This is a genomic window from Rhodococcus sp. KB6 (genome assembly GCF_001445685.1).
Taxonomy (GTDB): Bacteria; Actinomycetota; Actinomycetes; order Mycobacteriales; family Mycobacteriaceae; genus Rhodococcus_F; species Rhodococcus_F qingshengii.
Genome location: NZ_LNAK01000134.1, coordinates 602202 through 659872 on the forward strand (window position 1 = coordinate 602202; position 57671 = coordinate 659872).

Sequence of the window (57671 nt, forward strand, 5' to 3'; positions counted from 1 at the left end):
AGTCAGCGGTGCGTTGATCGCCGGCGGTGTCGGCGATCTCAGCGGCACTTCGGCGGTAGTTGTCGGCGCGGGCGGCACCGCGCGGCCGGCATTGGTCGCGTTGGCCGACATGGGAGTTCGGACAGTCACCGTGGTCGCGCGTGATCCGGGGCGCGCATCCGGTGCCATCGAATGCGGCGGTGCTGTCGGGTTGGACATTGATCTGGTCGCCTTCGACGACGCACGGCTAGGCGGGATCTGCGCCGAATCCTCGGTCTTGGTCAGTACCGTTCCCGCGGAAGCGGCAGCGCCCTTTGCCCAGCAATTGGGGAAGGCGCGATTTGTCCTCGACGCGATCTACAACCCCTGGCCGACGCCACTTGCTTCGGTTGTCGAGGCGGCCGATGGCACGGTGATCGGTGGCCTCGAGATGTTGCTCAATCAGGCCTTCGGGCAGGTAGAGCAGTTCACGGGCAAGCCCGCTCCGCGAGAGGCGATGGCAGCCGCTATCGCTTAGGTCTGTTCACAGTGTCGAGGTAGTCCACAAGACGATTCGTAGTCTGCCGCTGGCGAACGGCAGACGCCAAGCTCGAAACCATGTGGACGTTGATGGTCTTGGCAGGCTCGGGGGTAGTCGCTGGCTTCGGAGCTCGGGCGATCGTCGACAATTGGTTGCGGCGACACGGTTATCGACCAGTCGTGACTTTCTGTTGTGTGCCGCAGTGCGCCGTCGCAACAGGCTGGGTTGTCGTCGGTGCGCTGAATACCTCGGTGGTGCAGTTATTTTCCGGTCTCGCCGTGGTGTGGTGGTGCGTCGCGATCTCGACTGTCGACCTGGCTGTGCGTCGGCTGCCCAACAGTTTCACGCTGCCGGGCTACGCCGTCGTGATGGTCTACGCGACGGTGTCGGGAACGGTGTGGGTGGCGGTGGTGGGGTCGGCACTGCTCGCCGGAATCCACCTCCTGGCGCACGTGATGTCGCCTGGTTCCATGGGCGTCGGCGATGTGAAGCTCTCGCTTCCTCTGGGCGCCGTGACCGGATTGGTGGGAGCGGACGCCTGGCTGTGGTCGTTGGTGTCTGCCTCGGTGCTCACCGCAACGCTGGGCACCGCGCTGGAACTGCGAAGACGAGGGCCGGTAGCCCACAATTCGCCCATTGCGCACGGACCCTCGATGTGCCTGGCAGCCTGCGGTTCGATTGCGTTTGCCTGGCTGACGTGACGAGTGCAACATCCGCGAGAAGTCTGGCGTTATTGACCGTTCAACGACGGACGGTGAACTGCAGGAAAGACGTAACCGTCGGTTTCATAAATGCGGGTATTGCCAGCGCGCGGTCCCAGTATGCGGCGAGTCGGACTTGCCGAATGTCCACACCCTGACGTTCACTGAGGTTTCGGAAATGGGACAAAACGAATCTCGTTTCGCACTCGATTATCGGGGGAACCTATGCGCACAAGGCTTTTCGTCGCTGCGGCAGCCTGTTTGGCGGCTGTGGCTGCAGGAGCGGGCGTCGCCGGCGCCGCGCCTGCACCTTCATCGGTGGCACTGGGCGGGGGCTCAGGAATCCTGCTGCCGGACGTGGATCACTCCGATCCTGACCGAGTTGCAGCATGCACGTTGACCGCGGTCGGCTACGACAACGCCGGTTCTCTCGTGGCACTCACCGCCGGACACTGCGGAGTTGTCGGGGACCGGGTGTTCGCCGAGTACCTGCCCGAGGCCGGACCCATCGGTCGGTTCTCTTACTCGAGTCCGGTCTCGGACATCGCCGTGATCGATCTCGACGACGCCAAGGTAGCTCCGCTGCGTACCGTCGGCGGCACGACGATCAACGGAATCGGCGCCCCGCCGGCCCCGGGCACGATCGTGTGCAAGGAAGGCCGTTCGACCGGCACCACGTGCGGTATCACCTGGGGTTACGACTCCGTCTACGGTGAGATCGTCGAGCACACGTGCTCGATTCCCGGTGATTCCGGTGGACCGCTCGTCGTCGGTGACCGCCTGGTGGGCTTGATCAGCAACGGCTACCCGCCGTACTGCTTCGAGCCGCTTCCGCCGCCGTTCCACGCTCCCGACAACTCGGCGGACATCAACATCGGTTTGGCTGACATCAACGCAAACGGTGGAGGATTCCGCCTGTTCTAGACCCACAGGTACCTCTGAGATGGCCCACACGCCTCGTGCGTGTGGGCCATCTGTGTTCACCGGGAGGACCACTGTGACAACTGAGGTCTGCGACGTGGAAAGATGGTCGGCGTGCTGCGTTGGATAACTGCCGGAGAATCCCATGGTCCCGCCCTCGTCGCGATGCTCGAGGGCATGGTCGCGGGGGTCGAAGTGACCTCTGAGGCCATCTCGTCGGAACTTGCCCGTCGTCGACTCGGTTACGGCCGTGGCGCACGGATGAAGTTCGAGGCCGACAAGGTCACCATCATCGGCGGTGTCCGCCACGGATTTACGCTCGGTGGCCCCGTGGCCATCGAGATCGGCAACACCGAGTGGCCCAAGTGGGAAACCATCATGTCCGCCGACCCGGTCGACCCGGACCTGCTCGCCGATCAGGCTCGCAATGCCCCGTTGACGCGCCCGCGTCCCGGACACGCCGATTACAGCGGCATGCTCAAGTACGGCTTCAACGATGCGCGTCCCGTCCTCGAGCGCGCCAGCGCTCGCGAGACCGCAGCCCGCGTGGCCGCTGGAACCGTCGCACGGTCCTTCCTGCGTCAGGTATTCGGTGCCGAGGTCGTTTCACACGTTATTTCCATCGGTGCTTCCGAGCCGTACGTCGGACCCGTGCCGGAGGGCAAGGATCTCGACGCGATCGACGCGAGCCCGGTCCGCGCATTCGACAAGGCTGCAGAAGAGTCGATGATCGCCGAAATCGAATCGGCGAAGAAGGACGGCGACACCCTCGGTGGCGTCGTGGAGGTCGTCATCCACGGCCTGCCGGTCGGACTCGGCACTTTCGTCAGCGGCGCCGAGCGTCTCGATTCACGACTTGCTGCTGCTCTCATGGGAATTCAGGCCATCAAGGGTGTCGAGGTCGGCGACGGCTTCGAGACCGCGCGCCGTCGTGGCAGCGAAGCTCACGACGAAATCCGCCCGGGCCCGGACGGCATCGTGCGCTCCACGAACCGCGCAGGCGGTATCGAAGGTGGCATGACCAATGGTGAGGCTCTTCGAGTTCGCGCCGCGATGAAGCCGATCTCGACGGTTCCGCGCGCTCTGGCGACGGTCGACATGGAGAGCGGCGAGGAAGCGGTTGCCATCCACCAGCGCAGCGACGTGTGCGCGGTTCCGGCTGCCGGCGTCGTCGCCGAGTCGATGGTTGCGCTCGTCGTGGCTCAGGCCGCACTCGAAAAGTTCGGTGGTGATTCCATTGCTGAAACCACTGCCAACTACCGTCGTTACGCCGAGGGCATCGCAGCCCGACCGCCTCGATAGGACTCACGTATCGATGAAGCCGAAGGCTGTACTCATCGGTCCGCCCGGTGCCGGCAAATCGACCATCGGTCGACGTCTCGCGCAGGCACTCGAACTCGAATTGGTCGATACCGACGCCGAGATCGAACGGACCACGGGTAGGACGATCCCGGAGATCTTCACCCATGACGGAGAGCCTCGGTTTCGTGAGATCGAGGAATCGGTGGTTCGCGAAGCGTTGCAGGCCACCGACGGAATCGTCTCGCTCGGCGGTGGTGCGATCCTCTCCGATCGCACGCGCGAACTGCTCCAGGGGCACACGGTCATCTACCTCGAGATCAGTGTCGCCGAAGGGCTTCGCCGCACTGGGGCGAACAATCATCGCCCGCTGCTGGCCGGCGGAGATCCCAAGGTCAAGTACCAGGAGTTGATGAGGCGTCGTCGTCCGCTGTACCGGCGTTCGGCCACGATTCGGATTCGGACCGACGGCCGAAGTCCGGCGCGTGTCGTCGGGCAACTGGTGTCGAAACTTCAAGACAAATGAACAACCGGAGCGGAGTAGTGGAGCAGTGACCGAACCCGTACGTGTAGAGGTGAAGACCGCAAGTCCTTACCCGGTCGTGATCGGCCGCGGCCTGCTCGGTGATCTCGTTGCCGAGTTCGACGGCGCGCGCACTGTCGCGATCTTCCATCAGCCGCCGCTGGCAGAGACCGCGGAGGCCGTACGGGCTGCGTTGGCGGAGAAGGGAATCGACGCCCACCGTATCGAGATCCCCGATGCCGAGGACGGCAAGGATCTTGCTGTCGCGGGCTTCTGCTGGGACGTGCTCGGCCGGATCGGCCTGACTCGCAGCGACGCGATCATGAGTTTGGGCGGGGGAGCGGCGACCGACCTCACCGGCTTCGTCGCGGCTACGTGGATGCGCGGTGTCAAGGTAGTTCACGTCCCCACCACCTTGCTCGCGATGGTCGACGCAGCAGTGGGCGGCAAGACCGGTATCAACACCGAAGCGGGCAAGAACCTCGTCGGTTCGTTCCACGAACCGGGAGCGGTGTTCATCGATCTCGCGACGCTCGAGACTGTGCCGCACAACGAGATCGTTGCCGGCATGGCCGAGGTCATCAAGACCGGATTCATCGCCGACCCGGTGATCCTGGATCTCATCGAAGCCGATCCCAAGGCAGCTCTCGATCCGTCGGGAACTGTTCTGCCCGAGTTGATTCGGCGCTCCGTAGAGGTCAAGGCCAAGGTCGTGGCCGCGGATCTGCGCGAGTCGGATCTGCGCGAAATCCTCAACTACGGCCACACCCTCGGCCACGCGATCGAACGTCGTGAGCGCTACAAGTGGCGCCACGGTGCCGCTGTCTCCGTCGGCCTGGTCTTCGCTGCCGAACTCGGACGGCTCGCGGGCCGACTCGACGACGCCACCGCGGATCGTCACAAGTCGATCCTCGATCTCGTCGGGCTGCCGACGTCGTACGACGGTGATGCGTTCGGCGATCTGATGAAGGGAATGCAGACCGACAAGAAGAACCGTGCCGGGCTGCTGCGTTTCGTGGTCCTCGACGGACTGGCCAAGCCGGGTCGCCTCGAGGGGCCGGATCCGAGTCTGCTGGTTGCGGCGTACTCCGCGATTGCCCGCGATGCGCGGCCGGCCGGCGGAACGGTCCTGTTGTGAGGATCAACGTCGTCAACGGACCCAATCTGGGGCGTCTGGGTAAGCGTCAGCCCGAGGTCTACGGCGCGACCACACACGACGATCTGATCGAATTGTGCGTCGCGGCAGGCAAGGAGCTCGGCGTCGAGGTGATCGTCCGTCAGAGCGATCACGAAGGCGATCTGCTCGGTTGGATCCACGACGCGGCGGACGCGGGGGAACCGGTGATCCTCAATGCCGGTGGCTTGACGCACACGTCGGTGGTCCTGCGAGATGCATGCGCCGAACTGACCGCAGGTCTCGTCGAGGTACACATCTCGAACGTTCATGCGCGAGAAGAGTTTCGGCACCACTCCTACCTGAGTCCGATTGCGACCGGAGTGATCGTCGGACTCGGCGTCGCCGCGTATCCGCTGGCGATCAGGTTCCTCGCCGAGCGAGGCTGAACGAGGGAAGTCGAAAAAACAGCCACACGAATGCGGCCCCGAGGAAAATATCCTCGGGGCCGCATTCGGTTGTGTGGACGGTGGGCGTTACTGCTCGCGCTTGCCCAGATCGATCGCCGGGAAGACCGCGGTATCGGCGTCGGATTCCTCGACGGACATCGCGGCTCCGCTGTATGCGTGCTGCTCGGTGGGGGAGTCGTAGCCCTCGCTGACGGGCACCGGTTCGTGGTGACGCTCGTGGGACGGGGTCTGCGGAGCTGTTCCGTTCTTGCGCTGTTCACGGCTGACGAAGAAGCGTCCGACGGTGATGGCGATCATGGCGGGGACGAAGATGAGAAGGATCGTGAACGCCGCACCGGAGGTCACCTCGAAGAACAAGCCCTGCTGGGTGAGTTCGAGGGAGGGGACGAGGCTGAGTGCCCAGCTGGCAGCGCCGGCGACGAACCCGCCGACCAATGCGGCCTTGAGCCACAGCATGGTCAGATCGGCGCCGTCCTCGGGTTCGGGGAAGTTCTGGCGGTCACGAATGCCGTCGATACCACCCCAGATCGCGGCGAAGACGATGACGATCAACAGGGACAGCCAGCGCAGGGTGGACCCCTGAAGTGGCCACTGTGCGATCGCTGCACCGAGCAACGCACGAAACACAACATGTATCAGGGCCATGCCGAGGCCACGTACCAACCACGCATTCATGGGTACAGCCTAACTAGAACCCATTACACCTTGTGGCCTAACCCACACTTATTGCTGTAACCGCGAGTTTCGAGTTGATCGGCAGGTCTGCGCGGGCGGTAGGTTCGAGGGATGCCGGTCGACTTCAGAACACGCCGTGAATCCCTCAGACGCCTCCTCTCGGAGCGCGAACTCGACGCGATTCTCGTCACAGATCTCCTCAACATCAGATACCTCACCGGTTTCACCGGTTCCAATGCGGCGCTCGTCGTCAGTGCATCCGATTCAGCGTCCGACGAGCGTGAGACGGTGATCTGCACCGACGGCCGCTACGTGACGCAGGTGTCAGAGCAGGTGCCGGACCTTCGGGCCGAAATCGCCCGTTCGAGTGCTGCGCACTTGATCGAGAAGTCCACGGCGCCCGTTCTCGCGTTCGAGTCACATGTGGCGACGTTCGCCGAACATCGGGCTTGGACCGAAGCAGCGCCGAAGATCCGGTTCGAACCGGTGAGTGGACTCGTCGAACAATTGCGCATGGTCAAGGACGAGTACGAGGTGGAGTTGTTGCGAGCCGCGTGCACCGCAGCCGATGTCGCGTTGGCGCAGTTGATCGCTCGCGGCGGTCTGCGACCTGGCCGAACGGAACGAGAGGTCGGCCGCGAGCTGGAAAATCTGATGCTCGACAACGGGGCGGACGGTATTTCCTTCGAGACGATCGTGGCGGCCGGCGCCAACTCGGCGATTCCGCATCACCGACCGACCGACGCGATCCTGGCGTCGGGTGACTTCGTGAAACTCGACTTCGGCGCCCAGGTCGGTGGGTACCACTCGGACATGACACGGACCTACGTGCTCGAGTCCGTTTCCGATTGGCAACGGGAGATTTACGAGCTCGTCGCGCGTTCGCAAGCTGCCGGTTGCGACGCGCTCGCGCCGGGTGTCGAATGTGCGGCAGTCGACGCCGTCGCCCGTGCGGTGATCGACGATGCAGGCTACGGCGAGTTGTTCCTGCACGGCCTCGGCCACGGTGTGGGGCTCGAAATCCACGAAGCACCGGGGATCGGCAAGCTCGGCACCGGTACACTTCTTTCCGGCGCGGCGGTGACCGTCGAGCCGGGCGTGTACTTCTCCGGGCGCGGAGGTGTACGGATCGAGGACACGCTCGTTGTTCGTGAGCAGGGGCCAGAGCTGCTCACACTGACCGCAAAAGACCTTACCGTCGTCTGAGACGGTTTCCCGACCCCTAGGAGACGCGAAGCAAGTGGCTTCCACCAGTGATTTCAAGAATGGTCTGGTTCTGCAGATCGAAGGCCAGCTGTGGACGATCATCGAGTTCCAGCACGTCAAGCCCGGCAAGGGCCCTGCCTTCGTGCGCACCAAGCTCAAGAACGTGCTCTCGGGCAAGGTAGTGGACAAGACGTTCAACGCCGGTGTGAAGGTCGAGACCGCCACGGTCGACCGTCGTGACATGACGTACCTGTACCACGACGGCAGCGACTACATCTTCATGGACGGCGACACCTACGACCAGGTGTCGATCAGCGAATCCACCGTCGGCGACCAGTCGCGTTTCCTGCTCGAGAACATGGCAGTCCAGGTCGCGACCCACGAAGACGTTCCCCTCTTCGTCGAGCTTCCGGTCACCGTCGAGCTCGTCGTCAAGCACACCGATCCGGGCCTGCAGGGCGACCGCTCCACCGGCGGCACCAAGCCTGCGACCCTCGAGACCGGTGCCGAGATCAACGTCCCGCTCTTCATCAACACCGGTGACAAGCTCAAGGTCGATTCTCGTGACGGCAACTACCTCGGGCGTGTGAATTCCTGAGTGTCCGGCACACATAAGAAACTCGGTGCACGCCACAAGGCGCGCAAGCGTGCCGTCGACTTCCTCTTCGAAGCCGAGGCACGTGACCTCGATCCGGTCGCACTGGCGTCGGAGCGTTCCGATCTGTCCGTCAAGGACGACGCGGTAGCACCCGTCGCGGCCTACACCGTCACGTTGGTGTCCGGCGTTGCGGAGAATCTGGACCGGATCGATCAGGTCATCTCCTCGCATCTGCAGGACTGGACGCTCGAGCGTCTGCCCGCCGTCGACCGTGCGATTCTGCGTATCGCCGTGTGGGAGCTCTTCCACGCGACGGACGTTCCGCCGGTTGTCGCCGTGGACGAGGCCGTCGAACTCGCGAAGCAGCTCTCGACGGACGACTCTCCGGGATTCGTCAACGGAATCCTCGGCCAGGTCGTTCTCGTTGCGCCGCAGGTTCGATCGGCTGCGGCCGCGACCTCCCAGCGCGCGCAGGAATCGGATTCGGGTACCGAGTAGCAAGTTTTGTTCCACCACCGCCGTGCGAGTGTCACCGAGCGCGTTGTGTGTCTGCACACAACCGGTCGGAGTCGCTGCTCGCACGGCGGGATCAGGTCTGTCGGCTGATAGGGTGGGGACCGTCAGACATCCTTTAACGATCCGTCCAGTGAGGCGGAGAAGGAGGTCGCTGCATGAGCGTGCCCGAAGGGTCTCGCCCATCCGATCTTGCAGGTCCAGGTAACTCGAAGGCGCCGGTCGGTGCCGAGGCAGGTAGCGAAACCCGCGAATTGTTGTCCGCCCAGGATGTGGGCCGGACCATCGCGCGGATCGCTCACGAGATCATCGAGAAGACCGCACTCGACGGACCCGAGGGAACTGCCCCTCGTGTGGTCCTGATCGGTATCCCGACGCGTGGAACCACCCTCGCCACGCGACTGCGCGCCAAGATCGAAGAATTCTCCGGTGTGCGTCTTCCCATCGGATCTCTCGACATCACCCTCTACCGCGACGATCTCCGGAACAAGCCGCACCGCCCGCTCGAGCGCACGTCCGTCCCCGAGGGTGGCGTCGACAATGCGCTGGTCGTTCTCGTGGACGACGTCCTCTTCTCCGGTCGCACCGTGCGCTCGGCACTCGACGCGTTGCGCGATCTGGGCCGCCCCCGCGCGGTCCAACTCGCAGTGCTCGTGGATCGTGGTCACCGCGAACTCCCGCTGCGCGCCGACTACGTCGGCAAGAACGTCCCGACCGCGAGGTCCGAGGACGTCAAGGTTCTCCTCCAGGAGCACGACGGCAGGGAAGCGGTAGTCATCTCCGGGGGTAAGAGCGCGTGAAGCACCTACTTTCCATCGCGGACCTCGATCGTGAGTCCGCGGTAGAACTTCTCGACGAGGCAGAACGGTTCGAGCAGGCACTTCTGGGACGAGAGGTACGCAAGCTCCCGACGCTGCGCGGACGCACGGTCATGACGGTGTTCTTCGAGAACTCGACGCGCACCCGGGTGTCTTTCGAGGTGGCAGGCAAATGGATGAGTGCCGACGTCATCAATGTCAGCGCATCCAGTTCCTCGGTGTCCAAAGGTGAATCCCTGCGCGATACCGCGATGACCCTGCGCGCGGCCGGTGCCGACGCACTCATCGTGCGCCACCCGGCTTCGGGCGCCGCCCACCAGATCGCAAAGTGGACCGGAGCGGCCGACGACGGTGGCCCGGCAGTCATCAACGCAGGTGACGGCACGCACGAGCACCCCACTCAGGCGCTTCTCGACGCTTTGACCCTTCGCCAGCGTCTCGGCGACATCGAGGGCAAGCGGATCGCCATCGTCGGCGACATCCTGCACAGCCGTGTCGCCCGCTCCAACGCACTGCTGCTCTCGATGCTCGGTGCCGAGGTTGTTCTTGTTGCGCCGCCGACACTGCTGCCGGTCGGTGCGCACACGTGGCCGGTCACGGTTTCGCATTCGCTCGACGCGGAACTGCCCGGACTCGACGCGGTGCTGATGCTGCGGGTTCAGGCCGAACGCATGAACGGTGGCTTCTTCCCGTCGCAGCGCGAGTACTCGATCAACTACGGCCTGTCCGAGAAGCGGCTGGCGATGCTGGCCGATCACGCGGTGGTCCTGCACCCCGGCCCGATGCTGCGCGGCATGGAGATTGCATCCGCCGTTGCCGATTCCTCCAAAACTGCTGTACTGCAACAGGTTACCAACGGCGTACACATGCGCATGGCTGTCTTGTTCCGACTGCTGGTCGGGTCGGAGGACGGTGCGCTGTGACCAGAAACGAGAACGGAGAATCACCCGTGAGTGTCCTGCTCCGCGGAGTCCTGATCTACGGAGAAGGTGAGCCCACCGACGTACTCGTCGGCGACGGCACGATCCTCGAGATCGGCGTGGACCTCGATCCGGCCACGGCATCCGAGGTGATCGATGCCGGCGGGCAGATCCTGCTTCCCGGCTTCGTGGACCTGCACACACATCTGCGTGAGCCCGGCCGCGAAGACACCGAGACCATCGAAACCGGAAGCTCGGCAGCGGCTCTGGGTGGATACACCGCGGTCTTCGCGATGGCCAACACGAGTCCCGTCGCCGATTCGGTGGTCATCACCGATCACGTCTGGCGACGCGGGCAGGAAGTCGGCCTCGTCGACGTCCACCCCGTCGGCGCAGTCACAGCGGGCCTGGAAGGCAAGCAACTCGCCGAGATGGCGACCATGGCCGCAGGCGTCGGCAAGGTCAAGATGTTCTCCGACGACGGCCACTGCGTCTACGACCCACTGATCATGCGTCGCGCGCTCGAATACTCCAGCTCACTGGGCGTCCTGATCGCCCAGCACGCGGAAGAGCCGCGTTTGACCGTCGGTGCGGTCGCCCACGAGGGCCCCACGGCCGCGCGTCTCGGCCTGGCCGGGTGGCCGCGAGCAGCCGAAGAATCGATCGTGGCCCGCGACGCACTGCTCGCGCGTGACGCCGGCGCCCGCGTTCACATCTGCCACGCCTCCACCGCCGGAACCGTCGAACTCGTGAAGTGGGCTCGCAGCCAAGGGATTTCGATCACCGCCGAGGTCACCCCGCATCACCTGCTCCTCGACGATTCACGGCTCGAGACGTACGACGCGATCAACAAGGTCAACCCGCCCTTGCGTGAGGCCAGTGACGTTGCCGCGCTGCGCAAGGGTCTGGCCGAGGGAATCATCGACTGCGTCGCGACCGACCATGCTCCGCACGCCGAGCAGGACAAGTGCTGCGAGTTCGCAGCCGCTCGCCCTGGAATGCTCGGCCTCGAGACCGCACTCTCGATCATCGTGCAGACGATGGTCCAGCCCGGCCTGTTGGACTGGCGCGGTGTTGCCCGGGTCATGAGCGAGCGCCCCGCGGCAATCGTCGGCCTCGACGATCAGGGCCGTCCCATCGAGGTGGGGGAGCCCGCGAACCTGACATTGGTCGATCCGTCGGCCGAGTGGACGGTCCACGGTCCCGACCTGGCGAGTGTCGCGCATAACACTCCGTACGAGTCGATGACATTGCCCGCTCGGGTCACGACCACACTGTTACGTGGCCGCATCACCGCACACGACGGGAATGTGCGGCTGCGGAGTAGCGAGGAGTAGCGCGTCATGGACAGAGCACTGTGGATCATCGGTCTGGCGATCTTCTGGGTCGCGATGATCGGCCTGATGTACGTCGGCTGGCGTGGACGCGCTCGACGCCAGAAAGACAAGATCGGCGAACTGCCGACGGTACCGGCAACCCTGGGTGAACTGCTCGTCCTGCCGACCACCGGCCTGTACGTCGGCAGCACCATCGCACCCAGTTGGCAGGACCGTATCGCCGTCGGCGACCTCGGTTTCCGCGCCACCTGCGAGATCAGCCGCTACAGCGGCGGAATTCTGGTCGAGCGTGACGGCGCGTCGGCGATCTGGATTCCGGAGAAGTCGATCCGCGCGATCCGCACGGAGAACGGTCTTGCCGGCAAGGTCATGAGCAAGGACGGCGTCCTGGTGATTCGCTGGGAATTGCCGAGCGGAACCGAGATCGACACGGGCGTGCGCGGTGACGACAAGACGGTTTATCCGGACTGGGTCAAGCCGGTGACTGCTTCGAACAAGACCGCTTCGAACAAGACGAATGACAACGAAGACGCAAGCTCTGGCGACATCGAGCAGAACGGAAAGAACGCATGAGCGGCTTTGACAACAGCCCCGCAGTACTGGTCCTCGAAGACGGACGGGTGTTCCGCGGAACCACCTTCGGTGCGGTTGGACAGACCCTGGGCGAAGCGGTGTTCAGCACCGGAATGACCGGCTACCAGGAAACGCTCACCGATCCCAGCTACCACCGCCAGATCGTCGTCTCCACCGCACCGCAGATCGGCAACACCGGCTGGAACGACGAAGACGACGAGTCGGTCGGACCGACCGGCGAGCGTGCCGGCGCCAAGATCTGGGTTGCCGGGTACGTCGTTCGTGACCCCTCGCGCGTCACCTCGAGCTGGCGTGCAACTGGTTCGCTGCAGGCCAAGCTCGAAGAACAGGGCATCGTCGGAATCGCCGGGATCGACACCCGCGCCCTGGTTCGCCACCTGCGTACTCGCGGTTCGATGAAGGCCGGAATTTTTTCCGGTGAAGCCATCGCCGCCGATGACGAACTGGTCCGACGGGTTCAGGATCAGCCGACCATGCTCGGCGCCGATCTTGCCGGTGAGGTCAGCACCACCAGCGGCTACGTCGTCGAGCCGAAGGGCGGGGAGGCGCTGTACACGGTTGCCGCCATCGACCTCGGTATCAAGACCAACACCCCGCGCATGTTCGCCGAGCGCGGTATTCGCGTCCACGTGTTGCCGTCCAACGCGAGTCTCGAACAGATCCTCGACCTGAAGGCCGACGGAGTGTTCCTCTCCAACGGTCCCGGTGACCCGGCCACCGCCGACGGCGCAGTCCACCTCACGAAAGAGGTCATCGGACAGGGCTTGCCGCTGTTCGGTATCTGCTTCGGCAACCAGATCCTGGGCCGCGCCCTGGGCCTGAGCACCTACAAGATGAAGTTCGGCCACCGCGGAATCAACATCCCGGTGATCGAGCATCAGACCGGTCGCATCGCGATCACCGCTCAGAACCACGGCTTCGCGCTCGAAGGCGAAGCCGGTCAGGAATTCGACACCCCGTTCGGCCGCGCGGTGGTCAGCCACACCTGCGCCAACGACGGAGCCGTCGAAGGTGTTCGCCTGCTGGACGATTCGGCCTTCTCGGTGCAGTACCACCCCGAGGCGGCAGCCGGCCCGCACGACGCCGCGTACCTCTTCGACCGCTTCACCAGCCTGCTCTCCGCACGGAAAGAAACCGGAGTCAAGAACTAATGCCACGCCGTACAGATCTCAAGCACATCCTGGTAATCGGCTCCGGTCCGATCGTCATCGGTCAGGCCTGCGAGTTCGACTACTCGGGCACCCAGGCCTGCCGCGTCCTCCAGGAGGAGGGCCTGCGCGTCAGCCTGGTCAACTCCAACCCGGCCACCATCATGACGGACCCCGAGTTCGCCGACGCCACGTACGTCGAGCCGATCACGGCCGAGTTCCTCGAGAAGGTCATCGCCAAGGAAGCCTTGCAGGGCAACAAGATCGACGCCGTCCTCGCGACGCTCGGCGGTCAGACTGCGCTCAACGCCGCAGTGGCGCTGCATGAGCAGGGCATCCTCGAGAAGTACGACGTCGAACTGATCGGCGCCGACTTCGACGCCATCCAGCGCGGCGAGGATCGCCAGAAGTTCAAGGACATCGTCGCCAAGGTCGGTGGCGAATCCGCGAAGTCCGCAGTTTGCTACACGATGGACGAAGTACACGCCACGGTCGCCGAACTCGGTTACCCGGTTGTCGTGCGTCCGTCCTTCACCATGGGCGGCCTCGGTTCCGGCATGGCGTACGACGTCGACGATCTCAACCGCATCGCCGGTGGCGGTCTGGCCGCGTCGCCGACGGCGAACGTCCTGATCGAGGAATCCATCCTCGGTTGGAAGGAATACGAACTCGAGCTCATGCGTGACAGTCGCGACAACGTCGTGATCGTCTGCTCCATCGAGAACGTCGACCCGGTCGGTGTCCACACCGGAGACTCGGTCACCGTCGCCCCGGCGATGACGCTGACCGACCGCGAGTACCAGGCGATGCGCGACCTTTCCATCGACATTCTGCGTGAGGTGGGCGTCGACACCGGCGGCTGCAACATCCAGTTCGCGATGGACCCGAAGGACGGCCGCCTGGTCGTCATCGAGATGAACCCGCGTGTCTCCCGCTCGTCGGCTCTGGCGTCGAAGGCGACCGGTTACCCGATCGCGAAGATGGCGGCCAAGCTTGCCATCGGCTACACGCTCGACGAGATCGTCAACGACATCACCAAGGAAACCCCGGCTTGCTTCGAGCCGACGCTCGACTACGTCGTCGTCAAGGCTCCGCGGTTCGCTTTCGAGAAGTTCCCCGGTGCCGACGGAACTCTGACCACCACGATGAAGTCGGTGGGCGAGGCCATGAGCATCGGCCGCAACTTCACCGAGGCTTTCGGCAAGGTCATGCGTTCGCTCGAGACCAAGCGTGCGGGTTACTGGACCGGCGCCGACATCGAGACGGAGAGCCTGGATGCACTGCTCGCCGATCTGAGCGTTCCGCAGGACGGCCGCATGTACGGCATCGAGAAGGCATTCGCGCTCGGCGCAACTGTCGAGCAGCTCTTCGACGCCACCAAGATCGATCCGTGGTTCCTCGACCAGTTCCAGCAGATTCACGAGCTCGGTGAAAAGCTGCGCGCTGCAGAGTCTTTCGACGAGGCTTCCCTGCGTCAGGCCAAGTACCACGGCATCTCGGACCGCCAGATCGCGGCTCTGCGCCCCGAACTCGGTGGTGACACGCACGCAGGTGAGGACGCCGTTCGCGCTCTGCGTGATCAGCTGGGCGTGCGCCCTGTCTACAAGACCGTCGACACCTGCGCCGCAGAGTTCGAGGCCAAGACGCCGTACCACTACTCGACCTACGAGCTCGATCCCGAGGCCGAGTCCGAAGTTGCTCCGCAGACCGAGCGACCCAAGGTTCTGATCCTCGGATCCGGCCCCAACCGCATCGGTCAGGGCATCGAGTTCGACTACTCGTGTGTCCACGCGGCGCAGACGCTGTCCGAGGCCGGGTACGAGACCGTCATGGTCAACTGCAACCCCGAGACCGTCTCCACGGACTACGACACCGCTGATCGCCTGTACTTCGAGCCGCTGACGTTCGAGGACGTCTTCGAGGTCTACCGCGCGGAGGCGCAGTCGGGCACCGTTGCCGGCGTCATCGTCCAGCTCGGCGGCCAGACCCCGCTCGGACTGGCGAAGCGTCTCGAAGCTGCCGGCGTCCCCATCGTGGGAACCAGCCCCGCAGCCATCGACCTGGCGGAGGACCGCGGCGAATTCGGTCGCGTGCTCACCGAAGCCGGTCTGCCTGCACCGAAGTTCGGTACCGCCACCACGTTCGACGGCGCCCGCGAGATCGCGGCAGGCATCGGCTACCCGGTGCTGGTGCGTCCGTCGTACGTGCTCGGTGGTCGCGGCATGGAGATCGTCTACGACGAGGCTTCCCTCGCCGACTACATCTCGCGCGCCACGGAGATCTCCGACGATCGTCCGGTCCTGGTCGACCGCTTCCTCGAAGACGCGGTCGAGATCGACGTCGACGCTCTGTGTGACGGCACCGAGGTGTACCTCGGCGGCGTCATGGAGCACATCGAGGAAGCCGGCATTCACTCCGGTGACTCGGCGTGTGCGCTCCCGCCCATCACTCTGGGCCGGGCGGATCTCGAGAACGTCCGCCGCTCCACCGAGGCTCTCGCGAAGGGCATCGGCGTCAAGGGCCTGCTCAACGTCCAGTACGCCCTCAAGGACGACATCCTTTACGTGCTGGAAGCAAATCCCCGCGCCAGCCGCACGGTTCCGTTCGTGTCCAAGGCGACGGCCGTCCAGCTGGCCAAGGCATGCGCCCGCGTCATGCTCGGCGAATCCATCGCGGAACTGCGTGCGAGCGGCATTCTGCCGGCGAAGGGCGACGGCGGAAACACCCCGGCCGGTGCACCGATCGCGGTCAAGGAAGCTGTGTTGCCGTTCAACCGCTTCCGCCGCGCCGACGGTACCGGCGTGGATACCTTGCTCAGCCCGGAAATGAAGTCCACCGGTGAAGTCATGGGAATCGACTTCGACTTCGGTACGGCTTTTGCCAAGTCGCAGACTGCCGCCTACGGTTCGTTGCCCACCACGGGCGCGGTGTTCGTCTCGGTCGCCAACAAGGACAAGCGTTCGCTGATCTTCCCGGTCAAGCGCCTGGCAGACCTCGGATTCACCATTCTTGCCACCGAAGGAACCGCAGATGTTTTGCGGCGCAACGGTATCGAGTGCAAGCAGGTGTACAAGCAGTCGGGTGAAGATGTTCCGGCCGGTGCCGAGACCATCGTCGACCAGATCCGCAGCGGCGAGGTCGCCATGGTCATCAACACGCCGTACGGCAACAACGGCCCGCGTGTCGACGGCTACGAGATCCGAAGCGCAGCGGTTGCGTCGAACATCCCGTGCATCACGACGGTGCAGGGCGCCTCGGCTGCCGTGCAGGGCATCGAAGCAGCCATTCGCGGCGACATCGGAGTTCACTCCCTGCAGGAATTGCACGCAGGTCTTCGTCAGCCGGCACAGCAGTCGTGAGTCACAGTTGGGGGCAGCGTCTCCGGTCCGCGATCGCGGACCGGGGGCGGCTGTGCGTCGGTATCGACCCGCATCCCGCGCTTCTCGACGCGTGGGGACTGCCGCGTACGGCCGAAGGTCTCGAGACTTTCGCCGAGATCTGCGTCGAGGCCTTCACCGGTGAGGTCGGACTGGTCAAACCTCAGGTCGCGTTCTTCGAGGCTTACGGCAGCGCCGGCTTCGCCGTGTTGGAGCGGACCATCTCGGTTCTTCGTGATGCGGGAACTCTGGTCGTCGCGGATGCCAAGCGCGGTGACATCGGTTCGACGATGGACGCGTACGCGCAAGCCTGGTTGGGTGATTCGCCGTTGGCCTCCGACTCGGTCACCGTTTCGCCGTACCTGGGATTCGGGGCGCTGACTCCGACACTCGAACTGGCACGGCAGAACGCCCGCGGGATCTTCGTCCTGGCACGAACCTCCAATCCGGAAGGCGGCGTACTTCAACAGTCGTCGACTGACGGTGTGAGCGTGGCTCAGTCGATCGTCGACGCTGCGGTCGATGCGAACGGCGACGGCCGTGACACCGTCGGACTGGTGGTCGGTGCAACTCGGGACCACGGTCTGGACCTGTCGCAGTTCAACGGCCCGATTCTCGCTCCGGGACTCGGCGCTCAGGGTGCGACGGCAGCGGATCTCGCAGACATCTTCGCGGGATCGACCGAGCTCCTGCTGCCGAACACTTCCCGTGGGGTGCTCAAGCATGGTCCTTCGGTATCGGCACTTCGGGAGGCAGCAATGCGTGACCGAGACGAGATCGAAGCCGCATTGGCGAACTGATCCGTGAGTGACCTCGAGGCTCGTTCGAGCGGTGGAACCCGGTGGTACCGTCCGTCGGTGAATCGTTGGTGGCAGATCGGACTTCTCGTCGCGGCGTGCGCGCTGCTGGCCACCGGGTTCCAATCCGTCACCGGCGTACACGGCGACGATCTCGCCGTGTACCGGACGGCAGGTCAGGCCGTCCTCGACGGCTCGAACCTGTACGACGAGTCGTTCAACGCGAGACTGCCGTTCACGTATCCGCCCTTCGCTGCGCTCGTCGCCGTTCCAGTCGCCCTGGGTTCCTGGGGTGCGGTCCAGTGGGGATGGAGTTTCGTCAGCCTCCTGATGCTGGCCGCGATCATCGTGCTCAGCTATCGCGAAGTCCCGTTCACACGTAAGCGGCCAGTCGTCGTCTACGTGGGTTTCCTGGTCCTGTGGACGGCGGCATCGCCGATCTCCGATCACCTCGGGTACGGCCAGGTCGGGTTGTTTCTGACTCTCCTGTGCTTGATCGACGTGCTGGCTCGACCACGGTGGATTCCCGAGGGTGTGCTGGTGGGGATCGCCGGCGCGGTCAAACTGGTGCCACTCGTCTACATCGGTTACTACGTGATCACCGGGCGCTGGAAAGCAGTTGCGGGCGGCCTCGCCGGCTTCCTCGGCGCCACGGCTCTGGGCTTTGCGGTTCTCCCGCGCCAGACGATCGACTACTTCGGCGACATCGCCTCACTCTCGGGGCGCGTCGCCGTCGGTGACCCGTCCGTGTTCGGTAACCAGTCCGTGCGTGGAATGGCCTTGCGGCTACTTCCCGAGGGCCTGGTGGGTCCGGCATGGCTCGTCGCCTGTGCGGTGTTGGGTGTCCTCGGAATTGTCGCGACGCGGCGCGCTCAGCGCCTGCGGGGCCATCTCGCCGGTTTCACGGTGGTGGCTCTGCTGGCGGCAATCGTGACTCCCATTGCCTGGACGCATCACTTCGTGTGGTTGGTGCCGGCGGTCGGTGTACTCCTCGTTCCGATCAAGTCTGGCGTGGGGGAGGGCACTCGATCGGTCCCTGTGTGGTCCTGGATCGCGATCGGTCTCACCGCTGTCGTAGTGCTGTTTCGGCTTCCTCGAGTCGGCGCGGACATGGATATCCCGGTAGTCGGCTTCGTGCTGGAGAATTCAATGCTCTGGGCGAGCCTCGCGGTAGTGCTCGCTCTGGCCGCCCCCGGCGTGAGTCGCATCGAACCCGAGACGGTCGACGCCGGCGATCCGAAATCGTCGCTGCAGACCTGAAAACGGGCCGCGACACGCGCATAGGCGTCGAAAATGCTCGAAAATTTTGGATGTGTCGGCGACCACGTTCATTCCCGCAGGTAACGATTTCGCACACTCGCACGGGGGTGTCGCACGCTATGGGTCGAAATACATTGTGTTACAGTCTATTTCGGTACTGTACGCACGTTCGTGTGGCGTCGAATTCGTCTCGATCCAGCCGAAAACGGTGACGATCCGTGACATCGATTCGACGCGCATAACCCACCGCGATCTGCATCGGACCGCGGGGGGTGGGTTAGCAATTCGCGCCAGGCGTGAGTACGGTCGCTATCGCTGCTGGTTATCAGCGGAATAGACAAAATTTGCACACGACGAGACGGAGGAACCGTGGCCCTTCCCCAGTTGACTGATGAGCAGCGCGCTGCTGCTTTGGAGAAGGCAGCTGCTGCCCGCAAGGCCAGGGCTGAGCTCAAGGAGCGCCTGAAGCGTGGCGGCACCGACCTCAAGCAGGTCCTCAAGGACGCCGAAGACAACGAAATCTTGGGCAAGATGAAGGTTTCGGCACTGCTCGAGGCGCTGCCCAAGGTGGGCAAGGTCAAGGCTCAGGAGATCATGACCGAGCTGGAGATTGCACCGACCCGTCGCCTTCGTGGCCTCGGTGATCGGCAGCGCAAGGCTCTGCTCACCAAGTTCGACTTCGAGGCCTGAGCCGACAAGTGATGATTGCTGACGCGGCAGTGTCTGATGATTGCTGACGCAACAGTGTCAGAGAGCAAGACCGCAGTGCGGAGGGGTCGGCTGGTTGTACTGGCCGGCCCTTCGGCTGTCGGTAAGTCCAGCGTCGTTCGCGAGCTGAGAACTCGGTTGCCTGAACTCGTTTTCAGTGTTTCGGCGACCACTCGCGATCCCCGTCCAGGTGAAGTGGACGGCAAGGACTACCGATTCACCTCCCGTGAAGAATTTCAACGGATGATCGACTCCGGTGAACTTCTCGAATGGGCGGAAATCCACGGCGGCCTGCAGCGCTCCGGCACCCCCGCAGCTCCGGTCGAAGAAGCGCTCGAAGCTGGAAAGCCCGTTCTCGTCGAGGTCGATCTCGCCGGAGCACGAGCTGTCCGCAAGGCGATGCCCGAGGCTCTGTTGGTGTTCATGGCTCCACCGAGCTGGGACGTTCTGGTGCAACGGCTGACCGGACGTGGAACCGAAACGGAAGACGTCGTGGCGCGCCGACTCGAGACGGCCCGAGTGGAATTGGCCGCACAGGACGAGTTCGACACGGTCATCGTGAACGAGGATGTAAGCCGTGCTTGCGATGAGTTGGTATCCTTGTTGGTTGGGAACTGATTCCGCACCATTCGGGAACCGATTTCCACCCCGTTTCTCAGATATCCGGATCGATAAAACTAGTTCTTCAATGAAGATCTAATTCAGGAGACACAAGAGTGAGCAGCACTTCAGCCGCGTCCGCAGCAGGTCAGGGCGCTCTGCCTGCCTACGACACCCCGCTCGGCATCACCAACCCGCCGATCGACGAGTTGCTCGAACGCACCTCTTCCAAGTACGCCCTGGTCATCTACTCGGCCAAGCGCGCGCGCCAGATCAACGACTACTACAACCAGCTCGGTGACGGCATCCTCGAATACGTCGGACCTCTGGTCGAGCCCGGTCTGCAGGAAAAGCCGCTGTCCATCGCGTTGCGTGAAATCCACGCTGATCTCCTCGAGCACACCGAAGGCGAGTGAGCACCACATCTGCCGCACCCGAACCTCGTTCGGGTGTCGGGGGAGTGTCCGACGCGCCCACATCGATACGTAAGCGCATTGTCGTCGGTGTCGGTGGGGGTATCGCCGCGTACAAGGCGTGCTCGATCATCCGCAGCTTCACCGAGAGCGGTCATCACGTCCGCGTGATTCCGACTGAATCCGCTCTGGAGTTCGTCGGGCGCGCGACGTTCGAAGCACTCTCCGGCAACCCGGTTCACACCGGCGTCTTCAACGACGTCCCGCAGGTTCCGCATGTCCGTCTCGGACAGGAAGCCGATCTGGTCGTCATCGCGCCGGCAACCGCTGATCTGATGGCGCGAGCGGTCATGGGTCGCGCAGACGACCTGTTGACGGCCACTTTGTTGACCGCGCGCTGTCCGGTCGTCTTCGCCCCAGCAATGCACACCGAGATGTGGGAGCACCCCGCAACGGTCTCGAACGTGGCGACACTGCGTTCGCGCGGCGTCCACGTGATCGAACCTGCCTCCGGGCGTTTGACAGGGAAAGACACCGGAGCCGGTCGACTTCCCGAACCCGACGAGATCGTCGGGTTGGCATCGTTGCTCCTCGAGCGCTCGGACGCGTTGCCGCGCGACCTGGAGGGTCGCCGCATTCTGGTCACCGCCGGCGGTACTCGCGAGCCGCTCGATCCCGTGCGCTTTCTCGGTAATCGCAGCTCGGGCAAGCAGGGCTACGCGCTCGCCCGTCTTGCCGCGCAACGCGGCGCGCACGTGACACTGATCGCCGGGTACACGGCTGATCTCGCCGACCCCGCCGCTGTCGACGTCGTGCACATCAAGACGGCCGAAGATCTCCGGTTGGCAGTGGAAAAGCACGCACCGGAACACGACGGAGTCGTCATGGCTGCGGCTGTCGCGGACTTCCGCCCCACCACCGTCGAAGGCAGCAAGATCAAGAAGGGCGCAAACGAACCCGACTCGATCAGCCTCACCAGAAATGCCGACATCCTCGCCGGTCTCGTCGAAGCGCGTCGTGACGGCGACTTGGATGCTCGAACGGTGATCGTCGGATTTGCCGCTGAGACCGGTGACGCCCATGGTGACGTTCTCACCTATGCCCGCTCCAAGCTTGCCCGCAAAGGTTGCGATCTCCTCGTGGTCAATGCGGTCGGCGAGGGCAAGGCGTTCGAGGTCGATCACAACGACGGTTGGCTGCTCGGTTCCGACGGCTCGGAGTCCGCTCTCGAACACGGATCCAAGGCTTTGATGGCCAGTCGAGTACTCGACGCCCTGGTCAAGCTCTTCCCCGAGTAGCGACACGCGCCCGGTGGTGAGAGTTACCCCACGATAATCGGGTGAGTACAAGGGTGTTGCGCAGGCGGTCCAACCGTTATCGTCGGCTCAGCCCCCAGCTAACAAAGCATGACAAAACGGTCACCGAACGGTGATTCGGATACTTCAATAAGCTGTAGTCAAGAACTCAGTCGTCGAGAGGGAGATCTGTGAGCAAGTCCGGCAGTCGGCTATTCACCAGCGAGTCCGTCACCGAGGGGCACCCGGACAAGATCTGTGACGCGATCAGCGACTCGATCCTCGACGCGCTGCTCACCCAGGACCCGCGCGCCCGCGTGGCCGTCGAGACACTGGTCACCACCGGCCAGGTTCACGTAGCCGGTGAGGTCACAACCACTGCGTACGCGGACATTCCGAAGATCGTGCGCGACACGGTCCTCGAAATCGGCTACGACAGCTCCGCAAAGGGCTTCGACGGAAATTCGTGCGGCGTCAACGTCGCGATCGGCGCCCAGTCGCCCGAGATCGCGCAGGGTGTCGATCACTCGCACGAGGCTCGCGTCGACGGAATCAGCGACGACGAGATCGACCGTCAGGGTGCGGGCGACCAGGGCCTGATGTTCGGCTACGCCACCACCGACACGCCGGAACTGATGCCGCTACCCATCGCGCTGGCTCATCGTCTCTCTCGCCGGTTGACCGAGGTCCGTAAGTCCGGCGTGCTGCCGTACCTGCGCCCGGACGGCAAGACCCAGGTCACCATCGAGTACGACGGTGACAAGGCTGTCCGTCTCGACACCGTGGTCATCTCCACCCAGCATGCCGCTGACATCGACCTCGACAACCTGTTGACGCCCGATCTTCGCGAGAAGGTGCTTCACTCGGTGCTGACCGACGTCAACCTCACCGATCTCGACACCTCCGATGTTCGTCTGTTGGTGAACCCGACGGGCAAGTTCGTCCTCGGTGGCCCGATGGGTGACGCCGGTTTGACCGGCCGCAAGATCATCGTCGACACCTACGGCGGAATGGCTCGCCACGGTGGCGGCGCGTTCTCCGGCAAGGACCCGTCAAAGGTCGACCGCAGCGCTGCCTACGCCATGCGCTGGGTGGCCAAGAACGCTGTTGCCGCAGGTCTGGCCGACCGCATCGAGGTTCAGGTCGCCTACGCCATCGGCAAGGCAGCTCCGGTCGGACTCTTCGTCGAAACCTTCGGCACCGAGAAGACCGATCCGGCACGGATCCAGAAGGCGATCACCGAGATCTTCGACCTGCGTCCGGGAGCGATCATCCGCGACCTCGACCTGCTGCGCCCGATCTACGCGCAGACGGCGGCATACGGTCACTTCGGTCGCACCGATATCGACCTCCCGTGGGAGAGCACCGATCGCGCCGACAAGCTGCGTAGCGCAGCTGGTCTCTGATCACTGACGTACAGACGGGGCGCGGGTGGGCGCGGAAAGAGTAGCGGCAGAAGTCGATCCGGTCGCCCGGGTGCTGCCGATGCTCCCGCTCGCTCACCTCGACCGTGAATTCGACTACCTCGTTCCTCGTGAACTCGAAGCGGATGCGCAGCCCGGAGTCCGGGTGCGCATCCGCTTCGCTGGTCGTCTGGTGGACGGTTTCATCGTCTCGCGCGAGGCGACCAGTGACCATCAGGGGAAGTTCGGCTGGCTCGAACGCGTCATCTCGTCCGAGCGGGTCCTGACGGCCGAAATCGCGCAAGTCGTCGATCGTGTGGCGGAGCGTTATGCCGGAACCCGTGCCGATGTTCTCCGTTTGGCGGTACCGCCGCGGCACGCGAAGGTCGAGGCGGAACCGTGGGGGCCCGCCGAGCCGCCGTCCGCTCCTGAACCGATCGAAAATGGTTGGCATCTCTACAGATTCGGTGACGCCTTCCTGTCCGCGATTCGCGAGTCGAAAAGCCCACGTGCGGTCTGGCAGGCGTTGCCTGGTGAAAACTGGCCACTGCGCCTGGCCGAACTGGCCGGGGCCGTAGCGGCAAGTGGTAAATCCGCGATCCTGGTTGTGCCCGATCAACGCGACCTGGACCGCGTCGTCGCCGCTTGTACCGAACTCTCCGGAGCGGATGCGGTGGTAGGTCTGTCCGCGGGCCTGGGGCCGGCCATGCGATATCGGAGGTGGCTCGCTGCACTGCGCGGGACCGCCCGGATCGTCGTCGGCACGCGGAGTGCTGTTTTTGCGCCGACGCCCGAGACCGGTCTTGTCGTCGTCTGGGACGACGGCGACGACAACTTGTCCGAGCCGCGGTCGCCGTATCCACATGCCCGCGAAGTTGCCGTCCTGCGTGGCTACGTCGCCGGGTGCGCCGTCGTGATCGGTGGGTTCTCCCGTACGGCAGAAGCGCAGGTACTCGTCGACTCGGGATGGGCGCACGATCTGGTCGCTACGCGGGACGTCGTTCGTGCCCACGCACCCAAGATCACCGCGCTTGCCGACAGCGATCAAGCCTTGGCCCGCGATCCGGGAGCCAGAGCGGCTCGTTTGCCCGCTATTGCATTCGCGGCCGCCCGGCGCGCTCTGGGTGAGGGCAACGGAGTCCTGGTACAGGTGCCTCGGCGGGGGTACGTACCGACCCTGGCCTGCGGAAAGTGCCGTGCCCCGGCACGGTGCCGTCGGTGCAACGGCCCACTGGCTCTTCCCGCTGCGGCAGGTCCCGACGGCGCCGGGACACCGGCGTGCCGCTGGTGCGGGGTTGCCGATGCCGCCTACCGATGTCACGCGTGCGGGGCGAAAGCGTTGCGCGCGGTGGTGGTCGGTGCCGGCCGGACCGCCGAAGAACTCGGGCGGGCGTTTCCCGGTGTGAAAGTTGTTCTGTCCGGGGGCAGTGATGTGGTCAAGGAACTGCCACACGGGCCCGCGTTGGTGGTCTCGACAGTGGGTGCGGAGCCGGTGATGACCGGCGGCTACGGCGCCGCGCTCTTGCTCGACGGTTGGGCACTGCTCGGCCGGCCCGATCTTCGCGCCGCCGAGGAAACACTCAGACGCTGGATGTCGGCTGCTGCCATGGTGATTCCGCTGTCCGAAGGCGGTGAAGTTGTGGTTGTCGCAGACTCGGGTATCCCGACGGTGCAGGCGTTGGTCCGATGGGATCCAGTGGGGCACGCACAGTCTCAATTCGAGGAACGGGACGAGGTCGGCTTTCCTCCGGCCGTTCACATGGCTGCGATCGACGGTGGATCCGCGGCAATTGCGGAGTTGGTGGATTCAGCTGATCTGCCGACAAGTGCTGTACTGCTCGGACCAGTGGAATTGCCTGCGGGGGAGAGGCTTCCGTATTCCGGTGAGGACGAGAGCGGTGTCGCGCCGGAGCGAATGCTGGTCCGCGTTCCACGCAAGGACGGTCGCGGCCTTGCGGACGCTCTGGCACATGCGAGGGCCGCGCGCAGTGCGCGGAAGTCTTCGGGTCCGGTCCGCATTCAGATCGACCCACGCCGCATCGGCTGAGTTTCGAGTTGTCGGAGGAATCCTTGCGCTACCCGATATGACGATATATCGTCGAACTATCAACGATAGTGATGGAGGTTCGACGATGGATGCAAGTTTCCCGAACGAGGGGATGTTCGGCCGGCGCGGTTTCTTCGGCGGTTTCGGCCGTGAGCAACGGCCACCATTTGTGATGTGGGTGCCGACGGACGACGGCGAGTCGGGCGATGGTCCCGGCGATCGAGACGGTGGACGACGCGGTCGACCGCACGAGCGGCCGGGCTTCGGTGACATGCCACGCAGAGGCCATCGGCGGGGGCGTTTCGGTCCAGACGGCGGACCCGGCCCCGGCTTCGGTCCGGGCGCTCAGTTCGGTCGCGGGCGAGGACGTGGCGGACGAGGTCGTCGAGGAGATGTGCGCGCTGCGATTCTGCTGTTGATCGCCGAAGAGCCGATGCACGGCTACGAATTGATTCAGCAGATCGTCGAGCGTAGTGGTGGAGTCTGGAAGCCGAGTCCGGGCTCCATTTATCCCGCGCTGTCCCAACTCGAGGACGAAGGACTGGTGATCATCGAAAAGGTTGCCGGCCGCAAAACCGCCAAGCTGACAGGAGAAGGCGTCGCGTACGTCGAGGAACATCGCGCCGATCTCGGGGCGCCGTGGGATGACGTTCGTCTCAGCGTAGGGGAGCCGGAGCAGGACCTTCGAGAACTGATCGGCCAGCTGATGGGCGCGGCCGGTCAAGTGGCTGCTGTAGGCACACCAGCGCAGGTCAAGGCCGCAGCCGACGTGCTTGTCGAGGCGCGCAAATCGCTCTACCGAGTGCTTGCCGGTGATGACTCCGATGAAGGCGGCAATTGAGACGTCGGATACCTACTGTTCGGTAGGGTATGCGCCTCGAAGTTTCTGGTGTTACGGTCAGCTCCCTCGTAGGATCAGAGCAGGAGCAGGAACAATGTCTGGCGTCAAACGGTCTGTGGGACTGACATTTTCGGTAGCAGTGGCGCTGCTGATCGGAGCACCGCCGGCGATATCGGCTGCAGCACCGACGCTCCCGTCTGCGAGTGCCGACGCGATGGATGTTCCCCTCGTCATCGGCCCAGGCCAGGTGTCGCGTTCGGTAGCCACCGCATTCGCTCATGCTCATCCAGGATCCGCACCTGCCGGATCGAACGATTTCGGCTGTGAGCCTTCCGGCACGCATCCCCGACCGGTTGTACTCGCGCACGGAACCGACACCGAGGCGTACGCGGATTGGGCGGCCCTGTCGCCGGCACTGGCAGCTGACGGCTACTGCGTCTTCGCCCTCAATTACGGCGGTGCGATCAAAGAAGAAGACGGGGACGTCGCACACGAGACCTACGGCGTCGGCGACATAGTCGGTAGTGCCACCGCGTTCGGTTCTTTCGTCGATCAGGTGCTGACCGCGACCGGCGCGGACAAGGTCGACGTCATCGGCTATTCGCAAGGCGCGACGGTGACGCGGTACTACGTCAACAAGATGGGCGGCGACGCCTACGTCGATCATTGGGTCGGTTTGGCTTCGCCGACCTACGGCGGGGTGATGTTCGGGTTGGTTCCGATCGTCCGCGCGATCCCCGGCGGAGAGGACTTTGTCGAAGACGTCTTTTCGCGAGCTGTCCGTGAGCAGATGCAGGGGTCGGATATGTTGAACGCCCTCAACGACGGCGGCGACACCGTACCCGGAGTGCGCTACACGACCATCGGGTCCACTGTCGACGAGATGATCCAGCCGTCCTCGAACATCGCGCTCCGCGATGCCGGTGCAGAAAACATCGTCCTCCAGGATCTGTGCCCGTCGAACCTGACCGGCCACTTCCGCATGCCGTACGACCCCTACGTGATCGACGTCATCCGGACGGTCCTCGACCCCGATGCCGAGCGGCACGCTTCGTGCAGCGCGGTGCCGCTCGGCACGGATATTCCGCAAGTGGTCATCGACGCAAATTCGTGAGCTGCAAATTCGTGCGCTGCTAACTCGTGAGCACCGAGATCACGTGGGTCGGGATGTTTACTCGGCGAGCTTGGCAGTGGCCTGCGCCCACAGGAAGAACTTGTTCGTTCCGAGGTCGCGGACGGTCTTGATGTTGAACGCTGCCTTCAAATGTTCTGCGTCCGAATCGCTTACGCCGTTGAGTGCCGCGACCGGGGCGTCCGCCAATTCTTCGACGGACTTTCCTGCGTAGGCCTTGTCGAACTTACTGTCGATGCCTGCCATCTAAGTTCCTCCGTGTGATCGGTGTATCCCGTATCAGCCTCCGCCGAGTGGCGACGACAGAAACAGTCAATACCGAGGACCGGTGAATGTGCAGGGTTCTGATCAAAGAAATTGCTGAGAAAGTGGTTCGGTGTGGCGCGAGGTAGGTCGTAGCTCTCGCAGTCCTTAGACTGACAGTTCCACCCACCGACACATCCGGGAGCATTTTCGTGAGTTGCAGTCCACCGCGTTCGACAGGCCGATCGGCTGATCAGAGTCCGAAGAGCCCAACGAAACGGGAGAGCTGACATGCGCGTCGTGTTCGCCGGAACACCCGAACCCGCGGTTCCTTCACTGCGTCGGCTCATCGAATCCGCCAACCACGAAGTGGTAGCCGTCGTCACGCGTCCGGACGCTGTGGCGGGCCGCGGTCGAAAAGTCGCCCGATCGCCGATCGGTCTGCTTGCCGACGAGCACGGCATCCCGGTGCTGACGCCGGCCAAGGCGTCCGATCCCGACTTCGCGGCCGAACTCGCCCGCCTCGAACCGGACTGTGCACCCGTCGTCGCCTACGGAAACCTGTTGCCGCAGAACGTCCTCGACATTCCGAAATACGGTTGGGTCAATCTGCATTTCTCGTTGCTTCCCGCGTGGCGCGGCGCCGCGCCGGTGCAGGCCGCGATCAGTGCCGGCGACGAGGTGACGGGCGCCAGCGCGTTCCGTTTGGAAGCCGGCATGGATACCGGCCCCGTGTACGGAGTGATGACCGAGCGGATTCGCGACACCGATACGGCGGGCGACCTGCTCGGACGTCTCGCGGAAAACGGCGCTGCCCTGCTCGAATCGGTACTCGACGGACTCGAGGCCGGCGAGATCAACGCGGTTCCGCAGTCTGCCGACGGCGTCTCGTATGCCCCCAAGGTGACGGTGGACGCGGCCCGCGTGCGGTGGGAACTGCCCGCTCCCACAGTGGACCGGCATATCCGGGCCGTCACACCCGCGCCCGGGGCATGGACGATGATCGGTGATCTTCGAGTCAAGGTCGGCCCGGTCACCGTCACGGACGAGACCCTGGCAGTCGGTGAGATCTCGGTACGCAAGGATGGTCTGTACATCGGTACCGCGACCACCGCGGTGCGACTCGGGCAGATTCAGCCCCCGGGCAAGAAATTGATGTCGGCAGGGGACTGGGCACGCGGTGCCCGACTCGACGCGGAGGTACGAGCACAGTGACCGAATCACGACGACCGGCACGGCGGACACAGGGTCCCGGAGCCAAGACCGGCGGCGGCGGCAAGAACACCAAGCCGAAGCAGGCCAAGCGGCCTGATCCGGCAACCGCCGGGCTCGATCAACCGCGTCTGGCGGCGCGTGACGTCCTGCGCGCGGTCCGTGAGCGTGACGCGTACGCGAACCTGGTTCTGCCAGGGCTCCTGCGTGACCGCAAACTCGACGCACGCGACGCTGCGCTGGCAACCGAACTGGCGTACGGCGCGGCACGTGCTCAGGGACTGCTGGATGCGGTGATCGCCCATGCAGCGGGTCGGCCGATCGAAGAGATCGACGGAACGCTGCTCGATGTACTCCGACTCGGCTCGTACCAATTGCTGCGCACTCGTGTCGCACCGCACGCTGCCGTCGCAACCTCGGTTGATCTGGTCCGCGCCGAAAACGGCCAGGGCCGAGCAGGATTCGTCAATGCGGTCCTGCGCCGTGTTTCCGAACGCACCCAGGAGGAGTGGGTCGAGCTGCTGGCCCCGAAGGACCCGGTCGGCCGGCTCGCCTTCGAGCACGCTCACCCCCTGTGGATCGCGCAGGTATTTGCCGACTCGCTCGGCGCTGCTGCCGGTGAACTCGAAGACGTCCTGATCGCCGACGACGCCCGCCCTGCAGTACACCTCGTCGCCCGCCCCGGCGAGATCTCCGCCGAGGAGCTAGCACTGGTGACCGGCGGCGAGATCGGGCCGTACTCGCCGTACGCCGTGCATCTCGACGGCGGTGACCCCGGACAGCTCGAGGCGGTCCGCCAAGGCTTGGCGGGCGTGCAGGACGAGGGCAGTCAGCTGGTGGCCCGCGCCCTCAGCATTGCTCCTCTCGAAGGTGAAGACTCCGGACGCTGGCTCGATCTCTGCGCAGGTCCGGGCGGTAAGGCAGCGCTTCTCGGCGCTCTCGCCGGTATCGAAGGCGGGCGACTCGACGCCGTCGAGCCCGTCGAACACCGTGCCGAGTTGATTCGCAAGACCACTCGCGAGCTTCCCGTGGACGTACACGTGGCGGACGGCCGCGAATCCGGGCTCGAACCCGGATACGACCGCATCCTCGTCGACGCTCCCTGCACCGGGTTGGGTGCGCTGCGTCGGCGCCCGGAGGCACGTTGGCGTCGCCAGCCGTCCGATGTGGCTCCGCTCGTGAAGTTGCAGCGTGAATTGCTTGCTGCCGCAATCGAACTGGTTCGCCCCGGCGGAGTGGTGCTGTACTCCACGTGCTCGCCGCACTTGTCGGAAACGCTGGCAGTGGTCGCCGATGCGGTGCGGCGTCATGGCGTCTTGGAACTCGACACCAAGGAATTGGTGCCAGGTGTCCCGGACGTCGGAGACGGATCGTCGGTTCAGTTGTGGCCGCATCGACACGGCACGGACGCTATGTTCATGGCCGCTTTGCGCAAGCCGCTGGCCTGATCCCATGACTTCTGGGCATCGGTAGTCGTATGGTGCCTACATGGTTACGTGGGAACAGGTTGTAGTACTGGGTTCGGCTCTTCCCTCCGTGGAAGAGTCGACCTCGTACAACACCCCGGCACTCAAGGTGGCAGGTAAAACTTTTGCACGGCTCCGCACCGAAGCGGAGGGCGCTTTGGTCGTGATGTGCGGTCTGGACGAGAAGGAGGCGCTACTCGCCAGTGGCGAGGCGGCTTTCTTCACCACCGATCACTATCACGGGCACGGCTCGATCCTCGTGCACCTCGAACTGATCGACGAGGTGCAGTTGGGTGAGATGCTTGAAGACGCGTGGCGGATCAAGGCACCGGCCAAGGTGCGAAAGCTCCACACCGTCGTCAAGAACTGATCTGATTGCACCGGCTCCGATGTGCATGCACGGTCGGCAATGAGACACAGCTAAACTCGGCGTCGTGGCTTCCCCGATGATTGCACCGTCCATTCTGTCCGCAGATTTTGCTCGACTCGCTGATGAAGCGACTGCCGTGTCCGGCTCCGACTGGCTTCACGTCGACGTGATGGACGCGCATTTCGTTCCCAATCTCACGCTGGGTCTGCCGGTGGTCGAGAGTCTGCTGAAGGCGACGGATATTCCGCTCGACTGCCATCTCATGATCGAGAATCCGGAGCGCTGGGCGCCGCCGTACGCCGAGGCCGGTGCGTACAACGTTACGTTTCACGCCGAGGCCACCGACGATCCGCGTTCGGTTGCCCGCGATATTCGTGCAGCTGGTGCCAAGGCGGGGCTGAGCATCAAGCCTGGAACCCCGATCGACGACTACCTGGAAATCCTCAAGGACTTCGACACCCTCTTGATCATGAGCGTCGAACCCGGATTCGGTGGTCAGTCCTTCATGCCTCAGGTGCTCGACAAGGCACGCGCAGTTCGAAAGCTCGTCGACTCGGGTGAGCTGACGCTCCTTGTCGAAATCGACGGCGGCATCAACGCTTCCACGATCGAGCAGGCCGCTGAAGCAGGGATCGACTGCTTCGTCGCCGGTTCGGCGGTGTACGGAGCGAGTGATCCCGGTGAGGCGGTGCGCAAGCTGCGCGCGCAGGCCGCCTCGGCGTCACCGCACCTGACGCTGTCGGTCTGAGCCGCTCGATGGCAAAGGGTGGACAGGCGTCGACGGCTGATCTCGACGCCGCGATGCAGATCGCGCTGGCCGCAGCTGATTCCGCGCGCGGATTCACCAGCCCCAACCCACCGGTCGGCGCGGTCATCCTCGCTGCCGACGGAACCATCGCGGGCGTCGGTATGACGCAACCGCCCGGTGGACCGCACGCCGAGGTTGTAGCTCTCGACGAGGCCGGCGATGCGGCACGTGGCGGTACGGCAGTGGTGACACTGGAACCGTGCAATCACCAGGGACGAACCGGCCCTTGCTCGCAGGCATTGATCGACGCCGGAGTCTCGGCGGTTGTCTACGCCGTCGGTGATCCCAATCCCGAGGCTTCCGGCGGCGCAGCGACGCTCATGCGCGCTGGAATCAGCGTCACGGCCGGACTGAGAGCACCCGAGGTGGAAGCTGGTCCACTGCGGGCCTGGCTGCACAAACAGCGCACCGGTCGCCCGCACATCACGTGGAAGTACGCGGCCAGTCTGGACGGACGCAGCGCCGCCGAGGACGGAACGAGTCAGTGGATCACCGGTCCGCAGGCGAGGGCGCGCGTGCATGCGCAGCGAGCGCAGATCGATGCGATCGTGGTCGGTACCGGCACCGTGTTTGCCGACGATCCGTGGCTGACCGCACGTCAGCCCACCGGTGAGCTCGCGGCGCACCAGCCCGTTCGCGTCGTCGTCGGAAAGCGCGAAATACCCTCGACGGCAAGCATTCTCGACGACACCGCACCGACTCTGGTGCTCAACACCGACAACATCGACGAAGTAGTCGAGGCGTTGGGGGAGTACACGGACGTACTTCTCGAGGGTGGGCCCCGTCTGGCCGGAGCATTCCTTGCCGCCGGATATGTCGACGTCATAGAGGCATACATCGCTCCGATCCTGCTCGGCGCGGGCGCCTCCGCACTCGTCGATGCCGGAGTGCACACCATCACCGACGCCCACCGATTCCGTTTGGAGTCTGCGGTAACGATCGGCCCCGATATTTTGTTGAGTCTGGTTCCGGAGAGTTCTGCTCCGGGGAACGAGGAGTAGGGCGCGTGTTCACAGGAATTGTGGAAGAACTCGGCGAAATTGTCGCCAAGGAAGAACTGGTCGATGCTGCACGTTTCACGGTGCGCGGGCCACTGGTCACCTCCGACGCCGGCCACGGTGATTCAATCGCGGTCAACGGAGTGTGCCTGACGGTGGTCGACGTGCTTGCCGACGGTTCGTTCACCGCAGATGTCATGCAGGAAACCCTGAACCGCTCGAGCCTGGCGAAATTGGATGTCGGCTCTCGCGTCAACCTCGAGCGTGCCGCGGCGCTGAACAGCCGACTCGGCGGCCACCTGGTTCAAGGGCATGTCGATGGAACAGGCCACGTCATTTCCCGCTCGCCGTCCGAGAACTGGGAGGTAGTGCGGATCGCACTGCCCGACTCCATTTCCCGTTACGTCGTGGAGAAGGGTTCGATCACCGTCGACGGAGTCTCGCTGACGGTCTCCGCGCTGGGCGGAGACCGCGGGTTCGAGTACTTCGAGATCTCGCTGATCCCGACAACGCTCGAGTTGACGACGCTCGGAACCGCTGTGGTCGGTACGCCGGTCAACCTCGAGGTGGACGTGATCGCGAAGTACGTCGAGCGGCTTCACTCTGCCGGTCGGTAGGACCAGGCTGATCGGACCCGTCCGATTGGTCGTAGGGTTGTCAGTGCATCCGTCGGATGCACTTGTTGTATTCGATGATGTGAAAAGTCAAGACTTTGGAGTGCGAGCACGTGACCAGGTTCGACAGTATCGAGCGCGCAGTAGCAGATATCGCTGCAGGTAAAGCTGTTGTCGTCGTGGACGACGAGGATCGCGAGAACGAGGGCGACCTCATCTTCGCCGCCGAGAAAGCCACCCCGGAACTGGTGGCGTTCATGGTCCGGTACACCTCCGGCTACCTGTGCGTGCCGCTCGACGGTGACGATTGCGATCGGCTGGGCCTGCCCCCGATGTACGCCACCAACCAGGACAAGCACGGCACGGCGTACACCGTCACCGTCGACGCCCGTGAGGGAATCGGTACCGGCATCTCGGCGTCGGACCGCGCTGCGACGATGCGTCTGCTCGCCAACCCCGAATCCGGTGCCAACGATTTCACTCGCCCCGGTCACGTCGTTCCGCTCCGCGCGAAGGAAGGCGGAGTACTGCGTCGTCCTGGCCACACGGAAGCTGCAGTCGACCTCGCCCGCATGGCGGACCTGCGTCCTGCCGGCGTCATCTGCGAAATCGTCAGCCAGAAGGACGAAGGCGCGATGGCTCAGACCGACGAGTTGCGAGTCTTCGCCGACGAACACAACCTTGCTCTGATCTCGATCGCCGACCTCATCGCGTGGCGTCGCAAGCACGAGAAGCACGTGCTGCGCATCGCCGAGGCCCGCATCCCCACCCGCCACGGTGAGTTCACCGCTGTCGGCTACACGAGCATCTACGACGAGGTCGAGCACGTTGCGCTGGTGCGCGGCGACATCGCAGGCCCCGACGGCGACGGTAGCGACGTACTCGTCCGCGTTCACTCCGAGTGCCTCACCGGCGACGTCTTCGGTTCGCTGCGGTGCGATTGCGGCCCGCAGCTCGACGCCGCACTGGACATGGTCGCCCAGGAGGGCCGCGGCGTTGTTCTGTACATGCGCGGGCACGAGGGTCGTGGCATCGGTCTCATGCACAAGCTGCAGGCCTACCAGCTCCAGGACGCCGGTTCCGACACCGTCGACGCCAATCTCGAACTCGGCCTACCGGCGGACGCCCGCGACTACGGCATCGGTGCGCAGATCCTCGTCGATCTGGGGATCTCGTCGATGCGTCTGCTGACCAACAACCCGGCCAAGCGTGTGGGTCTGGACGGCTACGGCCTGCAGATCACCGATCGTGTTCCGATGCCGCTGCGCGCGAATGCGGAGAACCTCACCTACCTGCGCACCAAGCGCGATCGGATGGGTCACGATCTGATCGGACTGGACGAGTACGAGGCGAACCAGAACACCGCACAGCCGGGAACCGCACTGTGAGCGGCGAAGGTCAGCCGCAGCTCGCGATCGCCGAGGCCAAGGATCTGAAGCTGGCGATCGTTGCCGGGCAGTGGCACGCGACGATCTCCGAGGCTCTGATCGCCGGCGCGCAGCGCGTCGCGCAGGAGGCGCAGATCAAGGACGTGACACTGGTCCGTGTCGCCGGCGCGATCGAACTGCCGGTCGTTGCGCAGGCATTGGCGCGCACGCACGACGCCGTCGTCGCACTCGGTGTTGTCATCCGCGGCGGCACGCCGCACTTCGAGTACGTGTGCGACGCGGTCACCGCGGGCCTCACACGCGTCTCGCTCGACGAAAGCACCCCCGTGGGGAACGGTGTCCTGACCACCGACACCGAGCAGCAGGCTCTTGACCGTTCGGGTCTGCCGGGTAGCGTCGAGGACAAGGGCGCACAGGCCTGCGCCGCCGCACTGGACACCGCAGTGACCCTGCGCCATCTCCGAGCACCTTGGACCGAGGATTCGTTTCGATGAGTACACCCGGCGACAACGAGAACTGGGAACTGATCGCGTCACCGCGTAAGTCGACGCGATACGCGATCGGAGTTGCCGTCCTCCTGGTGATCGTTCACGTCACACTGGCACTCCTGCTTCGCCAGGGGTCCACCGGCGTGTACTTCCGTGCCGCGGACCAGATCGCGATGGCAGGCATCGGCACCATTCTGGCTCTCGGTGTGCTGATGTTGACGCGGCCCCGGGTCAAGGTGGGCAAGCAGGGTATTGCCGTACGAAACATCCTGGGCGAGAAGATCGTCGACTGGGATCTGTTCGAGGGACTCTCGTTCCCCGACGGTGCCGCCTGGGCACGCATCGAATTGCCCGACGACGAGTACATGGCAGTGATGGCGATCCAGTCCAACGACCGCGAGTACGCCGTCGACACGGTCGGTAAGTTCCGCGAACTGGCCGACCGCTACGCACCGGTCGCGCACAAGAGCAACTGACGTCTTCCGACCGGTTCGGTGCCCGCATCCTGCGCGTTTCCGAGTCGGTCGGTGGCGGCGACTAACCTGAAACCGTGCCGGATCCCTCGACTTACCGCCCCGCTACCGGAACCATTCCGGCTGCGCCGGGCGTCTACAAATTTCGCGATCCGCATGGTCGGGTCATTTACGTCGGAAAGGCGAAAAGCCTCCGTTCACGTTTGAACTCGTACTTCGCGGACGTCACGACACTTCATCCCCGTACTCGGCAGATGGTGACCACCGCCGGCAGCGTCGAGTGGACCGTCGTCAGTACCGAAGTCGAAGCGCTTCAGCTCGAGTACAACTGGATCAAGGAATTCGATCCGCGGTTCAACGTCCGGTACCGCGACGACAAGACGTATCCGGTTCTCGCGGTGACGCTCAACGAAGAGTTCCCGCGCTTGTTCGTCTACCGCGGTCCGCGGCGCAAGGGTGTCCGGTACTTCGGTCCCTACTCCCATGCCTGGGCCATCCGCGAAACACTCGATCTGCTGCTACGAGTGTTTCCCGCACGAACGTGCTCGTCCGGAGTCTTCAAACGACACAACCAGATCGGCCGGCCGTGTCTGCTCGGCTACATCGACAAGTGCTCGGCGCCCTGCGTCGGGCGAGTCAGTGCCGAGGAGCATCGTCAGATCGTCGAAGATTTCTGCGACTTCCTCGCCGGCCGCACGGACAAGCTGGTCAAAGATCTCGAAAAGCGCATGCAGCAGGCTTCCGAGGACCTCGACTTCGAGACCGCAGCCCGTCTGCGTGACGATATCGGCGCTTTGCGCAAGGCGCTCGAGAAGCAGGCCGTCGTACTCGGTGACGGCACCGACGCCGATCTCGTCGCCTTTGCCACCGATGATCTCGAAGCCGCCGTTCAGGTGTTCCACGTGCGGGGCGGACGCGTGCGGGGTCAGCGTGGATGGGTCGTGGAGAAGGCAGGCGACGCCATCGACTGGGCCGCACTCGACGCCGAGTCCGACCTGCCGATCCTGGTCGAGCAGTTCCTCACCCAGTTCTACGGGGAGCAGGCGGCCCTCGACCCGGGAGCGGGTTCCGAGGCCGGGATCAGCGCAGTTCCCAAGGAAGTTCTGGTGCCGGTTCTGCCGGCAAACGCGACCGAGATCCAGGCGTGGCTGAGCAAGCTTCGGGGATCGCAAGTGCAACTGCGGGTTCCGCAACGCGGCGACAAGAAAGACCTCGCCGAAACAGTCCAGCGAAACGCGAAAGAGGCTCTGGCGCAGCACAAGCTCAAGCGCGCCGGCGATTTCACTTCGCGTTCCGCGGCGCTGCAGGGCATCCAGGAAGCACTGGACCTGGACTCGGCTCCGCTACGAATCGAATGCATCGACATCAGTCACGTCCAGGGAACCGACGTCGTGGCGTCACTGGTCGTGTTCGAGGACGGGCTCCCGCGTAAGTCGGACTACCGCCATTACGCGATCAAGGAAGCTGCCGGCGACGGTCATTCCGACGACGTCGCGAGTATCGCCGAGATCACGCGTCGGCGGTTCCTGCGCCACAACCGCGACCTGGGCGTCCTCGCGGCGTCGGCGTCGACCATGGACTCGGACGGTGGGGACCTGGCTCCCGAAGCGGCGATCGACCCGGCGACGGGCCGGCCTCGGCGGTTCGCCTATCCGCCCAATCTGTTCGTCGTGGACGGCGGCGCCCCTCAGGTCACGGCGGCAGCGGCGGTCCTCGACGAACTGGGGGTGACCGACGTCGCGGTAGTCGGATTGGCCAAAAGACTCGAAGAGGTATGGGTACCGGGGGAAGAAGATCCGGTCATCCTCCCTCGGACGAGCGAGTCGTTGTACCTACTGCAGCGCATCCGAGACGAAGCCCACCGCTTCGCGATCACGTTCCATCGCAGCAAACGCTCGAGGCGGATGACGGCTTCGGCTCTGGATTCGGTCAAGGGGCTCGGTGAAACTCGTCGAACCGCTCTGGTGGCTCACTTCGGTTCCGTGGCGAAGCTGAAAACGGCAACGGTCGAGGAGATCATGCAGGTCCCCGGTATCGGTGAGACCACCGCCACAGCAGTTCTGGCCGCACTCGGCACGGATTCGGCTGCAGCCGACGCGGGTGCTGAAGCTCGAGCGCTGCCAGCCGCGGTAGGGGATGATGAGCTGGACACGGAATCCGAATCGTCTGTTACGTCTGCTGACGCGCCCAGCGCCGAATCCGGTAGCGGTGACGAAGGCTCCGAGTCGCGAGAATTGTCCATGCCGACGACGGGGCCGAGTGCACAGTGACTACCGACAGCGCCAAAGACAGTCGAACGATGGATTTCCTGCTGGTGACGGGATTGTCCGGAGCAGGTTTGAGTACCGCTGCCAAGGTGCTCGAAGACCTCGGCTGGTATGTCGCGGACAATTTGCCACCTGAGCTCATTTCCCGAATGGTCGGTCTGAGCCTGACCTCCGACCCGCCGGTCGATCGTCTCGCCGTCGTGATCGACGTGCGGAGTCGACTCTTCACCGGCGATCTCGGGTGGGTGCTCACCGAACTCGAGGCGGAACCGATCCATACTCGGGTGCTGTATCTCGAAGCGTCGGACGACGTGTTGATCCGACGGTTCGAACAGGTGCGCCGCAGTCATCCGTTGCAGAACGACGGCATCGACGGCACGTTGTCCGAAGGGATCGCAGCCGAGCGTCGGCAGTTGGCCGTGGTGAAGGCGGCCGCCGATCTGGTCATCGACACGTCGGCACTGAAGGCGCATCAGCTGCGTCAGAAGATCGAAACGGCGTTCGGAAACGATGCCAACCGCACGATGAAGGTGACGGTCCAGTCGTTCGGATTCAAGTACGGCCTGCCGATGGACGCCGATCTCGTCTGTGACGTTCGTTTCCTGCCCAATCCCCACTGGATCCCTGAACTTCGCCCGCACACCGGTCAGGATGCCGACGTCCGCGACTACGTGTTGTCGCGCGAGGGCGCGGAAGACTATCTCGACACCTACCGACATCTGGTGGATTTGACGATCGCCGGATATCGACGAGAAGGAAAGCGCTACATGACAATTGCGGTCGGATGCACCGGCGGTAAGCACCGAAGCGTGGCAATGTCCGAAGCTCTCGCGAGGCGTTTGGGTTCCGAGGACGACATCTCGGTCAGCATCGTGCACCGGGATCTGGGGCGCGAATGAGTGAACCGACACATCGCTCGCGGGAGACACCCGAGGGGCCGGCCATCGTCGCGCTCGGCGGCGGGCACGGATTGTTCGCCACGCTCCAGGCCGTCAGACGCTTGACGGTCGACGTCACCGCCGTGGTCACGGTCGCCGACGACGGTGGTTCGTCGGGCCGGCTGCGCGCCGAACTCGGCGTCATCCCGCCTGGAGACCTCCGGATGGCGCTGGCAGCTCTCGCGTCGGACGAACCCGAGATAGTCGACTGGACTCGGACCATTCAGCATCGCTTCGGCGGTGTCGGCGCACTTGCCGGGCATTCGGTGGGCAATCTCATCCTGGCCGGACTGACCGAGGTGCTCGGCGATCCGGTCGCCGCGCTCGACGAGATGGCGCGACTGCTGCGAATCCGTGGTCGTGTGCTGCCGATGTCGCCGATCGCGCTCGAGATCGAAGCCGACGTTCAGGGACTCGAGGAGGACCCCCGCGTCAGCCGCTGCATTCGTGGACAGGTTGCCGTCGCGACGACCCCGGGCAAGGTTCGGCGTGTGAGACTGCTCCCGTCCAATCCGCCCGCGTGCCCCGATGCCGTGACTGCGATCGTTCGTGCCGATCTCGTGGTTCTCGGCCCGGGATCGTGGTTCTCGAGCGTGATCCCACACGTCCTGGTACCCGAACTCGTCGAATCACTGTCGTCGACGAAGGCTCGAAAGGTACTGGTGCTCAATCTCGCACCCGAGCCGGGGGAGACCGCCGGATTCTCCGCAGAGCGTCACCTGCACGTACTCTCCCAACACGTGCCCGATTTCCGGGTCGACTACGTGGTGGTCGACTCGGCGTCGGTACCGGCCGGGCGTGAACGTGAACATCTGCAGCGTGCGGCGGATCAATTTTCAGCCGAAGTCAGGTACGCGGATGTCGCGGACACCTCACCGGGCGCAGCGCATGTACACGATCCGGCAAAACTGGCCGATGTACTGGCTGAACTGTCGAGCAGTGCGGCAGTAGGGGATTCGACACAGTCTTCCCTGCAAGAACAGCAATCCGAAGAACAGAGGGAGAACGCTTCGTGGCAATGACAGCGGAGGTCAAGGACGAACTGAGCCGGTTAGTGGTGACTCAGGTCAGCTGCCGCAAGGCAGAGGTCTCCGCGTTGCTGCGCTTTGCCGGTGGGCTCCACATCGTCGGCGGCCGGGTGGTCGTCGAAGCAGAGGTGGATCTGGGCTCCACGGCGCGACGTCTGCGCCGGGAGATATTCGACCTGTTCACCTACAGTGCCGATGTGCACGTACTCAGTGCGGGCGGGCTTCGAAAGTCCGCTCGCTACATCGTGCGTGTAGCGAAGGAGGGTGAGGCCCTCGCGCGCCAGACGGGACTGCTCGATCTTCGCGGGCGCCCGGTTCGCGGCTTGCCTGCGCAGGTCGTCGGCGGAAGTGTCGGCGACGCCGAAGCAGCGTGGCGCGGTGCGTTCCTCGCGCACGGTTCCCTGACCGAACCCGGCCGTTCGTCGGCGCTCGAAGTGAGCTGCCCCGGCCCGGAAGCCGCACTTGCTCTGGTTGGAGCTGCGCGGCGTCTGGGGATCTCGGCGAAGGCACGTGAGGTTCGCGGAACGGATCGTGTGGTGATCCGCGACGGTGAGGCCATCGGCGATCTCCTGACCCGAATGGGAGCCCAGGACACACGTCTGGTGTGGGAGGAGAGGCGGATGCGACGCGAGGTCCGCGCCACCGCCAATCGTCTCGCCAATTTCGACGACGCAAACCTGCGACGCTCTGCTCGCGCTGCCGTTGCGGCTGCTGCGCGCGTCGAGCGTGCGTTGGAGATCCTCGGTGAGGACGTGCCCGATCACCTCGCGGCGGCGGGTGCACTGCGCGTCGAGCATCGGCAGGCGTCCCTCGAAGAACTCGGCCAGTTGGCCGACCCGCCGATGACCAAGGACGCCGTTGCCGGACGTATCCGTCGCCTGCTGTCCATGGCTGATCGCAAGGCCAAGGAAACGGGCATACCCGACACCGAATCCGCAGTGAATGTGGAGCTACTCGAAGAGGGGTGACCTGCCCTCCGTCAGGGTGGGCTGCGCACGTTCGGGCCACGCGCATTAGGGTATGAGTCACATCGACCGATGAACCCCACGTCCGCGTCGTGCACACACGGATTCGGAGTATGCGTGGGTCAAGTTGCACACCAGAATCATGGTCAAAGGAGCGAATTGTGACTGTCCGGGTTGGCGTAAACGGTTTCGGCCGTATCGGACGTAACTTCTTCAGGGCGGTGGATGCGCAGAAGGCGCTCGGAACCACCGATATCGAGATCGTGGCAGTCAACGACCTGACTGACAACGCGACGCTCGCTCACCTGCTGAAGTACGACTCCATCCTCGGCCGTTTGCCGTACGACGTGTCGCTCGACGGTGACGACACGATCGTCGTCGGCGATCAGCGCATCAAGGCCCTCGCACACCGTGGCCCGTTGAACGAACTTCCCTGGGGCGAGCTGGGCGTCGACGTCGTCGTCGAGTCCACCGGCATCTTCACCGACGCCGCAAAGGCCAAGGGACACCTCGAAGCCGGCGCCAAGAAGGTCATCATCTCGGCTCCGGCCAAGGGTGAAGACATCACCATCGTGATGGGCGTCAACGACGACAAGTACGACGGCAGCCAGAACATCATCTCCAACGCGTCGTGCACCACCAACTGCCTCGGCCCCATCGCCAAGGTTCTCGACGACGAGTTCGGCATCGTCAAGGGTCTGATGACCACGATCCACGCGTACACCCAGGATCAGAACCTGCAGGACGCTCCGCACGCAGACCTCCGTCGCGCCCGCGCAGCTGCCCTCAACATCGTTCCCACCGGTACCGGTGCAGCCAAGGCAATCGGCCTGGTTCTCCCGCAGCTGCTCGGCAAGCTCGACGGCTACGCACTGCGCGTGCCGATCCCCACGGGCTCGGTCACCGACCTCACCGCGAACCTGAAGAAGTCGGCCACCGCCGACGAGATCAACGCTGCGATGAAGGCTGCCGCCGAAGGACCCCTCAAGGGCATCCTGAAGTACACCGACGCACCGATCGTCTCCTCGGACATCGTCACCGACCCGCACTCGTCGATCTTCGACTCGGGTCTGACGAAGGTCATCGACGACCAGGTCAAGATCGTCTCCTGGTACGACAACGAGTGGGGCTACTCCAACCGCCTCGCCGACCTCATCGGCCTCGTCGCCAAGTCTCTCTGAGCGGAGTTTCGATAACAGTGGCAGTTCAGACGCTGAAGGATCTGCTGGACGCTGGGGTCGAGGGGCGCACCGTACTGGTGCGTTCCGACCTCAACGTCCCGTTGGATGGCGGAGAAATCACGGACCCGGGTCGCATCGTCGCGTCCGCTCCCACCCTGCGGGCACTTGCCGAGGGTGGAGCGAAGGTCATCGTGACCGCGCACCTCGGGCGCCCCGACGGTCAGCCCGATCCCAAGTTCTCCCTCGCACCGGTTGCCGCGAAGTTGGCCGAAATCCTCGGTCGCAACGTGCAACTCGCCGGTGACGTCGTGGGACAGGACGCGCTGGCTCGTTCCGAAGGACTCACCGACGGTGACGTCCTGATGCTCGAGAACATCCGTTTCGACCCTCGCGAGACCAGCAAGGACGAAGCCGAGCGGGTCAAGCTCGCCAAGGCTCTCGTCGAGCTGGTCGGTGACGACGGCGCATTCGTCTCCGACGGATTCGGTGTTGTTCACCGTAAGCAGGCGTCGGTCTTCGACGTCGCGAAGCTGCTCCCGCATTACGCCGGATACCTGGTCGGCGCCGAGGTCGAGGTGCTCGCCAAGCTCACGCAGGACGCAGCGCGTCCGTACGCGGTGGTGCTCGGTGGCTCCAAGGTCTCGGACAAGCTGGCCGTTATCGAGGCACTGGCGCCGAAGGTCGACACTCTGGTGATCGGCGGCGGAATGTTCTACACGTTCCTCGCGGCTCAGGGTGTGTCCGTGGGCAATTCGCTGTGCGAAGAGTCCATGATCGAGACCTGCAAGGATCTCCTCGACCGGTACGCCGACGTCATCCACATCCCTCAGGATGTTGTCGTCGCGGACTCCTTCTCGGCCGATGCCGAGTCGAAGATCGTTCCGTTCGACAAGATTCCCGACGGCTGGATGGGTCTGGACATCGGACCGGAGTCGGTCAAGCGCTTTGCCGCGATCCTGACCGGCGCCAAGACGGTGTTCTGGAACGGCCCGATGGGCGTGTTCGAGTTCCCGAAGTTCGAGGCAGGCACCCGCGGTGTCGCCGAGGCAATCGTGGAGGCAACCGAGAAGGGCGCCTTCAGCGTCGTCGGCGGCGGCGACTCCGCAGCAGCCGTTCGTCAGCTCGGTATCCCGGACGAGGGCTTCTCGCACATTTCCACCGGTGGTGGCGCTTCCCTTGAGTACCTCGAGGGCAAAGAGCTGCCTGGCATCGCAGTACTGGAAGGCTGATCCGACATGGCACGTAAGCCGTTGATCGCCGGCAACTGGAAGATGAATCTGAACCACCTCGAGGCTATCGCCCTGGTGCAGAAGATCGCTTTCTCTTTGCCTGCGAAGTACTTCGACAAAGTGGACGTCACGGTCATCCCGCCGTTCACCGACATCCGAAGCGTCCAGACGCTGATCGAGGGCGACAAGCTCCTCCTCACGTACGGCGCGCAAGATGTCTCGGCTCATGACTCGGGTGCGTTCACGGGCGAGATCAGCGGCTCCATGCTGGCCAAGCTCGGTTGCACCTTCGTCGTGGTCGGTCACTCCGAGCGTCGCACCCTTCACGGTGAGACCAACGAGACCGTCCTCGCGAAGACGAAGGCCGCTCTCAAGAACGGCCTCACGCCGATCGTGTGCATCGGCGAAGGCCTCGAGATCCGCGAAGCGGGCGAGCATGTCGCCTACAACGTCGAACAGCTCAAGGGTTCGTTGGCGGGCCTGAGCGCGGAGGAGATCTCCAAGATCGTCATTGCGTACGAACCTGTCTGGGCCATCGGCACCGGCCGTGTCGCTTCTGCCGCCGATGCACAGGAAGTGTGTGCTGCGGTACGAGCAACAGTGGCCGAACTTGCCGACGCCGAGGTCGCGGCCGGCGTTCGCGTTCTGTACGGCGGTAGCGTCAGCTCGAAGAACGTCGGAGAGATCGTCGGCCAGACCGACGTCGACGGCGCTCTTGTCGGCGGCGCGTCACTCAAGGCTGACGAGTTCGCGACACTGTCTGCGATCGCTGCAGGCGGTCCACTCCCGTGATGATCGGGTAGTGAGCTGAAACTGCTCGAGACTAAGACTGCGGGTGTGTGACCGAGTAGGCCACACACCCGCAGTTTTTTGTTCGCGAGTCAGCTCACCAGTTTGGTTTCCAGAGCGCCGACGAGTTCGGGAGCAAGCTCCAACCCGGCGGTCAGATAGTTCTCGACGGTCCCGTAGTGGTGCTCGACCTGCTCGAAGGCAGCGCCCAGGTAACTCGCGTCGACGGAAAGCAGCAACCGGATCACCTCGCCCTTGTCTGCATCTGTGGCAGCGGCGATCTTCGCGACTGTTGCATCGATGTACTCGGCCGAGTACGTGTTCGTGAGCAGGTAGTCCGCCGTGATCGTTTCGCGCGGTACACCAGCGAGTGTCTGCAGTAGTGCTGCCGCCCAACCTGTTCGGTCCTTGCCCGCCGTGCAGTGGAAGAGTTGCGGCCCCTCGGTGGTCGCCAGGGCGGCGAACAACTGCGAAAATCCGTTCCGAGTGACGGGGTCTGCGACAAATCTGCGATTGATGTTCTGCATGAAAGCTGTTGCAGCGTCCGCTGTTCGGAGAGCCATCGCTTCGGCGTGGATGTTTCCGGACAGGATGGGAATGTGGGCGTACATCGCCGGCGCCGGCACGATGTCGGGAGTTTCGTTCGCCTCGGTTTCGGAGCGCACGTCATAGACGGCGGTCAGCCCCAGCGATTCCACGATTGCAAGATCCTCGGGCGAGGGCGTCAGTACGTTTGCACGGTAGAAGACTCCGCGGCTCATCGCCTGTCCGCTGGTCGTGACGTACCCGGGGCCGGCCACGTCGCGGAAGTTGTGAATCGAAGCCAGACGCGGTGTGTCAGGCAGGGGTGTGTCGGGCAGGGCAGTGTTGGGCAGGGCAGTGTCGGAAAGCATGGAGCCGGCCTTTCGGAGGTAGAGTCGCGTCAACTGAAAAACTACTGAATCGGTATCTCGACAGTGTGATCGATGCCACTGACCAAGAGTCGTGCCTGGCCGGATGCAAAGTCATGTGCGAGGCGGGTATGTGGTCAGGCTATCTGCGCGCGCCTGTATGGTGTTATCGGTTGTAGTTGTCCCTATTGGATTGGTGGACGTAGACAGACATGAAACTGTTCCTGGATATCCTGCTGGTCATCACCAGCTTGCTCCTCATCGCCTTGGTGCTCCTGCATCGCGGTAAGGGCGGCGGTTTGTCGAGTCTGTTCGGTGGCGGTGTCCAGTCCAGCCTGTCCGGATCGACTGTTGTCGAGAAGAACCTCGATCGGTTGACGGTCTTCACCGCGTTGATCTGGCTCATTTCGATCGTCGGCATCGGCCTGGAGATCAAGTTCGCCTGATTCTCGGCTCATGACTTACAGCCGGTAGTTTTTCACACACGAATTTCAGACACGGAACCCCGCCTATCGAGCGGGGTTCTTTGTTTCGGTCGATAATTGTGTGATGACTGAAACCGCGTCGCATCGAGAAACACCGCGAGAGGCCACCGAGCCGCTGCGCGAAGACATCCGGCTTCTCGGCGGAATACTCGGACAAATAGTGCGAGAGCAAGCCGGCGACAATGTGTTCGATCTGGTCGAGCGAGCCCGTGTCGAGTCGTTCCGAGTCCGTCGTTCGGAGATCGATCGCGCCGAACTGGTGTCGCTGTTCGCCGAAATCAGTACGGACGACGCCATTCCCGTCATCCGGGCGTTCAGTCACTTCGCACTGCTCGCCAACCTGGCCGAGGACATCCATCGCGAGCGTCGACGGGCCATCCACGTCAATGCGGGGGAACCGCCCCGCGACAGCACTCTCGCGGCCACGTACACCAAACTTGATGCAGCCGATATCGATTCGGCCACCGTCGAAGAAGCGCTGCGGGGCGCCCTGGTCTCACCCGTCATCACCGCTCACCCGACGGAGACTCGACGCCGTACGGTGTTCGAGACGCAGAGTCGGATCACCGAGTTGATGCGATACCGCGAGCGCACGGCGCTGAGCGTCGCAGAAATCGCTGATGTCGATCTGCAATTGCGCCGTCAGATCCTGACCCTGTGGCAGACGGCACTGATCCGGCTCAGCCGCCTCCGTATCCAGGATGAAATCGAGGTAGGCCTGCGCTACTACGACGCAGCGTTGTTCGAGGTGATTCCGAAGATCAACGCCGAGGTTCGCAAAGCTCTGCGCACGCGTTGGCCGGACGCCGGGCTTCTGCCGGAACCGATCCTGAGGCCGGGTTCGTGGATCGGCGGTGACCGAGACGGCAATCCGTACGTGACCGGCGAAATTGTCCAGCGCGCCACGTCGCGCGCTGCGGCGACTGCTCTCGAGCATCACCTCGAGGAACTAGAACATCTCGAGCGTGAACTGTCGATGTCGGCGCGGCTGGTGTCCGTCACGCCCGAACTCGATCTGCTGGCGTCTACCTCCGGCGACGATTCTGCCTTCAGGGCCGACGAGCCGTACCGTCGCGCGATTCGCGGTATCCGCGGGCGCTTGAGCGCCACAGCACTGACGGTACTGGGGGAGTTGCCCGCCCACGGGTCCGACGACGGACTCGAGGCGTACACCGACCCGGCACAGTTGCAGCGGGATCTCGGAATCATCGACACCTCGTTGCGTCGTTTCGGTGACGAGACCATCGCCGACGATCGACTCGATCGCCTCCGAGAAGCGGTGGAGGTGTTCGGCTTTCACCTGTCCGGTCTGGACATGCGGCAGAACTCCGAGGTACACGAAAGCGTCGTCGCAGAACTTCTGGCGTGGGCCGGAGTTCACCCGGACTACGCGTCCTTGCCGGAAGCCGATCGAGTCGAATTGCTGTCGGCCGAGTTGACGACGCGGCGACCACTGACTTCGCCGGACGCCGAGTTCAGCGAATTGACCACCAAGGAACTGGCCATCATGGCGGCCGGTGCCAAGGCAGTGCGGGTTCTCGGAGCGGGTGCGGTACCCAACTACATTATCAGCATGTGTACCTCGGTCAGTGACATGCTCGAGGCTGCAGTGCTGCTCAAAGAGGTCGGGGTGCTCGATCCGGGCGTCGGTAGCGAGCCCTCGTGCCCGATCGGCATCGTGCCGTTGTTCGAGACGATCGAGGATCTGCAGGGCGGCGCCGACACATTGCTGGCGACGCTCGACATCCCGATCTATCGTGCGATCGTCCGTTCCCGTGGTGACAGTCAAGAAGTGATGCTCGGGTACTCCGACTCGAACAAGGACGGCGGGTACCTGGCAGCCAACTGGGCGCTGTACCGTGCCGAACTCGACCTCGTCGATGCCGCGCGTAAGAGCGGAATCAGGTTGAGGCTCTTCCACGGCCGCGGCGGAACCGTCGGACGTGGCGGCGGACCGAGTTACGAAGCGATTCTGGCTCAGCCTCCCGGTGCAGTCGCTGGTTCTCTGCGAATCACCGAGCAGGGTGAGGTGATTGCGGCCAAGTACGCCGAACCGCGTCTGGCACATCGCAACCTCGAAACACTCATCGCCGCGACTATCGAGTCGACGTTGCTCGACGTCGAAGGACTCGGCAGCGATGCCGACGCTGCCTACGCGGTACTGGACGAGCTCGCGGCCCTCGCCCGCACCGCGTACAGCGAATTAGTGCACGACACACCAGGATTCGTGCAGTACTTCGAAGCGTCGACACCGGTCGCCGAGATCGGGGCACTCAACATCGGCTCTCGTCCGGCCTCTCGCAAGCAGACCAAGGCGATCTCCGACCTGCGAGCGATTCCCTGGGTGCTCTCGTGGAGTCAGTCTCGCGTGATGCTTCCGGGTTGGTACGGAACCGGCGCCGCGTTCGAACGATGGATCGACGGAGACGACACTCGGCTTGCCACGTTGACGGCCCTGTACGAGAAGTGGCCGTTCTTCCGAACCGTGCTCTCGAACATGGCCATGGTGATGTCGAAGTCGGATCTCGGTTTGGCGGCCCGGTACGCGGACCTCGTGCCCGACGCCGAACTGCGCGATCGAGTCTTCGGAATGATCACCGACGAGCACGAACGCACAATTCGCATGTACAAGGCAATCACGGGCAACGAGAACCTCTTTGCCGACAACTCGGGCCTCGAGCGTTCGGTCCACAACCGGTTCCCGTACCTCGAACCTCTCAACCATCTACAGGTCGAGCTGATCCGTCGGTACCGTTCCGGCGACGAGAGCGATCAGGTGCGTCGGGGTATCCAGCTGACGATGAACGGCCTTGCCACTGCGCTTCGTAACAGTGGCTAGGTAACAGCGGCTGGTTCTGCAGGTTTACCAGGGTGTGCGTGCGGCGACTCTAGAGCTGTCGCACGCACACCCAACGCTGGGCACCGGACCGAACGGGGACCGCAGTGGATCTGCAATTGGACGGACGAACTGCCGTCGTTACCGGCGCGGGAAAAGGTATCGGGTTGGCGATCACTCGGGCCCTGGTGGCCGAGGGAGTCCACGTCGTCGCGGGCTCGCGGACGCTCTCGCCGGAACTCGAATCGCTGCAGTCCGGCGGCGCCGTCACCTTTGTCGGCGTCGACCTCGCGAGTGTCGAAGGATCAACCCGACTGCTCGAGGTTGCAGCAGCGAGGGGCGGCGTCGACATCCTGGTCAACAACGTCGGCGCCGTCACCCCGAGAACGAGCGGTTTCGCGGCCATCACAGACGAAGAGTGGGCGGCGTCGTTCAATCTGACGTTCTTGTCGGCTGTACGCACTGTTCGCGCTGCGCTGCCGGAGTTGATCCGCCGAGGTGGCGGGAGCATCGTGACGATCAGTTCGGTCAACGCATTCTTACCTGACCCCACGGTGATCGACTACAGCGCCGCCAAAGCGGCGTTGACCAACTTCTCGAAGTCGTTGTCGAAAGAACTGGGCGGGCAGGGGATCCGCGTCAATACCGTCAGCCCTGGCCCGGTGCAAACGGAGTTGTGGCTCGGCAAGCACGGAGTGGCCTCGACGCTGGCGAAGGCGAGTGGATCAGCCGCCGACGACATCGTCGAAAGCGCCGCGGCCGGAGCCGAGACTGGGCGGTTCACCTTCCCCGAAGAGGTTGCCGACCTGGTGTTGTTCCTCGCCAGCGATCGTGCGGGGAACGTGACAGGCGCGGATTTCGTGATCGACGGCGGTCTGATCAAGACCTTGTGATCATTGCTGCCTGAAACCTGATCATGTGCGCGACGGTCGACGACGTGATGCACAGGATCACTGCGGACGCGATGACCACCCACAGTCCCCACCCGATGGACGGTCCGGCAGTGTGCCCTGCGAACTCGGTACTACGTCGCACGATGGACGCGGCGTTTCCGACGGCAACGATCAAGACCGCGATTCCGACCAAAGGGCCGGTGCAGTGATTCTTGATCTCGGGCGTGACGTCTCGAACCATGAGGGTGATCAGCGCGGTCACCGCGCAGAGAGCGAGGACGAGAGTGATCACTCCGCATTCGTCGATACCACTGTGGTCCAGTGCGGAGGATGACGTCCACGGGCCGAGGCTTCCGGCGACGATCCCGGCGCACGCCCAGAGCGATCCGATGAGGCTAGGTCCGAAACGGTCGGGCATGAGGGAGGGAATTGCGCGGGTCGACGGCGTCTGAAACCCGAAGGCGCGTTGGTGATCCGGCTGATTGGGTGTGAACGTCACGCGACGGACCACCTTTCCTCCGCGGCGTCGAGCCGCCCAATCCAATGTTTTTCCGGAGTCTAAGGGCCGCCCAGTTCACTTTTGCCGAATCGAGCGAAATTGATCGAACCGGCGCTAGGGCTCGAGCAACTCGGCGTGAGAATATTCGTTGCGGCCCGCACCGACGAGGCGCTTACTGTTCAAACGGCGTCGTGAACGACACTGGTTTGCCGGCGGCGCGCGCGTACGCGATCTCTCGGCGCGTGGACTCACCGATGTATCGCGAGGGTTGACGACCAGAACCCGATCGGCGAGGTCGATCTTGCGCAGATGGAGCGCGTCGAGCAGGATCTTCTGCTCGACAGAGACCGCCTCGTCTGCTTCAACCGGCGCGACGACGATCACGCCCGCGAACGTCAGGTCGCGGTTCGCCTCCCGCATCTCTTCAGCGAATCGCGCAGAGCCGCAGATACAGACAATCTCAGGTCGATCGGGCACGGTTCAGTCCCTCATCGACGCGAGAGCCCGCGGCCACACCAGTCTCGTCAGATATCTTCGGCAACGCACCCCAACTGTCAGTGAACGAAGTCCAGAGCTTCCTTGATCCACGCGTTGAATTCGACGTTCGAACTCGTCCCGGTTCGGTCGACGACGATCCATCCCTTGCTCATCGGCTTACCCCGCATCTCGGGCCAGCTTGCACCCTTGTGCGTCAGAAGCTCGTCGACTCGATCGGGGTCACACCGAACCATGATGTTGCCGTGTGAGTTCGCACTGGCGGCCAGCTTCCCGTTCACCATGAAGCTCAGCCCACCGAACATCTTTACTTCCTCGACGTCGTCCTCGCCCGAGAGCGCATCGCGGATACGCTCAGCCAGCGCTTTGTCGTATGCCATGGAGGCCTCCTGGGGTGGAGTTCCAGGTTAGATCAGATGGCGCAGGTACGTGTGCGGGTCGTGAAGGAACCGCTGCCAGTTCGACACCAGATCGAGGTCCTCCCAGCTCGAGGCTCGGATTCCCCATTCACCGATCTCGAGCAGGTTGGCGTTCGGCAGCGCCGCGATGATCGGCGAGTGCGTCGCGATCACCGCCTGCGCGCCGGATTCCACCAACTCGCCGAGCAGCGCCGCCAGTGTCAGGGTCCCCTGGAAGGAGAGTGCGGCATCGGGTTCGTCGATGAGATAGAAGCCGCCGTCGGCGGTCCTCGACGACAGGATCTCGAGCAGCGCCTCACCGTGGGAGAGGTGATGGTAAAGCGGTTCAGGTCGCTTGGGATTGGGGTTGTCCTCCAAGTACGTGTACAAACCGTGCAGGGTTTCGTCTCGGAGGTAGTACGCCCACTTCGATGCTCCGGGACTCCGCTCGATCACAAGGTCGAGGCCGCCCGGTTCACTCGATCGAGTCTGATGCCGCGTATTGGTCGACCCGCCTTCGGCGTTGAGACCGAGAACGGCGGCAATAATTTCGATGACGGTCGACTTTCCCGCTCCGTTTTCGCCGACCAGAATGGTGACACCCGGTGGAAGCTCGAGACCGTGCTGAACGATCTGCGCGACTGCAGGCACCGTCAGCGGCCAGCTGCCTACGTCGGCGCCCGACGATGGCCCGGCCTTGATGCGGCGGATGGGTTGTCTCTGCACGGCCATACGTTCTCACAAGGCTCCGACGAGAACGGACGTTAGTGGCGCTGCGCGAGCAATTCGACGATCCGAGCCACGAGATCGAGAGGGATCGGTTTGTTCAGCGGGAACTTCACCGTTGATTTCGCAGCCCGGTAAGGGTCGACGGACTTCTCGAACTCGGCGTCACCCGCCGGGAGCGGGTACATCGAGATGTGGTTTTTCCAGCCTGCGAAGTGAATCAGGTTCTTTCCGTTCACCGTCATGGTCGGCATCTGATAGCTGATGGTCTCATCGAGGCCTGAAACCGTGTTGTGAATCGTCTCGCGGATACTCTCGAGGGCTGGTTGCACGTCGGTGGGAAACGAAGCGATGTATTCGTTGATCGTCGCGAATTCGGCCATGCGCGGATCATAATCGCAGCCGGATTCATTTGGTCCGCCAGAAATCGGGGCGGCTGCCGTCCGCGTCGGTGAACCCGTATTCCGTTCCGAGTTCGCCTGAACTGACCGATCGCTGATTCCATCGCTGTCGATTCGGATCGGCAGCGATGGCCGCGATCGCACGTCCGATGAATCTCGGTGACTCGGAGCGTGCGAAATCCGCGGGCGCAGTCGGACCATCCCGCTCCGGCAACAAAGCGTCACGCCAATTCGATTCGCCGACACCAAAATTCTCGAGCATCATCTCCGATCGCAGGAACCCGGGAGTGATGGCGACGGCAGTACAGCCGAACGGGGCAAGTTCGTGGCCTTGCGAAAATGCGAGCCTGTTCACGGACACCTTGGCCAAGTCGTAGAACACCGAGATGCGATAGTTCGATGCGTTGTATTCGGTAGTGCCATCGGTTATTTCGGCGACCAGTCCGCCTGGCCGATCAGTCATGAGCGGCAGGAGGTGGTGCGACGTGGTGATGTGGGTGTCGATCGCCAGACGCAAGATGTGAAACCCCTTGTCCAGATCGTGTTCCCATACCGGCGTGTTCCACTCCGCCGGCCCACCCTTGAGTAATTCCGCGCCCCAGATGTCGTTGACCAAGATGTCGATATGGTGATAGTCGATTCGCAAGCGTTCGGCGAGATCAGCCACTTGTTTGCTCTTGAGATGATCGACGGCAATCGGCACGCCGACGCCGCCCAGTTCGGTGACCAACTCTGCCGTCTCTTCGATGGTCTCTCCGCGCGGATAGTCCGACTGAAGAATTCCGGCAGATGTGCTCCGGCCAGTGCAGATGACGGTTGCACCGGCCTCGCCCAAGGCCGCGGCGATTCCGCGTCCGGCGCCCCTCGTCGCCCCGGCAACTACAGCCACTCGCCCGCGAAGTGCGTCCGGATTCGGTGTCCACGACATTGTTCGATTGTTCTCGCCTGGATTGCTTCGTTCAAGAGTGAACGCGATCTGCGGAACCGAACCTTACTTCGCGGCGTCCAAGGTAGTAATCATTCGGATGAAGGAGGCAGGGGGAGAGATGAATCGTTGTGTGGGGCGCAGTGCTGGTTGGAGAAACGGGATCTCGGGATTGAGTTCCGTTCCGTCAAAAGGAAATTCGCATCGGATCCGGACTCGGCGGGTAGTCGAAAGTCGCCACGGTGAGGAAGTCGTCGACGTACCACCAAGCCGGGAATCGCCGGAAGACGATTCCCGACCGGTGTGAAATCAGATCTGTGAAATCAGATCTGTGAAATCAGATCAGGGAAGCTGCGAGGCAGCGTCCGAATCGAGGAACCAACGTGTCGCAACCAAACCGGTGGCGCCGGCGGACGGCCAGTCGTCGGCCGAAGCACCTCCGACGGCTTTGGCAACGGCCTCGGCCTTTGCAGCACCCGAGACGAGCAGCCAGACCTCTTTGGCTCGCCGAACAGCAGGCAACGTGAGGGTGATCCGCACCGGTGGCGGCTTGGGGGAGTCCGTCACCGCGACTACGAAACGCGCTTCTTCGCGAACAGCGTCGGTGTGCGGGAACAACGAGTTGACGTGTCCTTCGCCGCCCATACCGAGCAGGTGCACGTCGAACGTCGGAACCTGATTCCCGTGTGCCTGAGCGCCCAGCAGTTGTTCGTACGCCGTCGCCGCCCCGTGTGGATCACCGTCGTAGATACCGTCGGATGCGGCCATCGCATGTACCCTGTCGGGATCGACCGGCACATGATCGAGAAGCGCCTCACGTGCTTGCACTTCGTTCCGCTCGGGATCGCCGGACGGCAGGAACCGTTCGTCGCCCCAGTACAGATCGATCTGCGACCAGTCGATGTCGCCGGGAGCTTCACGCAACTTCTCGAGAAGTGCGATGCCGGTTCCGCCACCGGTCAGCACGATGGACGCAAACCCGCGAGCCTTCTGGGCATCGACGATGGTCGTGACCAGCCGTGCGGCGGCAGCGTCGACAAGTTGGCCGGCGTCGGAAAACTTCTCCACGACAACATCACTCATAGGTCACCTTCTCCAATCCGGCCAGAGCTTCTTCGTAGATCTCGTCCGGATCGAGCCGACGCAATTCCTCGGCGAGGCAATCGCGTGTCTCTCGACGACCCAGAGAAACCAGCGCGTCAGGCTGACCGGTGCGGATCAACGTAGCGGTCGTGCCCTCCTGCGGACGACTGATGGAGATACTGCGGGTCTCGAGCTTCAACTCGACCGTCAGCTCACCCGTACGTCGAATGACCGGACCGTCGATCTTGGCTGCCAACCAACCGGCGAGAATATCCAGTGCCGGTTCGGTTTTGAGACCGGAGACCACCGCTGAGGTGATCTTCTCGTGCGGCGGCTGATCGAGAGCCGACGCGAGGAGCGCGCGCCAGTAGGTGACGCGACTCCAAGCGAGATCGGTATCGCCGGCGGTGTACGACGCGAGTCGCCCCTTGATGGTGGCGGTCGGATCGGGGGCGCCGGTGGCATCGGTGATGCGCCGTATCGCGAGCTTCCCGACGGGATCCTTGGCTGGAATCTCGGGTGCCTCGAGGGGCCACCACGCGACTACCGGTGTATCGGGGAGCAGGAACGGGATGACGACGCTGCTCTCGTGGTCCGCCAGGGGACCGTAGAGACGCAGCACGACAACCTCCGAGGCGCCGGCGTCCCCGCCGACACGGATCTGAGCATCGAGCCTGGGCTCACTCTGCTCGTCGCCACGCAGGAGCACGATGACGCGGCAAGGGTGCTCGCGGCTTGCTTCGTTGGCGGCCTCGATGGCTTCCTCGGCATTCCCGGTGTCCCTGGTGCAGACGACGAGCGTCAGCACTCGCCCCAAGGTGACAGCGCCGCCGGTCTTACGCACCTCGACCAGTTTCTTGCTGACCTGGACCGTGGTGGTGGAGGGCAAATCGAGAATCACTAGGGTCGCCTCCATTCGCGTCCGGTGCGTTGCATCATTTCGTCCGCAGACGGTGGTCCCCACGTTCCGGCCTCGTAGGGTTCCGGCTTGCCGCCGGCTGCCCAGTGTTCGAGGACGGGATCGAGGATTTCCCAAGACAATTCGACTTCGGCGTTGACCGGGAAGAGTGACGGCTCACCGAGCAACACGTCGAGAATGAGTCGCTCGTACGCCTCCGGTGACGACTCGGTGAAAGCCTGGCCGTACGAGAAGTCCATGTTGACGTCACGGACTTCCATGCTCGATCCGGGAACCTTCGAACCGAACCGCATGGTGACACCCTCGTCGGGCTGCACGCGGATGACCAGAGCGTTCTGGCCGAGGTCTTCGGTCATCGTCTTGTCGAACGGTAGGTGCGGTGCACGTTTGAACACCACCGCGATCTCGGTGACACGGCGTCCGAGTCGTTTGCCCGTGCGCAGGTAGAACGGCACACCCGCCCAGCGGCGGGTGTCGACCTCGAGGGTGATGGCGGCAAAGGTCTCCGTGATGGAGTCCGCTGCGAAGCCGTCTTCTTCGAGGAGCCCGACCACCGGCAGCCCACCCTGCCAGCCGCCCGCGTACTGGCCGCGTGCGGTGGTCTCGTCGAGGGGCTCGGCAAGGCGAGTGGCCGAGAGGACCTTGATCTTCTCCGCCTGCAGATTGAGCGGCTCGAAGCTGATGGGTTCTTCCATCGCCGTGAACGCGAGCAACTGCAGCAGGTGGTTCTGGATCACGTCACGGGCCGCGCCGATGCCGTCGTAGTACCCGGCGCGTCCACCGAGGCCGATGTCCTCGGCCATCGTGATCTGAACGTGGTCGACGTAGTGCGCGTTCCAGATCGGATCGAACAACTGGTTCGCGAAGCGCAGAGCCAGAATGTTCTGGACGGTTTCCTTACCGAGGTAGTGGTCGATACGGAAGACCGTGTCCTCGGGGAACACCTTGTTGACGACGGCGTTCAGTTCGCGAGCGCTCTCGAGGTCGTGGCCGAACGGCTTCTCGATGACGACTCGTCGCCACTGACCGTCCTCGGCCTGCGCGAGGCCCGACGCCGACAGTTGCTCGAGCACCTGAGGAAACGCGTTGGGCGGAATCGCAAGGTAGAAACCGTGATTGCCGCCGATACCACGTTCGTTGTCGAGCGTGGCCAACGTGTCGGACAGGTTCTGGAAGGCCTCGGCCTCGTCGAAACTGCCCTCCACGAACCGGATACCTTCGGCGAGCCTCTCCCAGACGTCCTGACGGAACTTGGTGCGAGCGCCGTCCTTGACTGCTTCGAGGACGACGTTCGCGAAGTCCTCGTCCGTCCAGTCACGCCGGGCGAACCCGACCAAAGCGAATCCGGGCGGCAACAGTCCACGGTTGGCGAGGTCGTAGATGGCGGGCATGAGCTTGCGCCTGGCAAGGTCGCCGGTAACACCGAAAATCACCAGGGCGCAGGGCCCCGCAATGTGCGGAAGCCGTTTGTCGGTGCTGTCCCGAAGGGGATTCACCCAATCTGATGCCGCCGCGGAATCGCTCACAGGCTCAGCTCTTCTGGGTTGCTGCGCGGAGCTGCTCGGCGGTTGCGTCGAGCAACTCGTTCCAGGACACCTCGAACTTGTCGACGCCCTCTGTCTCGAGGACCTTGAACACGTCCGCAAGATCGATGCCGACTGCAGCGAGCTGATCGAAGACCGCCTGTGACTCCTGAGCTGTGCCCGAGATCGTGTCGCCGGTGATCTCGCCATGGTCGGCGAGAGCGTCGAGCGTCTTCTCCGGCATGGTGTTGACCGTGTTCGGCGCAACCAACTCGGTGACGTAGAGAGTGTCGGGGTAATCCGGGTTCTTCACGCCGGTCGACGCCCACAGCGGACGCTGAGCCTTGGCGCCGTCGGCCAGAAGAGCCTGGAAGCGCGGCTGCACCTCGAAGATCTGCTGGTACGCGTTGTACGCCAGACGTGCGTTTGCGAGTGCAGCCTTGCCACGAAGCTCGAGGGCTTCCGGCGTGCCGATTGCCGTGAGGCGGTTGTCGATCTCGGAATCCACGCGGGAGACGAAGAACGAGGCGACCGACTCGATGGACGAGATGTCGCGGCCGGCAGCCTTGGCGGTGTCCAGACCTTCCAGGTATGCGCCCATGACTGCCTCGTAGCGCTCGACCGAGAAGATCAAGGTGACGTTGACGCTGATGCCCTCACCGATCACCTTGGCGATGGCGGGAATGCCTGCCAGCGTCGCGGGAATCTTGATCAGGACGTTCGGGCGATCGACGATCTTGTGCAGCTCGATCGCCTGCGCGACGGTGGCGTCGGTGTCGTGTGCCAGGCGAGGATCGACTTCGATGGACACGCGGCCGTCGACGCCGTTCGAGACCTCGAACTGCGGAGCCAGGATGTCGCACGCAGCACGCACGTCGTCGGTGGTCACCGCGGTGATGGTGGCGTCGACATCGGCGCCGCGCTGTGCGAGCTCACGGACCTGAGCGTCGTACGCCGATCCCTTGGACAGTGCCGCCTGGAAGATCGACGGGTTGGTCGTGACACCCACGATCGACTTCGTGTCGATGAGGTTCTGCAGGTTGCCGGACTGGATGCGATCCCGCGAGAGGTCGTCGAGCCAGATGGAAACGCCTGCAGCGGAGAGCTTTTCGGTATTCACGTTCTGTGTCATCGAGATCATCCCTTCACAGCTGCGAGGGAGCGCTGCGCGGCTTCGACAGTCGCGTCGGCAGTGATGCCGAACTCCCGGAACAAGGTCTTGTAATCGGCGGAAGCGCCGTAGTGCTCGAGCGAGACGGCCTGACCGGCGTCGCCGAGGATGCGCCACCACGGCATCGCGATGCCGGCTTCGACGGACACACGCGCGCGCACGGCGGGCGGAATGACCTCGTCGCGGTACGCCTGATCCTGCTCGAGGAACCAATCGAGGCACGGCACGGAAACAACGCGTGTTGCGACGCCCTGAGCTTCGAGGATTTCGCGAGCCTCGGTGGCCAGATGCAGTTCGGAACCGGTCGCCAGCAAGATGACCTCGGGCGAACCGTTGGCTGCGTCGACGAGGACGTAAGCGCCGCGCTTGACACCCTCGGCAGCCTTCTCCTTGGTGCCTTCGAGAACCGGGATGTCCTGGCGAGTGAGTGCCAGAGCCGTCGGGCCCGTCTTGTTCTCGAGTGCTGCCTGCCATGCGAACGAGGTCTCGTTGGCGTCACCCGGGCGGACGACGGCGAGGTTCGGGATCGCACGAAGAGCAGCGAGGTGCTCGACCGGCTGGTGAGTCGGGCCGTCTTCGCCGAGGCCGATGGAGTCGTGGGTCCAGACGTAGGTGACGGCAGTCTTCATCAGTGCGGCCAGGCGAACCGCCGGACGCATGTAGTCGGAGAAGACCATGAAGGTTCCGCCGTACGGGCGGGTCGGGCCGTGAAGCGCGATGCCGTTGAGGATCGAGCCCATCGCGTGCTCGCGGATGCCGAA

The 57671-nt window shown here is 63.8% G+C and carries 59 protein-coding genes (2 of these 59 cut by a window edge); 45 read left to right on the plus strand and 14 right to left on the minus strand.

Annotated features, from left to right (window positions below; translation table 11 throughout):
* From ASU23_RS22785 to aroQ, 7 genes are all read left to right on the plus strand, one after another.
* Positions 1–496 carry the 3' portion of a shikimate dehydrogenase gene (locus ASU23_RS22785; protein ID WP_003944839.1) on the plus strand. Its footprint begins 344 nt before the window's first position, so the window shows 496 of its 840 coding nt (coding positions 345–840); its start codon lies beyond the left edge, outside the window; its stop codon occupies positions 494–496.
* 182 nt (positions 497–678) lie between these two features.
* The gene (locus tag ASU23_RS22790) at positions 679–1200 is read left to right on the plus strand and encodes an A24 family peptidase (RefSeq protein ID WP_231916201.1); all 522 of its coding nucleotides are present in this window, start codon (positions 679–681) and stop codon (positions 1198–1200) included.
* Between the two features lie 225 nt (positions 1201–1425).
* Entirely contained in the window at positions 1426–2124 is a 699-nt protein-coding gene (locus ASU23_RS22795) for a S1 family peptidase (protein WP_058038755.1), read from the plus strand.
* Positions 2125–2235: 111 nt separating this feature from the next.
* Entirely contained in the window at positions 2236–3423 is a 1188-nt protein-coding gene (gene aroC / locus ASU23_RS22800) for a chorismate synthase (RefSeq protein ID WP_003944974.1), read from the plus strand.
* Between the two features lie 13 nt (positions 3424–3436).
* Positions 3437–3946 carry a shikimate kinase gene (locus tag ASU23_RS22805; protein ID WP_030536425.1) on the plus strand — a complete coding sequence of 170 codons (510 nt, stop codon included), beginning with the start codon at positions 3437–3439 and terminating at the stop codon, positions 3944–3946.
* Between the two features lie 25 nt (positions 3947–3971).
* Positions 3972–5081 (plus strand): 3-dehydroquinate synthase, encoded by a 1110-nt coding sequence (aroB, locus tag ASU23_RS22810; protein WP_003944873.1) that lies wholly within the window; start codon positions 3972–3974, stop codon positions 5079–5081.
* Positions 5078–5506 carry a type II 3-dehydroquinate dehydratase gene (aroQ, locus tag ASU23_RS22815; protein ID WP_003944916.1) on the plus strand — a complete coding sequence of 143 codons (429 nt, stop codon included), beginning with the start codon at positions 5078–5080 and terminating at the stop codon, positions 5504–5506. Before aroB ends, aroQ begins: the two co-directional genes overlap by 4 nt.
* An 87-nt stretch (positions 5507–5593) precedes the next feature.
* Here aroQ and ASU23_RS22820 read toward each other — a convergent pair whose 3' ends face one another.
* Positions 5594–6202: a B-4DMT family transporter gene (locus ASU23_RS22820; RefSeq protein WP_058038756.1), complete on the minus strand. Its 609-nt coding sequence runs from the start codon at positions 6200–6202 to the stop codon at positions 5594–5596.
* Between the two features lie 111 nt (positions 6203–6313).
* Here ASU23_RS22820 and ASU23_RS22825 point away from each other — a divergent pair, with 111 nt between their 5' ends.
* The 19 genes from ASU23_RS22825 (at position 6314) to ASU23_RS22920 (ending at position 27191) form a co-directional block, all read left to right on the plus strand.
* Entirely contained in the window at positions 6314–7408 is a 1095-nt protein-coding gene (locus tag ASU23_RS22825; protein ID WP_003944812.1) for a Xaa-Pro peptidase family protein, read from the plus strand.
* 34 nt (positions 7409–7442) lie between these two features.
* Positions 7443–8006, plus strand: coding sequence for an elongation factor P (gene efp, locus ASU23_RS22830; protein ID WP_003944958.1), 564 nt, complete (start codon positions 7443–7445; stop codon positions 8004–8006).
* A complete protein-coding gene (nusB, locus tag ASU23_RS22835; protein WP_007728014.1) occupies positions 8007–8504 on the plus strand; it encodes a transcription antitermination factor NusB in 498 nt (165 codons plus the stop codon). It abuts the gene before it with no gap.
* Positions 8505–8677: 173 nt separating this feature from the next.
* Entirely contained in the window at positions 8678–9319 is a 642-nt protein-coding gene (gene pyrR, locus ASU23_RS22840) for a bifunctional pyr operon transcriptional regulator/uracil phosphoribosyltransferase PyrR (protein ID WP_003944977.1), read from the plus strand.
* Complete coding sequence (locus tag ASU23_RS22845) at positions 9316–10260, plus strand: aspartate carbamoyltransferase catalytic subunit (protein WP_003944883.1); 945 nt, start codon at positions 9316–9318, stop codon at positions 10258–10260. The genes pyrR and ASU23_RS22845 overlap by 4 nt, the downstream gene beginning before the upstream one ends.
* A gap of 26 nt (positions 10261–10286) precedes the next feature.
* Positions 10287–11594, plus strand: coding sequence for a dihydroorotase (locus tag ASU23_RS22850; RefSeq protein ID WP_003944990.1), 1308 nt, complete (start codon positions 10287–10289; stop codon positions 11592–11594).
* A 6-nt stretch (positions 11595–11600) separates the two neighbouring features.
* Positions 11601–12167: a transporter gene (locus tag ASU23_RS22855; RefSeq protein ID WP_003944773.1), complete on the plus strand. Its 567-nt coding sequence runs from the start codon at positions 11601–11603 to the stop codon at positions 12165–12167.
* On the plus strand, positions 12164–13339 hold the full coding sequence (gene carA, locus ASU23_RS22860) for a glutamine-hydrolyzing carbamoyl-phosphate synthase small subunit (RefSeq protein ID WP_007728009.1): 1176 nt from the start codon (positions 12164–12166) through the stop codon (positions 13337–13339). Before ASU23_RS22855 ends, carA begins: the two co-directional genes overlap by 4 nt.
* Positions 13339–16695, plus strand: a complete 3357-nt coding sequence (gene carB, locus ASU23_RS22865; RefSeq protein WP_003945010.1) for a carbamoyl-phosphate synthase large subunit — start codon at positions 13339–13341, stop codon at positions 16693–16695. Before carA ends, carB begins: the two co-directional genes overlap by 1 nt.
* Positions 16692–17513, plus strand: coding sequence for an orotidine-5'-phosphate decarboxylase (pyrF, locus tag ASU23_RS22870; protein WP_007728008.1), 822 nt, complete (start codon positions 16692–16694; stop codon positions 17511–17513). Before carB ends, pyrF begins: the two co-directional genes overlap by 4 nt.
* A 57-nt stretch (positions 17514–17570) precedes the next feature.
* The gene (locus tag ASU23_RS22875) at positions 17571–18770 is read left to right on the plus strand and encodes a glycosyltransferase 87 family protein (protein ID WP_253741437.1); all 1200 of its coding nucleotides are present in this window, start codon (positions 17571–17573) and stop codon (positions 18768–18770) included.
* 369 nt (positions 18771–19139) lie between these two features.
* Complete coding sequence (mihF, locus tag ASU23_RS22880) at positions 19140–19460, plus strand: integration host factor, actinobacterial type (RefSeq protein WP_003944825.1); 321 nt, start codon at positions 19140–19142, stop codon at positions 19458–19460.
* Between the two features lie 36 nt (positions 19461–19496).
* Positions 19497–20096 (plus strand): guanylate kinase, encoded by a 600-nt coding sequence (gmk, locus tag ASU23_RS22885; protein WP_003944801.1) that lies wholly within the window; start codon positions 19497–19499, stop codon positions 20094–20096.
* A 98-nt stretch (positions 20097–20194) separates the two neighbouring features.
* Positions 20195–20494 (plus strand): DNA-directed RNA polymerase subunit omega, encoded by a 300-nt coding sequence (gene rpoZ, locus ASU23_RS22890; protein WP_003944996.1) that lies wholly within the window; start codon positions 20195–20197, stop codon positions 20492–20494.
* Between the two features lie 44 nt (positions 20495–20538).
* Positions 20539–21789, plus strand: a complete 1251-nt coding sequence (coaBC, locus tag ASU23_RS22895) for a bifunctional phosphopantothenoylcysteine decarboxylase/phosphopantothenate--cysteine ligase CoaBC (protein WP_253741448.1) — start codon at positions 20539–20541, stop codon at positions 21787–21789.
* A gap of 188 nt (positions 21790–21977) precedes the next feature.
* Positions 21978–23192: a methionine adenosyltransferase gene (gene metK, locus ASU23_RS22900; protein ID WP_003944827.1), complete on the plus strand. Its 1215-nt coding sequence runs from the start codon at positions 21978–21980 to the stop codon at positions 23190–23192.
* Positions 23193–23217: 25 nt separating this feature from the next.
* Positions 23218–25236, plus strand: a complete 2019-nt coding sequence (locus ASU23_RS22905) for a primosomal protein N' (protein WP_082661447.1) — start codon at positions 23218–23220, stop codon at positions 25234–25236.
* An 85-nt stretch (positions 25237–25321) separates the two neighbouring features.
* Positions 25322–26077 carry a PadR family transcriptional regulator gene (locus ASU23_RS22915; protein ID WP_321208808.1) on the plus strand — a complete coding sequence of 252 codons (756 nt, stop codon included), beginning with the start codon at positions 25322–25324 and terminating at the stop codon, positions 26075–26077.
* A 94-nt stretch (positions 26078–26171) separates the two neighbouring features.
* Entirely contained in the window at positions 26172–27191 is a 1020-nt protein-coding gene (locus ASU23_RS22920; protein ID WP_058038762.1) for a triacylglycerol lipase, read from the plus strand.
* Positions 27192–27248: 57 nt separating this feature from the next.
* Here the strand turns inward: ASU23_RS22920 and ASU23_RS22925 are convergent, their stop codons facing one another.
* Positions 27249–27455: a hypothetical protein gene (locus ASU23_RS22925; protein ID WP_003944900.1), complete on the minus strand. Its 207-nt coding sequence runs from the start codon at positions 27453–27455 to the stop codon at positions 27249–27251.
* Between the two features lie 288 nt (positions 27456–27743).
* Between ASU23_RS22925 and fmt the strand changes: the two genes are divergently transcribed.
* The 16 genes from fmt to tpiA all read left to right on the plus strand — a co-directional run bounded on the left by fmt (position 27744) and on the right by tpiA (position 43669).
* Positions 27744–28667, plus strand: a complete 924-nt coding sequence (gene fmt / locus ASU23_RS22930) for a methionyl-tRNA formyltransferase (RefSeq protein WP_058038763.1) — start codon at positions 27744–27746, stop codon at positions 28665–28667.
* Positions 28664–30112 carry an RsmB/NOP family class I SAM-dependent RNA methyltransferase gene (locus ASU23_RS22935; RefSeq protein WP_058038764.1) on the plus strand — a complete coding sequence of 483 codons (1449 nt, stop codon included), beginning with the start codon at positions 28664–28666 and terminating at the stop codon, positions 30110–30112. The genes fmt and ASU23_RS22935 overlap by 4 nt, the downstream gene beginning before the upstream one ends.
* A gap of 40 nt (positions 30113–30152) precedes the next feature.
* Positions 30153–30500, plus strand: a complete 348-nt coding sequence (locus ASU23_RS22940; RefSeq protein WP_003944924.1) for an MmcQ/YjbR family DNA-binding protein — start codon at positions 30153–30155, stop codon at positions 30498–30500.
* Positions 30501–30564: 64 nt separating this feature from the next.
* Positions 30565–31248 carry a ribulose-phosphate 3-epimerase gene (gene rpe / locus ASU23_RS22945; RefSeq protein WP_019748384.1) on the plus strand — a complete coding sequence of 228 codons (684 nt, stop codon included), beginning with the start codon at positions 30565–30567 and terminating at the stop codon, positions 31246–31248.
* Positions 31249–31256: 8 nt separating this feature from the next.
* Positions 31257–32309 (plus strand): bifunctional diaminohydroxyphosphoribosylaminopyrimidine deaminase/5-amino-6-(5-phosphoribosylamino)uracil reductase RibD, encoded by a 1053-nt coding sequence (gene ribD / locus ASU23_RS22950; RefSeq protein ID WP_030536416.1) that lies wholly within the window; start codon positions 31257–31259, stop codon positions 32307–32309.
* Between the two features lie 5 nt (positions 32310–32314).
* Complete coding sequence (locus ASU23_RS22955) at positions 32315–32923, plus strand: riboflavin synthase (protein WP_003944892.1); 609 nt, start codon at positions 32315–32317, stop codon at positions 32921–32923.
* Positions 32924–33033: 110 nt separating this feature from the next.
* Positions 33034–34308, plus strand: a complete 1275-nt coding sequence (locus ASU23_RS22960; RefSeq protein WP_003944833.1) for a bifunctional 3,4-dihydroxy-2-butanone-4-phosphate synthase/GTP cyclohydrolase II — start codon at positions 33034–33036, stop codon at positions 34306–34308.
* Positions 34305–34802, plus strand: a complete 498-nt coding sequence (gene ribH, locus ASU23_RS22965; RefSeq protein ID WP_003944999.1) for a 6,7-dimethyl-8-ribityllumazine synthase — start codon at positions 34305–34307, stop codon at positions 34800–34802. Before ASU23_RS22960 ends, ribH begins: the two co-directional genes overlap by 4 nt.
* The gene (locus tag ASU23_RS22970) at positions 34799–35272 is read left to right on the plus strand and encodes a PH domain-containing protein (protein ID WP_003944987.1); all 474 of its coding nucleotides are present in this window, start codon (positions 34799–34801) and stop codon (positions 35270–35272) included. The genes ribH and ASU23_RS22970 overlap by 4 nt, the downstream gene beginning before the upstream one ends.
* Before the next feature lie 74 nt (positions 35273–35346).
* Positions 35347–37539 carry an excinuclease ABC subunit UvrC gene (gene uvrC / locus ASU23_RS22975; RefSeq protein WP_003944805.1) on the plus strand — a complete coding sequence of 731 codons (2193 nt, stop codon included), beginning with the start codon at positions 35347–35349 and terminating at the stop codon, positions 37537–37539.
* Positions 37536–38435 (plus strand): RNase adapter RapZ, encoded by a 900-nt coding sequence (gene rapZ, locus ASU23_RS22980; RefSeq protein WP_003944872.1) that lies wholly within the window; start codon positions 37536–37538, stop codon positions 38433–38435. The genes uvrC and rapZ overlap by 4 nt, the downstream gene beginning before the upstream one ends.
* Positions 38432–39496 carry a uridine diphosphate-N-acetylglucosamine-binding protein YvcK gene (gene yvcK, locus ASU23_RS22985; protein WP_058038765.1) on the plus strand — a complete coding sequence of 355 codons (1065 nt, stop codon included), beginning with the start codon at positions 38432–38434 and terminating at the stop codon, positions 39494–39496. Before rapZ ends, yvcK begins: the two co-directional genes overlap by 4 nt.
* Entirely contained in the window at positions 39493–40470 is a 978-nt protein-coding gene (gene whiA, locus ASU23_RS22990; protein WP_021344225.1) for a DNA-binding protein WhiA, read from the plus strand. The genes yvcK and whiA overlap by 4 nt, the downstream gene beginning before the upstream one ends.
* 158 nt (positions 40471–40628) lie before the next feature.
* Positions 40629–41648 (plus strand): type I glyceraldehyde-3-phosphate dehydrogenase, encoded by a 1020-nt coding sequence (gene gap, locus ASU23_RS22995; protein WP_003944851.1) that lies wholly within the window; start codon positions 40629–40631, stop codon positions 41646–41648.
* Positions 41649–41665: 17 nt separating this feature from the next.
* Entirely contained in the window at positions 41666–42877 is a 1212-nt protein-coding gene (pgk, locus tag ASU23_RS23000) for a phosphoglycerate kinase (protein ID WP_003944901.1), read from the plus strand.
* A gap of 6 nt (positions 42878–42883) precedes the next feature.
* Positions 42884–43669 (plus strand): triose-phosphate isomerase, encoded by a 786-nt coding sequence (gene tpiA / locus ASU23_RS23005; RefSeq protein ID WP_042919821.1) that lies wholly within the window; start codon positions 42884–42886, stop codon positions 43667–43669.
* Between the two features lie 89 nt (positions 43670–43758).
* On the opposite strand, the gene ASU23_RS23010 is transcribed toward tpiA, so the two are convergent.
* A complete protein-coding gene (locus ASU23_RS23010; RefSeq protein ID WP_058038766.1) occupies positions 43759–44559 on the minus strand; it encodes a tyrosine-protein phosphatase in 801 nt (266 codons plus the stop codon).
* Between the two features lie 209 nt (positions 44560–44768).
* Between ASU23_RS23010 and secG the strand changes: the two genes are divergently transcribed.
* The 3 genes from secG (at position 44769) to ASU23_RS23025 (ending at position 48770) form a co-directional block, all read left to right on the plus strand.
* On the plus strand, positions 44769–45002 hold the full coding sequence (secG, locus tag ASU23_RS23015) for a preprotein translocase subunit SecG (RefSeq protein ID WP_003944946.1): 234 nt from the start codon (positions 44769–44771) through the stop codon (positions 45000–45002).
* Positions 45003–45105: 103 nt separating this feature from the next.
* On the plus strand, positions 45106–47880 hold the full coding sequence (ppc, locus tag ASU23_RS23020; RefSeq protein WP_058038767.1) for a phosphoenolpyruvate carboxylase: 2775 nt from the start codon (positions 45106–45108) through the stop codon (positions 47878–47880).
* 104 nt (positions 47881–47984) lie between these two features.
* Positions 47985–48770: an oxidoreductase gene (locus ASU23_RS23025; protein WP_042919818.1), complete on the plus strand. Its 786-nt coding sequence runs from the start codon at positions 47985–47987 to the stop codon at positions 48768–48770.
* On the opposite strand, the gene ASU23_RS23030 is transcribed toward ASU23_RS23025, so the two are convergent.
* The 11 genes from ASU23_RS23030 to tkt form a co-directional block, all read right to left on the minus strand.
* Positions 48757–49269 carry a hypothetical protein gene (locus ASU23_RS23030; protein ID WP_242430721.1) on the minus strand — a complete coding sequence of 171 codons (513 nt, stop codon included), beginning with the start codon at positions 49267–49269 and terminating at the stop codon, positions 48757–48759. The genes ASU23_RS23025 and ASU23_RS23030 overlap by 14 nt on opposite strands.
* Positions 49270–49383: 114 nt before the next feature.
* Positions 49384–49689: a hypothetical protein gene (locus ASU23_RS23035; protein WP_253741439.1), complete on the minus strand. Its 306-nt coding sequence runs from the start codon at positions 49687–49689 to the stop codon at positions 49384–49386.
* A 134-nt stretch (positions 49690–49823) separates the two neighbouring features.
* On the minus strand, positions 49824–50144 hold the full coding sequence (locus tag ASU23_RS23040) for a TfoX/Sxy family protein (RefSeq protein ID WP_003944891.1): 321 nt from the start codon (positions 50142–50144) through the stop codon (positions 49824–49826).
* A 27-nt stretch (positions 50145–50171) separates the two neighbouring features.
* Complete coding sequence (locus tag ASU23_RS23045; protein WP_058038769.1) at positions 50172–50894, minus strand: AAA family ATPase; 723 nt, start codon at positions 50892–50894, stop codon at positions 50172–50174.
* 32 nt (positions 50895–50926) lie between these two features.
* A complete protein-coding gene (locus tag ASU23_RS23050) occupies positions 50927–51271 on the minus strand; it encodes an iron chaperone (RefSeq protein ID WP_058038770.1) in 345 nt (114 codons plus the stop codon).
* 25 nt (positions 51272–51296) lie between these two features.
* Complete coding sequence (locus ASU23_RS23055) at positions 51297–52217, minus strand: SDR family oxidoreductase (protein ID WP_030536406.1); 921 nt, start codon at positions 52215–52217, stop codon at positions 51297–51299.
* Positions 52218–52556: 339 nt separating this feature from the next.
* Complete coding sequence (gene pgl / locus ASU23_RS23060) at positions 52557–53297, minus strand: 6-phosphogluconolactonase (protein ID WP_030536405.1); 741 nt, start codon at positions 53295–53297, stop codon at positions 52557–52559.
* On the minus strand, positions 53290–54198 hold the full coding sequence (gene opcA / locus ASU23_RS23065; protein WP_003944921.1) for a glucose-6-phosphate dehydrogenase assembly protein OpcA: 909 nt from the start codon (positions 54196–54198) through the stop codon (positions 53290–53292). The genes pgl and opcA overlap by 8 nt, the downstream gene beginning before the upstream one ends.
* A complete protein-coding gene (zwf, locus tag ASU23_RS23070; RefSeq protein ID WP_003944956.1) occupies positions 54198–55742 on the minus strand; it encodes a glucose-6-phosphate dehydrogenase in 1545 nt (514 codons plus the stop codon). Before zwf ends, opcA begins: the two co-directional genes overlap by 1 nt.
* Before the next feature lie 4 nt (positions 55743–55746).
* Positions 55747–56871: a transaldolase gene (tal, locus tag ASU23_RS23075; protein WP_058038856.1), complete on the minus strand. Its 1125-nt coding sequence runs from the start codon at positions 56869–56871 to the stop codon at positions 55747–55749.
* Positions 56872–56876: 5 nt separating this feature from the next.
* Positions 56877–57671, minus strand: partial view of a transketolase gene (gene tkt, locus ASU23_RS23080; protein WP_058038771.1) — the 3' end only. Its footprint extends 1308 nt past the window's final position; 795 of the gene's 2103 nt are visible here — the last part of the coding sequence; its start codon lies beyond the right edge, outside the window — the gene reads right to left on this strand; the stop codon is at positions 56877–56879.

What these genes read in the sequence shown, in the direction of transcription:
- ASU23_RS22920 (WP_058038762.1), top strand. Translation starts at nt 26,172, where the DNA reads ATGTCTGGCGTCAAACGGTCTGTGGGACTGACATTTTCGGTAGCAGTG.
- ASU23_RS22805 (WP_030536425.1), top strand. Translation starts at nt 3,437, where the DNA reads ATGAAGCCGAAGGCTGTACTCATCGGTCCGCCCGGTGCCGGCAAATCG.
- ASU23_RS23010 (WP_058038766.1), bottom strand. Translation starts at nt 44,559, where the DNA reads ATGCTTTCCGACACTGCCCTGCCCAACACTGCCCTGCCCGACACACCC.
- ppc (WP_058038767.1), top strand. Translation starts at nt 45,106, where the DNA reads ATGACTGAAACCGCGTCGCATCGAGAAACACCGCGAGAGGCCACCGAG.
- secG (WP_003944946.1), top strand. Translation starts at nt 44,769, where the DNA reads ATGAAACTGTTCCTGGATATCCTGCTGGTCATCACCAGCTTGCTCCTC.
- ASU23_RS22825 (WP_003944812.1), top strand. Translation starts at nt 6,314, where the DNA reads ATGCCGGTCGACTTCAGAACACGCCGTGAATCCCTCAGACGCCTCCTC.
- ASU23_RS22915 (WP_321208808.1), top strand. Translation starts at nt 25,322, where the DNA reads ATGGATGCAAGTTTCCCGAACGAGGGGATGTTCGGCCGGCGCGGTTTC.
- whiA (WP_021344225.1), top strand. Translation starts at nt 39,493, where the DNA reads ATGACAGCGGAGGTCAAGGACGAACTGAGCCGGTTAGTGGTGACTCAG.
- pyrR (WP_003944977.1), top strand. Translation starts at nt 8,678, where the DNA reads ATGAGCGTGCCCGAAGGGTCTCGCCCATCCGATCTTGCAGGTCCAGGT.
- pgl (WP_030536405.1), bottom strand. Translation starts at nt 53,297, where the DNA reads ATGAGTGATGTTGTCGTGGAGAAGTTTTCCGACGCCGGCCAACTTGTC.
- ASU23_RS23045 (WP_058038769.1), bottom strand. Translation starts at nt 50,894, where the DNA reads ATGGCCGTGCAGAGACAACCCATCCGCCGCATCAAGGCCGGGCCATCG.
- ASU23_RS22925 (WP_003944900.1), bottom strand. Translation starts at nt 27,455, where the DNA reads ATGGCAGGCATCGACAGTAAGTTCGACAAGGCCTACGCAGGAAAGTCC.
- ASU23_RS23055 (WP_030536406.1), bottom strand. Translation starts at nt 52,217, where the DNA reads ATGTCGTGGACACCGAATCCGGACGCACTTCGCGGGCGAGTGGCTGTA.
- gmk (WP_003944801.1), top strand. Translation starts at nt 19,497, where the DNA reads ATGATTGCTGACGCAACAGTGTCAGAGAGCAAGACCGCAGTGCGGAGG.
- ASU23_RS23050 (WP_058038770.1), bottom strand. Translation starts at nt 51,271, where the DNA reads ATGGCCGAATTCGCGACGATCAACGAATACATCGCTTCGTTTCCCACC.
- ASU23_RS22820 (WP_058038756.1), bottom strand. Translation starts at nt 6,202, where the DNA reads ATGAATGCGTGGTTGGTACGTGGCCTCGGCATGGCCCTGATACATGTT.
- tpiA (WP_042919821.1), top strand. Translation starts at nt 42,884, where the DNA reads ATGGCACGTAAGCCGTTGATCGCCGGCAACTGGAAGATGAATCTGAAC.
- yvcK (WP_058038765.1), top strand. Translation starts at nt 38,432, where the DNA reads ATGAGTGAACCGACACATCGCTCGCGGGAGACACCCGAGGGGCCGGCC.
- ASU23_RS22940 (WP_003944924.1), top strand. Translation starts at nt 30,153, where the DNA reads ATGGTTACGTGGGAACAGGTTGTAGTACTGGGTTCGGCTCTTCCCTCC.
- ASU23_RS23040 (WP_003944891.1), bottom strand. Translation starts at nt 50,144, where the DNA reads ATGGCATACGACAAAGCGCTGGCTGAGCGTATCCGCGATGCGCTCTCG.
- carB (WP_003945010.1), top strand. Translation starts at nt 13,339, where the DNA reads ATGCCACGCCGTACAGATCTCAAGCACATCCTGGTAATCGGCTCCGGT.
- ribD (WP_030536416.1), top strand. Translation starts at nt 31,257, where the DNA reads ATGGCAAAGGGTGGACAGGCGTCGACGGCTGATCTCGACGCCGCGATG.
- ASU23_RS23035 (WP_253741439.1), bottom strand. Translation starts at nt 49,689, where the DNA reads ATGCGGGAGGCGAACCGCGACCTGACGTTCGCGGGCGTGATCGTCGTC.
- fmt (WP_058038763.1), top strand. Translation starts at nt 27,744, where the DNA reads ATGCGCGTCGTGTTCGCCGGAACACCCGAACCCGCGGTTCCTTCACTG.
- carA (WP_007728009.1), top strand. Translation starts at nt 12,164, where the DNA reads ATGAGCGGCTTTGACAACAGCCCCGCAGTACTGGTCCTCGAAGACGGA.
- tal (WP_058038856.1), bottom strand. Translation starts at nt 56,871, where the DNA reads ATGACACAGAACGTGAATACCGAAAAGCTCTCCGCTGCAGGCGTTTCC.
- ASU23_RS22795 (WP_058038755.1), top strand. Translation starts at nt 1,426, where the DNA reads ATGCGCACAAGGCTTTTCGTCGCTGCGGCAGCCTGTTTGGCGGCTGTG.
- ASU23_RS22970 (WP_003944987.1), top strand. Translation starts at nt 34,799, where the DNA reads ATGAGTACACCCGGCGACAACGAGAACTGGGAACTGATCGCGTCACCG.
- ASU23_RS22855 (WP_003944773.1), top strand. Translation starts at nt 11,601, where the DNA reads ATGGACAGAGCACTGTGGATCATCGGTCTGGCGATCTTCTGGGTCGCG.